Source organism: Streptomyces sp. TP-A0356 (assembly GCF_001417775.1).
GTDB lineage: Bacteria > Actinomycetota > Actinomycetes > Streptomycetales > Streptomycetaceae > Streptomyces.
The window spans coordinates 61,752-119,422 of the sequence record NZ_BBZJ01000026.1 but is presented as its reverse complement, the minus strand read 5'-3'; the positions used below and the strand labels follow the sequence as shown (position 1 = coordinate 119,422).

Sequence of the window (57,671 nt, the reverse complement as noted above, 5' to 3'; positions counted from 1 at the left end):
GCGAGGAGGACCTGGTCTTCATCACCGACGACGCGCAACTGCTGCGCTTCCAGGCGTCCCAGGTGCGTCCGCAGGGCCGCCCCGCGGGCGGCGTGGCGGGCATCAAGCTCTCGGACGACGCGAAGGTGATCTCCTTCACGGCGGTGGACCCGGCGGTCGACGCGGTGGTCTTCACGGTGGCCGGTTCCCGCGGCACGCTGGACGACTCGGTCCAGACGACGGCCAAGATGACGCCGTTGGACCAGTTCCCGCGCAAGGGCCGGGCCACAGGCGGCGTGCGCTGCCAACGGTTCCTGAAGGGCGAGGACTGCCTGTCGTTGGCCTGGGCCGGCGCGACACCGGCGCGGGCCGCGCAGAAGAACGGCACACCGGCGGAGCTGCCGGAGCTCGACCTGCGGCGCGACGGTTCGGGCTTGTCGCTGCCCAGGACGGTGGCGGCGGTGGCGGGCCCGGTGTAGGTCAGCCCTCGGGGTCGCCGAGGCCCGCGGGGACCTCGGTCTCCTTGTCCTGCACGTAGCGAAGGACCCCCCACATGCTGTGCTCGTCAGTGTGTGGGGCGTCGTCCGCGCACGCCTCCAGCTCCTTGCGGAGGGCGGCGGTGTCGATGCCGGACCCGATGAGGACGAGCTGGGTGAGCCGCTGCTCGTCGGCCTTCCATGCCTCCGGATAGAACCGCAGGAACCGGCCCACGGCGTGCACGGCATACCGATTGCGCGGATCGGCGGCGCCGAAGTCGACGTATCCCTTGATCCGGTAGAGGCCCTCCGGCCTGCCGTCGAGGAACTCCAGCAGCCGACGCGGGTTCATGGGCACGGTGGACCGGAAGGAGAGGCTGTCGTATCCGGCGTGCAGATGGACGTGAGAGCTGCCATGCCCATGCCCGTCGCATCCGTGGGATCGATGTCCGTCGGATCGATGTCCGTCCGATCCGCATCCGACGGACTCACATCCGTCGGCCCCGCGCCCGTCCGGCCCGTGCCCGTCGGCCCCGCGCCCGTCCGGCCCGTGCTCGTCGGGCCCGTGCCCGTCCCGCCCGTGCCCGTCCCGCCCGTGCCCGTCCGGCCCGTCGTGCCGGTGGAGGTCGTCGAAGGACAGCTGCCCGATGCGCTCCTCGGCCGGCCGGCAGTCGAAGAGGAACTCGGGATCGATACGCCCGTGGACGGCCGGGACGACGGCGGCACCGTCGGTGAGCGAGCCGACAAGCCGAAGGACCCGCTCGGTGTCGCCCGCCCGGTCGGTCTTGTTGACGACGACGAGATCCGCGAGGGCCAGATGGCGGTCGAGCTCCGGGTGCTTCGCACGGGTGGCGTCGAACTCCACCGCGTCGACGACCTCGACGAGTCCGCCGTAGACGACGCGCGGCTGCTCGCTGGCCAGCACCATGCGGACGAGTTCCTGGGGCTCGGCGAGCCCGCTGGCCTCGATGACGATGACATCGATGCCCGCGGAGGGCTGGGCGAGGCGGTCGAGATAGAGGTCGAGCTCACTGGCGTCGACGGCGCAGCACAGACATCCGTTGCCGAGGGAGACCGTGGAGTCCCCGAGCGCGCCGGCGACCGCCATGGCGTCGATCTCGATGGCACCGAAGTCGTTGACGATGGCACCGATACGGCTGCCGCCGCTGTGGTGGAGAAGGTGGTTGAGCAGGGTCGTCTTGCCGGAACCCAGGAATCCGGCCAGTACGACGACCGGGATCTGCTGCGGACTCGACGACTGGCTCACCGTGCGCCCCTTCTCACACCGATGCGTACGCCGGATCGCGCTCCGGCGGGCGTACGAGGACGGCTCATGGACCGGCTCTCACCGGAACGGGTCGGCTCTCGTACGAGAATTGAATGCCGCCCCAGGATACGAGTAGGGGCAAACCCCGTGGAGTCAACGATTGTTTGCGGCGCTTGGGGGGCACACGTTGGGCATGGCGCCGGTAAACGTGACCCGCACTTCCCTCCGTGCGCCTCCTCTCCGCCTCCCTGCCGATCAGAGCCGCTCGGCACCCTGGGAGACGGCAAGCGCGCCGCCGATCGCTCGCCGGTCTCCTTCAGTCGACCCGCACCAAGACGACCGGGGGACGGTCGCCTGATTCGGGGGTTGACATGGTCACACAGAGGCTAGGGATACGGGTGTGGGGTTCCGCCGCCATGGCGGGGCTCGCGTTCGCGGCGGGAGCCCTGACGGTGCTGGCCACACAGCACCGACGGCGGACGGACCCGCCCCGGCAGGCCGCGGAGGCGGAGGATGCCGACAGCTTCCGGGCATATCACAGGCTTCAGCTGAGCCTCCTGGGCAAGGCACTCGAGGATCCCGAGCTCGCCGCCGTCGTGAGCACCATCGAGGCGGCTTCCCCCACACGGCGGCGCCAGTACCTCTTCGCCAACGCGTGGTACGCCAACGCCCTGTTCGCATACCGGGCGGGCGTCGTGAATCTGGAGGAACTGCACGGCCATCTTCGCGTGCTGGTCCGGAACGTCGTCTTCCGCGAATACTGGGACGCCACCCGGCACCACCGCGCCAGCCTCAAGGCCGAATCCATGGAGGCCCGGGTCGGCGCGACGATGGACGCGCTCATCCACGATCTGGATGAAGCGGACTCCGAGGAGTGGTGGGTCGTGGGTGAACCTCCCCCCGAGGAGGACCCACCCCAGGGCCAGCGTTGAGGCGGCGCGGAACTCGTCAACACGCCGCCGGTAACCGCCACTTGGCCTACAGGCGGACGTCTGCACTTCTGTCACGTTAGGCTACCCTGTCCCCCGTTTTCAGTTCTTGAAACCACAGGATCGGGGTTCCCTTGAAAATCGTGCGTCGCATCGGTGTCTCTCCACGCGAACGTGGAAGCATGACCGCTGAAACCTGCCCGGACATCTTCGAACTCAGTGACGGCAATTTCGCCGTCATCGGAACTGAGGCCACCGCGACGCTCGAAGGCGAACTTCCTCCTGACGCCGCGCGCGCGGACTACGAACGCATCGTCATCGTCAGCCGGGAGACCCTTGTCCGGGCGAAGGCCGACATTCCCGACCAGTAGCGGCCGTCGCGGCATCGCCCGCCCGCCACTGTCCGCCTCCCCAGAGGTCCACCCTCTTGGCCACCCCGTTGAGGACCACCACCTCCGGACGGCGAGCCGAGCCCCAACCACCCCCGGGCATCGCTCGCACTGAACTGAAGAGGTCCGACACCAGACCGGTGCCGGACCTCACGCGCGTCTCAGGCCACCGCCGGCACCGCCGGCACACCACGCCGGCATGGAACTCCACGTTCGTGTGGAGTTCGCGGCCGGGCTTCAGCTCGGCCAGGATGGCCTCCACACGGCTGGACACCTCCGCCGCCCGGGTCATGGATGCCGTGGTCGCCATGAACGCCTGCCACCGGCGGCGGCGCGAGGTTCCCCGGCAGGTCGCCCGCCTCCCCGGCGGATCTACGTACCGCCGACTCGCCCAACTGCCGTGTCAGTGCCCGGATCTATGCTCGGCCAGGCAGACAGAGGTCGACGAACGGGACGTAGAGGACGCCGATGGGGGACGTACGGCGCACACAGCTGATCGGAAGGTCCTCGGAGCTCTCCCGGGTCGACGCCGTCCTCGCCGGCCTGGGTCGGCCCGGCGCGGCCACAGTCGTCGACATCACCGGGGAACCGGGCATCGGCAAGAGCCGGTCGTTGAGTGAGACATGCGCGCGGGCGCGTGCGGCCGGGTCTCGCTCCTGGAAGAGGTACCGGCCGTGGCACCGGCCCTGGCGGCGGCCCGGGACATCGTGGCCACGACGGCCCGCCACGCGCCCGCGCACGCCAATGTCGACCCGGCCCCCGCGGTCCTCACGGCCTCCTCCGGGATGTCCTCCTCGGCGGGCGAGACCGTCTTCGCCGTCCCGCGCACGGCGGGCGTGCGGCGAGGGCTGAGAGGCACGGCTGGGTAGTGCGGAGGCGCACGCGCCCCAAATGGGGGCCCCACGCGCAGGGCCGGAAGTCGCCGTCGACCAAGTCAGGTTAGGCTCACCTCTGTGAGTACGTGCACGACCGCGTCCCAGGACCTCGACGAGCCCCTCGCGGGGACCGCGGCGACCGCGAGGACATGGCTGCTCCTTGAGCAGCCCGGCCCTTGGGGTGCCAAGGCGCTCACATCGAGCCATCTGGACCCGACGCTCGGTCGCGCCCTCGAAGCGGCCGTGGAGGGCACCGGCGTGCGGATCGCGCTGATCCGCCGCCCCGGCCGACACGCCGACTGCGGCGCGCCCGCCGTGCGGCAGGTGTACGCGGGCCACACCGTTCCCGGGAACGTATGGCTCCACGCCGCCACCACGTGCGAACCCGAGCAGTTGCTCGACCTGGACTTCGCGGCGCTCGGCAGGGGCGATCCCCGCACCTTCGACTCGGTCCTCCAGGGTCGGCGCCACACGGGCGACCCACTTGCTCTCGTCTGCACCAACGGAAAGCGGGATCGCTGCTGCGCCCTCCTCGGCCGCCCCCTCGCGGCCGAACTGACCGCCTCCGGAGTAGACGGGGTCTGGGAGGTCACCCATCTGGGCGGCCACCGCTTCTCGCCCACGGTGCTCGTCCTGCCGTTCGGATACGCGTACGGGCGGGCGCCGGCCCCGCACGTCAAAGAGGTCCTGCGGGGAGTGCGTGACGGGCGCGTCGTGGTCGAGGGATGCCGCGGCAGCTCCGCCTGGGAACGCCCCGCACAGGCCGCGGAGCTCGCCGTGCGCACGGCGGCCCACGAGTACGCCGCGGACGCGCTGACCGTCGTCCGGACGGACGGCACCGCGCCGCGCTGGGAGGTCACCGTCGCCCACACCGACGGCCGTCTGTGGCGCGTGATGGTGGCACGGGGCGCCTCCCTGCCGCCCCGCCCGGAGAGCTGCGGCTCGGCGCTCGGTTCCCCGGCGCGGATGGACGTGGTGTCGGTGCGGGAGTTGCTCACCGCGGTCGTCGCCGACCCCGCGCACTGCTGAGGCGCAAGCCCTGCGCGGCGGAGCACGGACGCCGGGTCACAGCGCCCGCGGACGCCCCACGGACGATCCACGCCGACCCCCTACGGCTGGGCGCGCCCGTCCCCGTACCGTCGTACGCATGAGCCCATCTCCCCCTGTGCGGCGACTGCGCCTCGGTCTGCCGCGGCGGATGTTCTCGCAGCTTCTGCTGATGCAGGTGGCCGTCGCCGCGGGCGTCGCCGTGCTCGCCACCGGGCTGTTCCTGGCACCGCTCAGCCATCTGCTGGACGATCAGGCGATGCGCCAGGCCCTCGCGATCGCGCAGACCACGGCGGCCCAGCCACAGATCGCCGAGGATCTGCAGTCGACGCGGCCGTCGCCCGACGGGCCCGTGCAGGCGCAGGCGGAGCGCATCCGCAAGGCCAGCAGGGCCGAGTACGTCGTGGTGATGGACATGCGGAAGGTGCGCTGGTCGCACCGGGATCCCTCGCAGATCGGCAAGGTCGTCTCGACCGATCCGACCGAGGCCCTGGCCGGCAACGAGGTCATGGAGATCGACAGCGGCACCCTGGGCCGCTCGGCCCGTGGCAAGGTGCCGCTGCGGGATGAGGACGACAGGATCATCGGCGCGGTCTCCGTCGGCATCGAGTACGACAGCGTGCGGTCCCGGCTGATCCACGCGATACCGGAGCTGTTCGCGTACGCGGGTGCCGCCCTGGCGATCGGCGCGCTGGCCGCGTATCTGATCTCGCGCCGGGTCCAGCGGCAGACTCGCGACCTGGCGTTCTCCGACATCTCGGCGTTGCTCGACGAGCGTGAGGCGATGCTGCACGGCATCAGGGAGGGCGTCGTCGCCCTGGACCGGGGCGGCCGGGTGCGCCTGCTCAACGACGAGGCGCGGCGCCTGCTGGGCATCGGTGACGAAGCCGTCGGCCAGTCCCTCGACACGGCACTCGGCGACGGCCGTACGACCGATGTGCTGGCCGGACGCGTCACCGGCACCGATCTGCTCACCGTGCGCGGTCAGCGCGTCCTCGTCGCCAACCGTATGCCGACCGACGACGGCGGAGCCGTCGCCACCCTGCGCGACCGCACCGAGCTGGAGCAACTGGGCCGAGAACTCGACTCCACGCGCGGCCTGATCGACGCCCTGCGCGCCCAGGACCACGAGCACGCCAACCGCATGCACACGCTGCTGGGACTGCTCGAACTGGAGATGTACGAGGACGCGGTGGAGTTCGTCGGCGAGGTGGTCGGCGATCACCGGACCACCGCGGAACAGGTCACCGAGAAGATCCACGATCCGCTGCTGGCGGCCCTGTTGGTGGGCAAGGCCACGGTCGCCGCCGAGCGGGGCGTGGCCCTGTGGATCGCGGACAGGACGCTGCTGCCGAACCGGTTGATCGACCCTCGGGGGCTGGTCACGATCGTCGGCAACCTGGTCGACAACGCCCTGGACGCCGTCGCCGGCACGCCGCACGCGCGCGTGGAGGTCGAACTGCGCGCCGAGGGCCGTACGGCGGTCCTCCGGGTGCGCGACACGGGGCCCGGAATCCCCGCCGAACGGCGCGAGTTGATCTTCACGGACGGATGGTCGACCAAGGAGCCCCCGGCCTACGGCAAGCGCGGAATCGGCCTCTCCCTGGTGCGGCGCCTCGCCGAACGCCAAGGGGGCAGCGCCCGCGTGGGCGAGGCGGAGGGCGGGGGCGCGGAGTTCACCGTCGTTCTGCCGGAGGCCCTCGAAGAAGCCGGCCTGACGCCGGGGCCCGCTGCTGGAGGCCGCGGCGTTCTCGCCCCGATGCGGGAGGCACCGGCGCCCCGGACGCCCACCCTGGACACACCTGTTCCGTTCTCCGAGGAGGAGTCGCGATGACCCGGCGGATCGAAGTACTGATCGTGGACGACGACACCCGGGTGGCACGGGTCAACGCCGCGTACGTGGCGAAGGTGGCCGGCTTCCATGTGGCCGGCGAGGCGCACACCGCGGCCGACGCGCTGCACCAGATGGAGCTGCTGCCGCATCTGGACCTGGTGCTGATGGACCACTGTCTGCCCGACGACACGGGGCTCTCGGTCGTGCAGGAGATGCGCCGGCGCGGTCATCAGACCGATGTGATCATGGTGACGGCGGCCCGTGACATCCAGACCGTGCAGGCGGCGATGCGGCACGGCGCACTCCAGTACCTGGTGAAGCCGTTCGCCTTCGCGGGCCTGCGCGCCAAGCTGGAGGCGTACGCGGAACTGCGCCGCACGCTCGACGACGGCGGCGAGGCCGAACAGGCGGAGGTCGACCGGATCTTCGGCGCCTTGTCGGTGGGTTCGCAGCCGGGGCTGCCCAAGGGCCACTCCCCCGCCACGACGGAGCTCGTACGCCGCGCCCTGGTGAGCGCCGAGGGGCCGCTGTCCGCCCAGGAGATCGCCGAGCGGACCGGGCTGAGCCGCCAGACCGCACAGCGCTATCTGAAGCTCCTGGAGCGCACGGGACGGGCCACGCTCACCCTCAAGTACGGCGACGCGGGCCGCCCCGAGCATCGCTACGTCTGGGCGACCCGCACCTGACGGCACGGCCGGTGGGCTCAGCCCGCGGCCTTCTTCACGAACTCCGTCGTGTAGGTCTTGCCGAGGTCGATGGTGGCGTTCCGGATGTTGGGGTTGAACGCCTTGAGGACCTTCTCGACCGTCTCGGGGCCGTCCGCAGGCATCACGCCGTCCTTGGTGAACATCGGCAGCGTGCTCTTGATGGCGCTCGCGTAGAGCGTGTTGTCGCCCTGGGAGTAGTCGGCGGGCATCTTGGCGGCGATCTCGTCCGCGGAGTGCGAGGACATCCACTTCAGGGTCTTCACGAAGGCGTTGGCCAGCTTCTGGACCGTGGCCTTGTGGCTGTTGACCCAGTCGGTCTGCATATAGAGGCTGGACGACGGGTAAGGGCCGCCGAGCGCGGCCTGCGACCCCTGCGGCGTCCGCATGTCGATGAGCACCTTGCCGAGGTTCTTCTGCAGGACCGTGGCGACGGTCGGATCCGTGGTCATACCGCCGTCGATGGAACCCTTCTGGAGGGCGGAGACGAACGTCGGGCCGGCGCCCACGGCGACCGGACTGAACTCGCTGACCTGCACCCCGTTCTTGACGGCGAGGTACTTGGTGAGGAAGTCGGTGGAGGAACCGAGTCCGGTGACGCCCAGCTTCCTGCCCTTGAAGTCCTTGGGCGACGTGATGTCCTTCGCGCGCTTGTCGGAGACGATCTCGACCTCGCCGGGCGCGTGCGAGAACTGCACCACGGACTCGACGTGCTTGCCCTTGGTCTGCAGGTCGAGGGTGTGGTCGTAGAAGCCGACGGCCCCCTGGACCTGGCCGGAGACGAGCGCGGTCTCGGCCTGAACGCCGGCCGGCTCGCTCAGCAGTTCCACGTCGAGGCCCTCCGCGTCGAAGTGGCCGAGCCGCTGGGTGAGCATGGCGGGCAGGTAGATGACCTTGTCGAGGCCACCCACCATGATCTTGACCTTCTCGCCCTTGCCGTCGCCCTTGCTGCCGGCGGAGGACGCGGTGGAGGCGGCGTCGTTGGCGCAGGCGGTGAGCGAGGTGAGGGCGAGCAGGCCGGCCGCGGCGACGGCGGCGAATCCGGCGGAGGTGCGCATGGGGTTCACGTCCTTGTGAGTGGGCTGTGCGGGAGTGTGAGTGGGCTGTGCGGGAGGAGGAAGAGGTGCCTCGAGCGGCGTGCGCGGGAGCCGTGGATCACGTCCCCCAGGGGGCGGTCAGTGTCCGGAGTCCGACGGCTTCCAGCGGAAGATGCGGCGCTCGGCGAAGGTGAGCAGTCCCTCGGCCACCAGCGCGACGACCGCGAGGATGACCATCGCGGCGTACACGCCGGCCGCGTTGAAGGTGCCCTGGGACTGGGCGACGAGCAGGCCGATGCCCTGGGTGGCGCCGATGTACTCACCGACGATGGCACCGATGAGGGCGAAGCCGAAGCTGACGTGGAGGCTGGTGAAGATCCACGAGGTGGCCGACGGGATGACGACCTGAAGTGTCACGCGCCGGTTGCTCGCGCCCAGGATGCGGGCATTGGCGACCAGGTTGCGGTCGACCTCGCGGGCGCCCTGGAAGGCGTTGAAGAAGACCGGGAAGAAGACCAGGACGACGGCCGACGCCACCTTGGAGGACGGCCCGAGCCCGAACCAGATCACGAAGATCGGGGCGAGGACGATCCTGGGTATGGAGTTGAGCACCTTGATGTAGGGGCCGAGGACATCGGCGAGGAAGGCGATCCGCCCGAGCGCGATGCCGAAGAGCACACCGGCCACCACGCCGATGACCCAGCCGAGCAGCGCCTCGTGGAGCGTGACCCAGATCTGCTCGCCGAGTGAGCCGAGCGCGGTGCCATGGGTGACCCAGGTGTGGATCTGGTCCCAGATCTTCGACGGCATGGAGAAGTTGAACGGGTCGATGGCCTCGGCCCGCGACAGCCACTCCCAGAGGCCGAGCACGGCGACCAGCAGCAGCACACGGGCCAGCAGGACGACGATCCTGCGTCTGCGGGCGGCACGCGCGCGTGAGTGGGCGCGGTCGGGCTTGGACATGCCGACCGGAGCCGGTGCGGAGATGACCTCAGGCGACATGGGCGGCACTCCTCTCGCGCGTGATGCGGACCTCTTCGCCCAGCGACTCCCAGATCTCGCGGTAGATCTCGATGAACCGCGGCTGCAGCCGCACCGACTCGACCTTGCGCGGCCGCGGCAGGTCGATGTCGAAGACGTGCTTCACGGTCGCGGGTCCGGCGGTCATCACGACGACCTTGTCGGCCAGCGCGATCGACTCCTCGAGGTCGTGGGTGACGAAGACGACCGAGGCGCCAGTGCCCTCCCACAGCTCCAGCAGTTCGTCCGACATCAGGGCCCTCGTCTGTACGTCGAGCGCCGAGAACGGCTCGTCCATCAGCAGGATCTCGGGGTCGTTGACGAAGGTGGCCGCGAGGGCGACGCGCTTGCGCTGGCCGCCGGACAGCTGGTGGGGGTAACGGTCCTCGAAGGCGGCGAGCCCGACCCGGGCGAGCCACTCGCGCGCCTTCTGCCTGGCCTCCGCCTTGGGTAGGCCGCGGAAGCGCGGGCCCGCCATGACATTGGACAGGACCGTGCGCCAGGGGAAGGTGGCGTCCTGCTGGAAGACGAAACCGACCTTGTTCCCGACTCCCGCGACCGGCTCGCCGGCCACCAGGACCTCGCCCTCGGTGGGCTCCTCCAGGCCGCTGACCAGGGTCAGGGTCGTCGACTTCCCGCATCCCGTGGGCCCGACGACGGCGACGAACTCACCGCGCCCCACGGCCAGATCGAGGCCTCTGACGGCCGTGTGCAAACCGCCTGACGGGGTCCGGAAGGTCTTGCTCGCGCCCCGCAGCTCGATGGCGGGGCTGGTGTCTGCGCTCATGGCCCCGGACCGTAGATGCGGCGCGGGCCACGGCAGCAGTCTTCTGGGCGCAACCCTTCGTTCTGCTTTCAAGAGTCTGTTGTGCTCGTTTTGCTCGCGCTACAAAAACGGAGCCGAAACACGGGCTTAACGCTCGCCCGGCCTGGAGGGAGAGAGGCCCGATGATTGACGTCCTGGTGGTGGACGACGACTTCCGTGTCGCCGAGATCAACGCCAAGTACGTGGGAAAGGTTCCCGGCTTCCGGGTCGCCGCCCGCGCGCACAGCGCGGCCCAGGCACTGGCCGCGGTCGAGCGCGACCCGGTCGACCTGGTGCTGCTCGACCACTACCTGCCGGACCAGACGGGCCTCGAACTGGTCCACCGCATGCGTGAACGCGGCCACGGCACCGATGTCATCATGATCACGGCGGCCGGTGACGTGGCGACCGTCCAGGCCGCGATGCGTCTGGGCGCCCTGCACTACCTGGTCAAACCCTTCACGTTCGCGGCCCTGCGTACCCGCCTCGACTCGTACGCCGCCCTGCGCCGCACCGTCGACCGGGTGGGCGGCCGGGGCGTGGCGGGCCAGGAGCAGGTCGACCGGATCTTCGGCGCCCTGCGCACCGCGCCCGCGGTCTCCTCGCCCCGGCTGCCCAGCGGCCAGTCGGAGCCGACGACGGATCTCATCTGCGGGGTACTGCACCGGGCCGAGCACCCGTTGTCGGCGCACGAGGTGGCCGCGAGGACGGGACTCAGCCGTTCCACCGCCCAGCGCTATCTGCGCCATCTGGAACAGGCGGGGCGGCTGCGGCTCTCCCTCAGATACGGCGACACGGGACGGCCCGAGCACCGGTATGCGTGGGTGGCGCCGTAGGGACGTGGCGCGGCTCGTGGCAGACCCGTGGCTCCGGGCCTCCCGGCGGTTGCGTACGTCGTCGGGGCACCCGGCGGCATCAGACGGCTCCGGCGCCCGTCAGCGACCGCACCTCGGTCTCCGCATGCTTGGCCTCGTCGGCCGGTTCCGCCGAGGTGACCGTGCCGAGCCAGCCCGCGAGGAAGCCCAGCGGGATGGAGACGATGCCCGGGTTCTGCAACGGGAAGTACTGGAAGTCGATGGCGGGGAAGAGGGATTCGGGGCTCCCCGAGACGACCGGGGACAGCAGCACGAGCCCCAGTGCGGGCACCAGGCCGCCGTATACGGCCCACACGGCGCCACGCGTCGTGAAACTGCGCCAGAAGAGCGCGTACATCAGCACCGGCAGGTTCGCGGACGCGGAGACCGCGAACGCGAGCCCCACCAGGAACGCCACGTTGAGGTCGCGGGCCAGCAGCCCGAGCGCGATCGCGACCACGCCGATACCGACGGCGGCGGCCCGCGCCACCGCCACCTCACCGCGCGGCTTGGCGCGCCGGCGCCGCAGTGACGCGTACAGGTCGTGGGCGACGGCGGCCGAGGAGGCGAGGGTGATTCCGGCGACGACCGCGAGGATCGTGGCGAAGGCGACCGCGGCGACCATGGCGAACAGGACCGTTCCTCCAGTGGAGTCCGCACCGCCGCCCAGGTTCAGCGCCAGCAGCGGAACCGCCGTGTTCCCGGCCGCGTTCGACTCCCGTACGGCGTCCGGTCCGACGGCGGCGGCCGCGCCGAAACCCAGCACGATCGCCATCAGATAGAAGCCGCCGATGAGCCCGACCGACCAGACGACCGAGCGGCGGGCGGCGCGCGCGGTCGGCACCGTGTAGAAGCGGGACAGGATGTGCGGCAGCCCGGCCGTTCCCAGCACCAGCGCCAGGCCGAGGCTGATGAAGTCGATCCGCGCGGTCCAGTTCCCGCCGTACTTCAGACCGGGCGCGAGGAACGCCTCACCGTGCCCACTGCGCTGCGCCGCGGTCCACAGCAACGCGTTGACGTCCCCGTGGAAGCGCACCAGCACGAGGACGGTCAACGCCACCGTGCCGCCGAGCAGAAGGACGGCCTTGACGATCTGGATCCAGGTGGTGGCCCGCATTCCGCCCATGGACACATAGATCACCATCAGCGCGCCGACGACGATCACCGTCCAGGCGCGCGCCGACGTGCTCGTGCCTCCGAACAACAGCGCCACGAGGCTGCCCGCTCCCACCATCTGCGCCACCAGGTAGAGCACGGACACGGTCACCGAGGACGCACCCGCGGCGATCCGCACCGGTCGCTCGCTCATCCGCGCCGCGACGACGTCCGCCAACGTGAACCGTCCGCAGTTGCGCACCAGTTCGGCGACGAAGAACAACACCAAGAGCCAGGCGACCAGGAAGCCCACGACATACAGCAGCCCGTCGTACCCGAAGAGCGCGATGAGCCCGGTGACGCCCAGGAAGGAGGCCGCCGACATGTAGTCGCCCGCGATGGCAAAACCATTCTCCATCGGTGAGAACAGCCGCCCGCCCGCATAGAACTCCTCTGCGGACCCATGACGGTGGCGACTGACCCAGGTCGTGATCGCCAGCGTGATCGCGACGAAGGCGCCGAACAGCAGCAGCGCCGGCGCCTGATGGTGTCCGCTCACCGCTCTCCACCCCCGACGCCCCGTGTCAACTCCTGGGTGTCCCACCGCAGATCGAGCGCGGCCCGGTCCCTGCGCAACCGGGCGTTCCGCGCGTACGCCCAGGTGAGCAGGAACGTCGTCACGAACTGCCCGAGCCCGGCCAGCATCGCCACGTTCACGGCTCCCGCCACCGGCCGTGCCATCAGCCCGGGTGCCGTCTGCGCGGTCACCACATAGCCCACGTACCAGGTGAGGAAGATCGCGAGCCCCGGAACCACGAACCTCCGGTAACGGCTGCGCACCTCCCGGAACGCCGCGCTGCGCTGCACCTCCAGATAGACGTCGGCCACACGGGCGGCCCCCGCCCCTTCCCGGCGCGCTGGTGGCACGGCCGAAGCGGGGGCGCCCGTCCCGTCCAGTTCATCCCACCCGGAGGCCAGCGCGTCGTACCAGGGGTCGTCGTACTTCATGTGTCCGGTCGCCGCCTCGGCCGCGGATGCCGGGTCAGGGCCCTCGTACATCTCGACCGGACTCTCGGGACCGCTCCCGCCTCTGCGGGAACGGCCATTGCTTGACTTCATGCCCAAGGATGGACAGAACGGGAAGATCCCCGACTCTTCTTCTCCGTGCTCTTCACCCCATCAGGTGACTCACCGCGAGGGCGGCCGCACCAAACCCTCGGCGTACGCGTAACGAACCGCCTGGGCACGGTCCTTGAGTCCCGTCTTGGCGAAGAGGTTGTTGATATGAGTCTTCACGGTGGCCGTGGAGACATGCAGTCTGCGGGCGATCTCCTGGTTGGTCAGTCCCTCGGCGATCAGTACGAGCACCTCCGTCTCCCGTGCCGTGAGCCCGTCCGGCGCCTCCACGGCCGGGACCCGCTCCCTCTCCGGTTCCGACAACCGCTCCAGCAGCCGTCGTTGGATGCTCGGCGAGAGTCCCGCGTCCCCGGACAGCACGCTCCGCACGGCCCGCACGATCTCGTCGCCGCCGGCGTCCTTGGTCAGATAGCCGCGCGCCCCCGCTCTCAGCGCCGGGAAGAGCGACTCGTCGTCCGCGAAGGTGGTGAGCACGACGACCTGGGTGCCGGGGTGCCCGGTACGGATGCGCCGCGTCGCCTCGACGCCGTCGCAGCGGGGCATGCGCAGGTCCATGAGCACCACGTCCGGGGCGAGTTCGGCGACGAGCTTCACCGCCTCATCCCCGTCCCCGGCGGCGCCGACGACCTCGATTCCCGGAAGCAGCCCGAGCAGCATCACGATGCCCTCGCGCACCACCGTCTGGTCGTCCGCCACGACGACCCGGGCAGGCTTCCCGTTCTCCTCCTCCGTCATACGGGCACCCTCAATGTCACCACGAATCCCTCCTCGCCCGGCCCCGCCTCCAGCGAGCCCCCCAGCAGCTCGGCACGCTCCCGCATGCCCAGGAGACCGTACCCGGCCCCCACCCCGGCCAGCTCGCCCGGCGATCCGCCCGAGTCCCTCACGTCCAGCGTCACTTGGTGCTCGGCGTACTCCAGCCGTATGTGCACCTTGGCGCCCCGGGCGTGCTTGCGGACGTTCGTCAGAGCCTCCTGCGCCACCCTGCGCACCGCCTGCGAGGCCTCGGCGGGCAGCGGCCTGCGCTCACCCGACACGGAGACATCCGCGCCGTCCGCCGTGGCCATGAGCTCTCTCAGGAAGTCCTCGACCGGGGAGATCTCACCGCGCAGCGCGGAGAGCGCCTGCCGGGTCTCGGCGAGTCCCTCCCGGGCCATACCCCGGGCAGCCACGACCCGTTCGAGGATCTTCTCCCGATCGGCTCCCCCCTCGATCAGCAGCCGGGCCGCCTCGAGATGCACGAGCTGCGCCGAGAGGCTGTGCGCCAGCACGTCGTGGATCTCCCGGGCGATCCGGGTCCGCTCCGCCAGGGCCGCCGACTCCGCCTCAGCCGCCCGTGCGGCCCTCTCCTGGGTGAGCAACCGCAAGGCGTTGCCGCGCATCTCGGCGTCCAGGCGCACCACATAGCCGGCGAGGGAGATCCCGGCGGCGGTGGCCAGCGGGGACAGCCAGTCGTCGTTGTTGACCACGGCAAACGCCCCCATCCCGACACTCGCGGCGGGTACCGCGGCGACGAGTGGCAGCCGCTCCATGGCGCCTACGGCGCATCCGCACCACAGCACGATCGCCGGGACGCGGTCCCCCATGGCGTACGCCGCCAGCCCCGCCCCCAGGAGCGCCCCGAGCAACGTGACCGAGGGCAGCAGCCGATGGTGCAGCGTCGTCCGGCAGAAGGCCCACGCCGCCACTCCGCAGAACAGGACTCCGACAGCGGCCGCGGCGATGCCCCACGCGTGCAGGCGCCCGTTGGTGAAGGCCGTCCACAGGAGCAGGCCGAGGGCGGTGAGCCGTGTGGTCCGGGCGAGCGCGCGCCGGGCAGCGGAGTCCCCGACGCGGGACAGTGCCTCGCGGGAGGGCCAGCGAGTCCACGCGTTCTCCGTCACACGGGCTCCTTCCAGGCGGGCTGGGGGACGCGGTCACCGTACGCCGAGCTCCGGGCGTCCGTGGGGGTCGCGGGCCCCGATCGCCAGACCAGGATTCCGCTGTGGACCAGCAGGGTGGCGGCGAGGGCGAGGAACAGGGCGGAGCTGTCCTGGTGCACGCCGAGCACGGCGCCGAGGCCGAAGAGACCGGCACGCAGGGCTATGCCCACGATCCACACGGCGATGCCGGCCTTGGTGGTCCGGCTCCAGACCGTACCGTCCGGCTCGGTCCATATCCGGGTGGTCCAGGCCCAGCCGGCTCCGGTCGCCACTCCGATGAGCAACTCGGCCGCGAGCAGGACGGCGGACTGAATCCGATGGTCAGGGCCAAGGAGGTCGGGCTCGCGCAGGGCCAGGAAGACCAGCACGGCGGGCACCAGCCACCAGCGCCGGTCCGCCGTGATGCGGCGGGCGCCGAATTGACGCACGACGATCAGGACGACTGCGGCGGTGATCAGCAGGGCATTGGCCGGCCCGGGCATCGTGGCCTCCGTGACGAGGAAGAGCGGACGCCGACAGCGGGTGCCGTCGACACCTTCGAAGCTACGGAAGTCCCCAGGTCAGCAGATCGGAGCCGGGGTGGATCCCGGGTGGATCCATGACCCGGGTGCATCTCCACCCAGGGGTGGAGCACCCGTCGGGCGACACCACCTGCCTCACCTCAGGCAGGGTTCACGGCAGCCCCACCCTGCGCGGACCCAGGGGCCCGGCAGGCCGGTCAGGCCCGGCAGCCCGTAAGGCCCAGGCATGCGCGGCGAGGACCGCGGCCGGCGGCCACCGGACCGCCGGTCCTGGCCGAACGGGCGCACCACCCGGGCAGCGGCTACGCGTCGATGCGCGACCGGTCCAGGGTCGCCGCCGAGCCGGAGATGAACTCCTTGCGCGGCGCCACGTCGTTGCCCATCAACAGGTCGAAGACCTGCTCGGCGGCCTCCAGGTCGGAGAGGTTGATCCGGCGCAGGGTGCGGTGGCGCGGGTCCATCGTCGTCTCGGCCAGCTGGTCGGCGTCCATCTCGCCGAGACCCTTGTAGCGCTGGATGGAGTCCTTGTACCGGATCCCCTTGCTCTGGAACTCCAGGAGCTTGTCGCGCAGCTCGCGGTCCGAGTAGGTGTAGACGTACTTGTCCTGGCCCTTCTTCGGCTGGACGATCTCGATGCGGTGCAGCGGCGGCACCGCGGCGAAGACCCGGCCCGCCTCGACCATGGGCCGCATGTAGCGGTGGAACAGCGTCAGGAGCAGGGTGCGGATGTGGGAGCCGTCCACATCGGCATCGGTCATCATGATGATCTTGCCGTACCGGGCCGCGTCGATGTCGAAGGTCCGGCCGGATCCAGCTCCTATGACCTGGATGATCGCGCCGCACTCGGCGTTCTTGAGCATGTCCGTCACGGAGGACTTCTGGACGTTCAGGATCTTGCCGCGGATCGGCAGCAGCGCCTGGAACTCGGAGTTCCGGGCGAGCTTCGCCGTCCCGAGCGCGGAGTCACCCTCCACGATGAACAGTTCGCTGCGGTCGACGTCGTCGCTGCGGCAGTCGGCGAGCTTGGCCGGCAGCGAGGAGGACTCCAGGGCCGTCTTCCGGCGCTGTGCGTCCTTGTGCTGACGGGCGGCGATACGCGTGCGGGCCGCGGCGACGGCCTTCTCCAGGACCACGCGGGCCTGCTGGGCGGCGTCACGCTTGGTGGAGGTCAGGAACGCCTTGAGCTCCTTGGAGACCACGTTGTTCACGATGCGGCGGGCCGCCGAGGTGCCGAGGACCTCCTTGGTCTGGCCCTCGAACTGCGGCTCGGCCAGGCGCACGGTGACGACCGTGGTGAGCCCCTCCAGGGCGTCGTCCTTGACGATGTCGTCCTCTGCGACGCGCAGCATCTTCTTGGCGCGCAGCACCTCGTTCATCGTCTTGGTGACGGCCTGCTCGAAGCCGGCGACATGGGTGCCCCCCTTGGGGGTGGCGATGATGTTGACGAACGACCTGAGCGTCGTGTCGTAACCCGTCCCCCAGCGCAGTGCGACGTCGACGCCCAGTTCCCGGGTGACCTCGGTGGGGGTCATCTGGCCGTGGTCGTCGAGGACGGGGACCGTCTCCTTGAAGGTGCCCTGTCCGGAGAAGCGGAGGACGTCGCACACCGGCTTGTCCGTCGCGAGGTACTCGCAGAACTCGCTGATGCCGCCATCGAAGCGGAAGGACTCCTCCCCCTTGCTGCCGCCCTCACCGAGCCCGTACTCGTCGCGGACGACGATGGTCAGACCGGGCACCAGGAACGCGGTCTGGCGGGCGCGCTGGTGCAGTGTCTCCAGGGAGAGCTTGGCGTCCTTGAGGAAGATCTGGCGGTCGGCCCAGTAACGCACGCGCGTGCCCGTGCGAGTCTTGGGGATCTTCTTGGTCTTGCGCAGGCCGCCCTTCGCCTCGAACTTCGCGTCCGGGCCGTCGCCGGCGAAGACACCCGGCACGCCGCGCCGGAAGCTGATCGCGTGCGTGTGACCGTTGCGGTCGACCTCGACGTCCAGGCGCGCGGAGAGCGCGTTCACCACGGACGCGCCGACACCGTGGAGACCGCCGGAGGCGGCGTACGAGCCGCCGCCGAACTTGCCGCCCGCGTGCAGCTTGGTCATGACGACCTCGACTCCGGAGAGCCGGGTCTTGGGCTCCACGTCGACCGGGATGCCGCGGCCGTTGTCCCGTACCTCCACCGAGCCGTCGTCGTGGAGGATCACCTCGATGTGATCGCAGTAGCCGCCGAGGGCCTCGTCGACGGAGTTGTCGATGATCTCCCAGAGGCAGTGCATCAGGCCCCGGCTGTCGGTGGACCCGATGTACATACCGGGGCGCTTGCGCACGGCCTCGAGGCCTTCGAGGACGAGCAGGTGCCGCGCGGTGTAGTTGGAACCATCCCGGTCTGCTCCGGTCAGCAGCGCTGTGGACGGCACGGACGTCTCGGCGGTCACGCGGTTCGCTCCTCGCTGAATTTCTCAAGGGGCCCTTTGGGGGAAGGGTCGGCTTCAGTCGCCGCTCCGAGGGTACCGAGGCCTGGTAGAGCCGTTGTAACGCCACCCTCGACTGAAACTCAGCCTAGTCCAGTGTCGCACGAGCGTTCGATCCCCAAGGTAGGGTGAAGTACATATCACGTTCCCTTCGAGGCATGAACCATTTAGGCTCCGGGCACGTCCTCTTGCACAACCGGCAACCTGCCGGGGAGGACCGGACAACCGACAGACAGCGCGAACCCGTACGACACGAAGACGTAATACGGCACATTCGCCGCCAACCGGCAGCAGACAGCCGGACCGAAAGAAATTTCGGGGAAGAGCCGCGAGCGGGAACGTTTTCGGCCTGGTTGGATGTTGACCCTGGTACGACAGCTCGTCGAGCTAGAGAAGAGGCGACGTGACTACTGTTCTGACCCCCGCGAGCCCGCTGACGGCCGCTGACCGCTGCGACCGTTGCGGCGCCCAGGCGTATCTGCGCGTCGTCCTCCTGAGCGGCGGAGAACTGCTCTTCTGCGCCCACCACGGCCGCAAGTTCGAGCCGGAACTCAAGAAGATCGCCGCTGAGATACAGGACGAGACGGAGCGGCTCACGTCGGCTCCGGAGAGCGCGTCCGACGAGGAACGCTGACACTCGCGTCACGACGAGCCTGCACCGGCGCCGAGGCCGGTGAACGGGCGGCCACCCCTCACAGGGAGTGGCCGCCCGTACTCGTACGACGCGTCCGGCCAGGCGCCCTCATGGCGCAGGCCACCCGTGCGCCCAGGTGGGTGCACGGCGGCCCGCACTCAGTGCGGACGGGTCCCTCGCACGCGCGGAGCGCACGGAGGTCCGCATGCTCAGTGCGCACGGCGGTCCGCGCAGGGCCCGTACTTCAGCACTCGCCCGAAGGGCTCCAGCAGGCGGTAGCGATCCTCAGTGACCGCCGTTCAGCGTTCTGACGACCTCCGAGATCCGCGTGTAGACCCCCGGGTTCCCTGGCTCCCCGCAGCCGTTCCCCCACGACACCAGGCCGATCAGGCGCCCCTTGGCGACGAGCGGTCCCCCGCTGTCCCCCTGGCAGGCGTCTCGTCCGCCTTCGGGCACCCCGGCGCACAGCATGGAAGCGGCCAGATACTTGCCGTCCACACCACCCGGATACGCCCGCGCACAGGTACCGTCCGACATCACCTGCAGGTTCGCGCCGCGCAGACTGCGTGCGTAGTCGGCATCCCCTGTGGCGTCACCCCAGCCGTAGACGGTCGCGGCCGTGCCCGGCACATAGGCCGTATCGCCGGCCGCCGCCATGGGGATCACGGAACTCGCGGGCAGCGGGGAGCCGAGGGTGAGCACGGCGAAGTCCCCGGCGTTCGTGGCACCGTCGTACGCGGGATTCACCCAGGTGGTGGTCACCGGGACCTCCTTGCCCTGGCTGGATGTCAGGTCGGTACGGTCCGCGATCACCTTCAGGTCCCCCACCTGCCCCGGCGGCGCTCCCAGGACCGCCGCACTCATACAGTGAGCCGCGGTCAGCACCGTGGAGCGATCGACCACCACTCCGCCGCAGAACTGCCCCGCCCGGGTACCTCCGAACCGGTCACGGCTGGAGAGGGCGACCGTCCACGGGCTCTGCGAGATGTCGACCGGAAAGCCTCCGATGACAACGCTGTCTGCCGTCGCGGCGGCGGGGTACGCCAGCGGTATCAGGGCCGCTGCGGCTCCAATGGCAAGGGCTCGGGCGAAGGGGCGACGCATCTTCACTCCTCACTGTGGGGCGGTCGTAGGACACCCACAGTGATCCAGTTCGCAGCATCGCGCACACGCAAAGGGCCGACTCCCACGGGAGTCGGCCCCTGGAGGACGAATGGCCGAGGCCTAGTCGAGGTAGTCGCGCAGCACCTGGGAGCGCGACGGGTGACGCAGCTTCGACATCGTCTTCGACTCGATCTGGCGGATGCGCTCGCGGGTGACGCCGTACACCTTGCCGATCTCGTCGAGGGTCTTCGGCTGACCGTCGGTGAGACCGAAGCGCATGGAGACGACGCCCGCCTCACGCTCGGACAGGGTGTCGAGCACGGAGTGCAGCTGCTCCTGGAGGAGCGTGAAGCTGACCGCGTCGGCCGGGACGACGGCCTCGGAGTCCTCGATGAGGTCACCGAACTCGCTGTCGCCGTCCTCGCCCAGCGGGGTGTGCAGCGAGATTGGCTCGCGTCCGTACTTCTGGACCTCGATGACCTTCTCCGGGGTCATGTCGAGCTCCTTGGCCAGCTCCTCCGGGGTGGGCTCGCGGCCCAGGTCCTGGAGCATCTGGCGCTGCACGCGCGCGAGCTTGTTGATGACCTCGACCATGTGCACCGGGATACGGATGGTGCGGGCCTGGTCGGCCATGGCCCGGGTGATGGCCTGACGGATCCACCAAGTGGCGTACGTGGAGAACTTGTAGCCCTTGGTGTAGTCGAACTTCTCGACCGCGCGGATCAGACCGAGGTTGCCCTCCTGGATGAGGTCCAGGAAGAGCATGCCGCGGCCGGTGTAGCGCTTGGCCAGGGAGACCACCAGACGGAGGTTGGCCTCCAGGAGGTGGTTCTTGGCGCGGCGGCCGTCCTCGGCGATGATCTCCAGCTCGCGCTTGAGTTTGGGGGCGAGCTTGTCGGCGTTGGCGAGCTTGTCCTCGGCGAACAGACCCGCCTCGATGCGCTTGGCGAGCTCGACCTCCTGCTCGGCGTTGAGCAGGGGGACCTTGCCGATCTGCTTGAGGTAGTCCTTGACCGGGTCGGCGGTTGCGCCGGCCGCGGCGACCTGCTGCGCGGGCGCGTCGTCCTCGTCCTCGTCGGAGAGCACGAAGCCGGCGTTCTCGGTGCCCTCGGGCTCCTCGGTGCCCTTGCCGGGGGTCTCTTCGAGAACCTCCTCCTCGAGCAGCTCGACGTCGTCCTTCTTGGCGCTCGTCTTCTTGGCCGCCGTCTTCTTGGCGACGGCCTTCTTCGCGACCGTCTTCTTGGCGGCCGTCTTCTTGGCAGCGGCCTTCTTGACGGGCGCGTCCTCAGCCGGGTCGTCGGCGACCGGCACCTCCGCAGCGGCGGGGGCGGTGGCCTTCTTGGTCGTCACCGCCTTCGCCGCTACGGTCTTGGTGGCGGTGCGCTTCGCCGGACTCTTCGCTGCGACGCTCTTTCGGGTGCGCTTTGGCTCTGCGGCACTGACCATCAGCGTCACACCCTCTTCCTCGAGGATCTGGTTGAGGCTGCGCAGTACGTTCTTCCACTGAGTGGCCGGAATCTGGTCAGCTTCGAAGGCCCGACGCACATCGTCGCCGGCGATCTGCCCCTCAGCCTTTCCCCGCTCAATGAGAGCCATGACAGAGACGGACTCGGCGATCTCCGGCGGGAGCGTACGGGATGTGCTGGCCGACACGAACAACCTCTCGGAACGTTGGAAAACGGCTTCCGGCCCCGTCCGTGACGGACAGGAGCCGACCGCCGGCTTGGGGATGGGCCGACGGGCGGGCGGATGCCGGGAAGATGCACAGCGCCGTGAACGGCGTCCGTATTCCCTCCTCGGCTGTCACCTCTTAGGTCATCGCACAGTTCCGAAGAGCGTTACGCCCAATCTGCGTGGCCCGAGTCACACCCCGTAACCGCTCAAAGACGTGCAGATACGGGCAGAGGTGGTCGGCCGGCGACGCGACCGGCGCTCGGCCGATGACTCCCCACCCCGCCGCGCCGTGGAGCCCGGGCCGGCCCCGGGCGGCGGGGCCGGGAATCCTTGGCCGCCACCGGAGTCCGTGGTCGGGCGGCACACGGAACGGGGACACCCCGTGAGGGCGTCGCCCGCTCGGACCGGCGCTGCCGCCGGTCTCCGTCGGGCTCCGCCGGGTCCCGGAAGGATCCGACGGAGTCCGACGGCAGGTGACCGGCGATCCCGCGGTCGTCGACCGCGCGGGCCGGACGCCGCCGGCGAGGGTGCCCGCTCCTGGTCGCACTTCCCGCGGTACGGTCAGTGCTCGCGCGGCGCGGGCACCACGCGCTCGACCTCGGGGTGGACGGTGAGCAGTTGGCGCATGGCCCCCTCGGCGGCAGCGCCGTCTCCCGACGCCAGCGCGTCGACGATGCGTGCGTGCTGGGCCAGGGAGGCGTCGTTCGGCCGGTCGCAACCGGTGACCGGGCCCCCGGAGACCTGAAGCGCGGCCGAGACGATGCCCGAGAGATGCTCCAGCATGCGGTTGCCGGCGACCTGGATGAGCAGCGAGTGGAACTCCGTGTCGGCACGCGAGAAGGTCAGGGAGTCGCCCTGCCCCATGGCGTGTCCCATGATCTCGACCATGTCGCCGAGCCGCTGCTGCACCTCCTCACGGCCGTGGCCGGCGGCGAGGCGAGCGGCGAGCGGCTCGATGGTCCACCGCAGCTCACTGAGCTCACGGCGCTGGTCGTCGCGCTGCGGCCCGAAGGCCCGCCACTCGATGATGTCCGGGTCGAGGAGGTTCCAGTCGCTCACGGGGCGCACGCGCGTGCCGACGTTCGGGCGGGCGCTGACCAGGCCCTTGGCCTCCAGGACGCGCAGCGATTCACGGACGACGGTACGGGACACCTCGAAGCGCTGGCCGATCTCCTCGGGCACCAGCGGACGGTCCGCGCCCAGGTCGCCGGAGACGATCATCTGACCCAGTTGCTGGACGAGTTGGCCGTGCAGCCCGCGTCCGCGGCTGCCCGCGGCACGCCGGCCGACCCGGCCCAGTTCCGGGTCGGCGCCCTCCCACGAGGGTGTTCCGACGCGGTCGGCGACGGGCGCCTCCGCGTAGGGGTAGCGGTCGAGTTCGCCCGGTCCGGCCAGGCCGGAGTCTGCTGAGCGGGCGGCGGTCATCATGGTGTGCGCAAGGGTACTCACGGATCCTTTGTCGGCGCCCTCTCCAACTCCCTTGAGGTCTTTGGTGAAAAGCACACGAAAGGGTGATCGCTCACCCCGTCGCAATTGACGCCTTATCGGAAAGAAATGGGCGCTCTTCGAGGAAGTTGTGCACACAGGCAGAAAGGATGGGCACGGGAGGTGGTCATCGGAGCCTGCTGCGCAGGGTTGTGAGCAGATACGCGCAGAGCAGCCCGGTCAGGGACAAGCTCAGCGCGCCGCCCACCGGTTGAGCGAGCATGCGCGCCGCTACGGCGAGGCAGCGCCCCGCGCCGAAGGGCCACTGGAGCAGGGCGAGTTCCCGCATCCGCTCGTTGAACCCCGCCGCGGCCCGCACGGACGGCCCCTCCAGAACCTTCTGGACGAGGGGTACGACGAGGACGGGCACCGCGAGCACCGCGGCGAGCCCGGCGGTCGTGGACCGGAAGATGCCGGCGGCCAGCACCCCGGCCCAGGCGCACCCGACGACCAGCCCACCCCAACTCGCGCCGAGGGAGAGCCACTCTTCGGGAACCTGGGCGAGCTCCTGTCCGTAGACGAGATGGAGCGTCTCGAAGTCGCAGCCGACAGCGAGGACGGCCAGTGTCAGTGCCGTGACCCCGCTGACGAGGAGTTTCGCGGCGAGCAGCCCCAGGCGGCGGGGGACGGTCCCACGGTCCGCCGCCAGGGCCGGGTGGCGGAACTCGTCACCGAAGGCGATGGCGCCGAGCAGTCCCGCGCCGAGTGCGGCGGGCGGCAGCGGCAGCTCCAGCGGCCAGGCGGCCAGCAGGCGGGGCTGCGGGGTGTGTCCGATGCGGGCGAGGAGGACGGAGAGGACGACGGAGGCGACGAGTACGGCGGCCGCGATGAGGTAGCCCGTGCCGATCCCGGTGGCACGGCGCAGTTCGTAGCGCAGCGGGCGCAGGGGGCTGGGGGCGGACCGGACGCTGACGGGCGGCGGCAGCGGGGGCGGGCCGCCCCCCTTCAGCGCCTCGACCGGCGGGGAAGGGGCGGCGCCGGAGCCCGCGGTCGGCCCCATGTCGCCGACCTCGTCGGCAAGTTGGTGTACGAGAATGCCGTTCCGGAACGCGGTCTCTCCGACGTGGGCGCACGTACTGCCATACACCGTCAGCCGGTTGCCGTCCTCCTGGACGATCTCCATGGAGCGCTGCGCAGTCCTGGCTTCCCTGGCGAGCAGGGTGCCGAGCCGGGCGGCATGCGGACTGCGCACGGCCACGCGAGGACGCAGGCGGGTACGGGCGAAGTCGGCGGCGTCCTGATCGGCGACGACCCGGCCCTGATCGAGGGTGATGACACGGTCGGCGGTACGCGCGGCCTCCTTGGGGTCGGCCGTGGCGAGCAGAACGGTGCCGCCCTGGCCGGCGTGCGCACGCAGACTGTCGTGGAGCCAACGGCCCTCACGGGCGGAGAGGCCCTCGCCCGGGTCGTCGAGCACCAGCGTGTGCGGATCGGCGAGCAGGGCGCAGGCGAGTCCGAGGCGGCGGTCCATTCCGCGCGAGAGGACGCCCAGGCGCTCGTCGCGCAGGCTGACGAGTCCGACCGCTTCGAGAACTTCGTCGGCGCGGCGGACCGGCACGCCTGCCGCCGCGCACAGCATCCGCAGATGTCCGCGGACCGTGCGCGCCGGATGACCGGGGACATCCCCGAGGAGGACGCCCACTTCCCGGGAGGGGTGGGCGATTCGGTGCAGTGGACGGCCCCGGAAGTAGGTGACGCCGCGGCCCCTTTGAAGTTCGAGCATGAGTCTGAGCACCGTCGTCTTTCCCGCGCCGGGAACTCCGAGGAGCGCGGTGACGTGACCCGCGTGGGCTTCGAAGGACACGTCGTCGACGGCGGCCGGAAGGTCCTTGCGGGGATTGCTGGTCAGTCCGATCGCCTGGATCACTCAAAGCAAGATAGCGTGATATGTCCAATTTTTCGGGCACCTTGACGGCCTGTCAGGCATTGGCTCTCGTTTTGGCCCCGGAGCATGTCGCCTTCCGGCATGTCGCCTTCCGGCATGTCGTCTTCGGGCATGTCGTCGAGCGCCCGTGGTGCGACGGGCATCAGCCCGGTGGTCAGACCTCGGGGCGCAGCATCGGCGGATTGAGCAGCGTGGCGCCGCCCGCGCGGAAGAGCTGTGCCGGCCGGCCGCCCTGCCGGGTCGTCGTACCGCCCGTGGGGACGAGGAAGCCGGGTGTTCCGGTCACCTTGCGGTGGAAGTTGCGCGGATCCAGTGCCACGCCCCATACGGCCTCGTAGACCCGGCGCAGCTCGCCCACGGTGAACTCGGGCGGGCAGAAGGCGGTGGCCAGTGACGAGTACTCGATCTTGGAACGCGCGCGCTCGACTCCGTCCGCCAGGATCTGCGCGTGATCGAAGGCGAGCGGCGCCGCCTGCTCCCCGTCCCTGCCGTAGCCGCCCTGCTGCAGCAACTCCTCCACCGGCGCCCAGCGCGCGACGTTGGCGTCACCGCCGGCCCGTGGCGCGGGCAGGTCGGGGGCGAGCGCGAGATGGGCGACGCTGACCACCCTCATCCGCGGGTCGCGCTTCGGGTCGCCGTACGTGGCCAGCTGCTCCAGGTGGGCGCCATGGTCCTGCGCCGGTGCGGACGGGTCGTGGGTGTGCAGGCCCGTCTCCTCGGCCAGCTCGCGTGCGGCAGCCTGCGCGAGGTCCTCATCCGCCCGCACGAAGCCGCCGGGGAGTGCCCATCGGCCCTGAAAGGGCGGCTCACCCCTCCGCACCGCCAGCGCGCACAGGGCGTGGCGGCGCACGGTCAGCACGACCAGGTCCACGGTGACGGCGAAGGGCGGAAAGGCTGACGGGTCGTAGGGCATGCCGCGATCATAGTCGTCTTCCTGACGATAAACACTCCCTTCGAGGACCGCTTCGACGGCTGATCCACTTCTGTCCGGTACTTGTCTCATCGGCGGCCACCACCCACGGTCCTGTGACACGTCATTCCAGGTCACACCCCCAGCTACAGCCCGTCGGCCGCCTCCTCCACGGGGAAGGGCAGGGTGGCCTCGGTGCCCGTGCAGTCCGGCGGGAGGCGCGCGCCCGGGTCTCGCCGGGGACCGGGAATCATTCCCCAGCGGAGGCCGGGACCGCCCCGTTGGGTGCGGGCCAGGATCCGCAGGGTGCCCGCGGCGAGCCGGGTGCCGAGCGGCAACGTCATCCGGGCCGCCGCCAAGGACTCGGCGGGCGCCGGTCCGCGGCGCCACGGTGCTCCCGCCGCGAGGTGGGCGTCCGAGGGCGGCGCGGGGTCGCGCAGGAGGAGGGCCGGGAGGTCCTCGACACACGTGCGCAGCGGTGGCTGCACCCTGGGGTCGTCTGGGCAGGGGCATGAGGCGGCCTCCTCTGCGCTCGGCACGCCATGGGCTCACCCGGTGCCGGGTGAGCGGCTCCGGAGGGTCGCGAGCGATGCGGCGGCGCGGCCCGAGCACGGGTCCGCCCCTCAGATGAACGGAACGGGCCTGGCCGGGGTCACGCCTGTGGGAGGGGAAGCCGACCGAACGGCGGTGGGGCGGGGAGCCGGACAGGCTCATGTGCCTTCCTCTCCGATGCGTCCGAGCGGGCCGCGGTGGGCCGTCGATCGGCTGGTCGCGGAGTCTGCCGCTCGCCGTGGCCCGCCGCCACCGGTTGCGGTGTCGCCAGGTCGACGTTTGCGGGCTTCGGCCGCGCCGGAGGAACGGCGGGGCGGTCGGCTGCCGCCCACCGAACGCGTCCTGCGGTGCCGACGGGACGCAGCGGTGGCACGAGGGCGCCCCGCCGAGGCCGCGACCTGTGCCGAGTCAGGTGGCCGGGCCTCGCCATGGCCCGGGGTCGAGCCGCTCGCCCCTTCCCCCGCGCCGCCCGCTTCCTTGCCCGCGCGGCCAGCTCGCTCGGCGCGCAGACAGCGGCGGACGGTCTCCGGGTCCAGGCCCTCGTTGCAGGCCTGGTGCAGAAGGCGCGCGAACAGGTAGTCGGGGTCGGCGCCCAGGGCCATGGCTAGGGCTTCGCGGGCCTCGACCTCGTCACCGGTCGACCAGGCGACCCATCCCGCGAGCGTGAGCGGAGCGGCGGCGTGCTCGGCGTAGGAGCCGACGCACCGGCGGGCCAGGGCGCGCCACAGCCTCAGTGCCGCGGCGGCCTCCGGGCCTTCCATCCACTCGGCGGCGCGGTCGCGGGTAGTGCGGTCCTGCAGACCGAGGATCAGGGCCGCGGCCTCGTCGTGTCCGAGCAGTTCGTCGTCGCGACGGTCCGCGGCCTGCGTGCCGGACACCGGAGGCGCATCAGCGAGTCGTCCCATGGCCCGCTCGGCCAGCCCGAGTGTCTCGGCGGCGACGTCCTCGCGGGAGCCGCCGTCCAGGATCCTCGGGACCAGCGTCAGACTCGCGGTGTCCAACGCGACCTCCTGGTCCAGCGCGGCCGCTGTCTCGCGGGGGCTCAGCCTGGCCCTGAACTCCTTGAGGCTGCCGCGGATCTGAAGGCCCGCATAGGTAGCGGCGGCGGCCAGGACGGAGGTGCCGGGCAGACCCATCGGCCGACCCTCGGGCGGACAGCAGCCCGTGCTCGGGCAGCAGTACGACCAGAAGCGGCCGTCGGAGATGCACAGGGCCTCCACCACGGGAACGTCGAGGCTGCCGCAGGCCATGCGCAGCGACTGAGCGAGCGGCCGGAGGCGCTCCATCACATCCCGTCCCGTCTCGCCGCTCGCCGGTTCCTGGACAAGGTAGGCGACCATGTTCTCCGGCCGGGCACCTCTGCGCTCGCTGCCGGTCACCAGGCCCCTTGCCAATTGCTGGGCCGCGGACGACCAGTCATCGGGGTGGGTGGGGATACCGAGCCGTGCGCGTCCACCGAACCTCCCCCGCTTCTCCTGGTCGTGCAGCGCGACCAGCACGATGCTGTCCTCGGGGCGATACCCGAGCAGATACGGCAGTGCGTCGGCCAGCTCGGCCGGGGTGCGCAGCGTGACCTGGGTCTCGCCGGAGAGTCCCGGCCCGTGACCCTGGTACGCGGTGGGTTCGCCGCCGTGTGCGGATCCGCCCATGTCACCGATGCCGGAGGAGCCGGCCGCTTCGTCGTGGTTCGTCATGCCGCGACCATCTCGCGGATCTTGGAGTTCCGCTTGGGCTGTGGATAACCCCGGCCATGAGCACGCCAGGAGTTCTCCACAGGACACGGGGCTCGTTCGCGCGATGTCCGGCCGATCGGCTTGCATGGGCCCATGACCAACACAGCGTCCGGTGGCACGGCCCCCAGCCTGGAGATGATCAGGATGTTCCCGACCGACGAAGCCCTGCGACCAGCCTCCGATGGTCACCCGGTCCGGGTCGCCTCCGAACGCGGCGATTTTGCGCCGGAGCCACCTCAGCAGCGCCACGGTGTCCATGACACCCCGGTTGCCGGAGGCGCCGTGCCCAGACTCGGCGCTCAGCTCGGGCTGGGCGAGGTCGCCGAAGGCACCGACGCGATGGTCAAAGGTGACCACGACCGCACACCAGCTCCCTCCCCCTGGACGGGGGCGGGCTCCCCATGTGGTCGTCGATCACCGAGCAGAGAGCCGAACAGAGAGTTGTGCACGCCGAGTGCGGCGGCTGACCGGGCAGGCCGAGGGCGCGCTCAAGGGCGCGCGCCACTCTCGGTCGCTATGCCGCCCAAGGTCATCCGCGCCTTGCGGCAGGCCATCGCGCAGGGCCGCGACCTGGGACGCAGCCGCACCGGCCGGCGGCACCGGCAAGGTGGCCTGACCCGGTCACACCAGGCGGGAGGGGACGACGGCACAGCCGACGTGGCCTGGCCCGCTGCCGCCGTCGTCCGGTGCGGGCTCGCCGGATTTCGTCAGCCGTTCGCCGGGCCGGCCGACCGCGTCCAAACGTTCAGCCGCAGGTTCAGGTCCTGCCGGGGGCTGGTTGCGCGCGCCCACCCCAGCAGGGCGACGAGATCGGTCGCACCCACAGGACGGGCAAGCTCAGCCTGCCGTGGCGAGGACCAGGGGAAGGACCTGTTCACTGCCTGCCTGGCGGAGGAGGCGGGCAGCGACGGCGAGGGTCCAGCCGGAGTCGGTGTAGTCGTCCACGAGCAGGACGGGGCCGGGAGAGCGGGCCAGCGCACCAGCCAGCTCCTCGGAGACGGTGAAGGCGCCGGACAGCGCCTTGAGGCGTTGGGCGGAGTTGCTGCGGCGTGCCGTGTGTGCGCCGCCCGGCCCGGTGTACGTCAGGGTGCCCAGAAGAGGGAGGCGGCCGACGGTCGCGATTCCCTCGGCGAGCGAACCGACCAACCGCGGGCGGACCAAGGACGGCACAGCGACGACAGCCACCGGCCGGGCAGAGACGTCCGGGCCACTCGACGCCCAACCGCCCGGAGAGCGTGCCCAATCAGCGAGGACCGTCACCGCGGCCCGCAGGACATCGTCGGGTACCGGCCCATCAGGCGCGTTCTCGGCCAACAGCGGGCGCAGTCGGTTGCCCCAGCCGATGTCCGAGAGCCGTCCCAGGGCGCGCCCGGTGGAGCACTGATCCTTGGCCGGGATACGTCCCTTGAGGTCGATGCCCAATGCGGGCATTCCCGTCGGCCACATCCGACGCGGCTCGACCTCCACCCCCGGGCGGTCCAGTTCCTTCGCCGCCCCCGTCAGCGTCTCCGCCGAGACGGAGGAGTCGGCCCAGGCTCCCGCGCAGTTGTCGCAGCGGCCGCACGGGGTGGCCCCCTCGTCGTCCAACTGCCGGCGCAGGAACTCCATCCGGCACTGGGACGTGTTCACGTAATCGCGCATGGCCTGCTGCTCGGCCACCCGCTGCCGCGCCACCCATGCATAGCGCTCAGCGTCGTACACCCACTCGGCGCCGGTGGCCGTCCAGCCGCCCTTCACCCGCTTGACCGCGCCGTCGACGTCCAGCACCTTCAGCATCGTCTCCAGACGGGTGCGCCGAAGATCCACCGATGCCTCCAGGGCCGGCACGGACAGCGGCCGTCCCGCACCGGCGAGGGCCGAGAGGGTCTGTCGAACCTGCGCCTCGGGCGGGAAGGCGGTATCGGCGAAGTAGCGCCAGATGGCCTCGTCCTCCTTGCCCGGCAGCAGCAGCACATCGGCGTGGGCCACCCCGCGACCCGCACGCCCCACCTGCTGGTAGTAGGCGATCGGCGAGGACGGCGAACCGAGGTGCACCACGAAGCCCAGGTCCGGCTTGTCGAAGCCCATGCCCAGCGCCGAAGTCGCGACCAGCGCCTTGACCCGGTTCTCCAGCAGGTCGACCTCGGCCTGCAGCCGGTCAGCGTTCTCCGTGCGCCCCGTATAGGAGGCCACCCGGAAGCCGCGCTGCCGCAGGAAGGCGGTGGCCTCCTCGGCCGCGGCCACCGTCAGCGCGTAGATGATCCCGGAGCCCGGCAGCTCCTCCAGATGCTCGGCAAGCCAAGCCAGGCGGTGCGCGGCGTCCGGCAACCGGACCACACCCAGCCGCAGACTCTCGCGCTCGAGCGGGCCCCGCAGCACCAGGGCCTCGCCGGCACCGGTACCCAACTGCTCGGCCACATCCGCAGTGACGCGCGCGTTGGCGGTCGCAGTGGTGGCGAGCACCGGCACGCCGGGGGCAAGGTCGGCCAGCATCGCCCGCAGTCGGCGGTAGTCGGGGCGGAAGTCGTGACCCCAGTCGGAGATGCAGTGCGCCTCGTCGACCACGAGCAGACCGGTCGTGGCCGCAAGCTTGGGCAGGACCTGATCGCGAAAATCGATGGAATTCAGACGTTCCGGGCTTACGAGGAGAACATCCGTCTCGCCCCGCTCGACCTCCTCATAGATGGCGTCCCACTCCTCAGGATTGGCAGAGTTGATCGTGCGCGCCCGGATACCGGCCCGCGCCGCCGACTCGACCTGGTTGCGCATGAGCGCCAGCAGCGGCGAGACGATCACCGTGGGGCCGGAGCCACGTCGACGCAGGAGAGCGGTGGCGACGAAGTACACCGCCGACTTGCCCCAGCCGGTGCGCTGCACGACCAGTGCACGCCGGCGCTCCTTCACCAGAGCCGCCACCGCCTGCCACTGATCCTCCCGCAACCGCGCCGGACCCCCCGGGGCACCGACGAGCTCGGCGAGGATGGCATCGGCTTCAGCGCGGAGCCCCAGATCGTCCATGCCCCCCATGCAACCCGATGACAAGGACAATTGGCCACTTCACCCCACGTGACACCCAGCTCACAAACGGTCCGCCTGCCGGACACCGATCCAGGACGACCAGGGCAGAGCGCTCGGCCAGGCCATCCTCGGTCGACGTGTGTACGCAGGTCAGGGCTCCAGCCGCGCCTGGAATTCGAATGCCTTCCCAGCTCTGCGGCCCCGAGCGGCTCGACGACCCCGACTTCCGCGACCGGTCTGCCCGTGGGGACGCGACCGAGACGGGCTGGACATCGGCGGTGGCCGCGCGCATGCTGCGACGGGCGGGGGCGGAGGGGGTGTTGCCGCTGGTCCTCGCCGTGCAGGCGTGACCCGCCTCTTCTCCGGGAAGACATGAGGCAGATATGCGGCAGGGGATATAGGCCACACATCACCAGAAACAGGCCGGTGGCCCCAATTGCTCGTTGCCGCATTCCAGTTCGAAGGGAAGAATTGAGGTCCGCTTCCCGCACGGCTCGTCCGTGATCCGGTAGGGCTCTGCTGCGGCGTGCGCCACCCCCCAAGTCCGACCCCGCCCGCAGTGTGGGCGCGTAGCCGAAGGGAGGACCGTGACCTTCGGATTCGCTCCGTCCTCGGCGGCATCCAGGTCGGCCTCCGCCGAACTGTCCGCCGCCTCCGCCAATCCCCTGACCCGGATGCTCGAGCCCGCGGAATGGGCAGCCGCGGGAATTCCGCTGCTGCGCGACCCCCGCGAAGTCGTCAGCGGGCTGCATGCCCGGCACCGGCCACGGCCCTCCACGGCGGTGGTGGCCGTACTGGATCCGGACGAACGGCTGCGTGCCAGCGCGTCGTTCACCCGGCGTCCCGCGCCGGCGGACGGATGGGTGTTCCGCAACGCGTTGCTCGACCAGTTGCGCCGGGTCATCCCGCACGACCTGCGGCGCCGGACGCCCGTGCGAACGGCCGTGCTGCTCTACTGCCGTGAGGGCGACGCACATTGGACGGAGGAGGACGGGGCGTGGATGTGGGGCCTGCGTGACGCGTGCACACTGCACGGGCTGCGCTGCGGCGCGTACATCACACTGACGCATGACGGCTGGCAGGTCCTCGGCGAGGGCCGAGGTGGGCGCCGTCCGAACGCGGACTCGCCGCCGGAGGCGTTCGGGCTGGCGGGAGGTCCGCCTCCGCTGCCGCGCACCGGGGGCGTCGCCTCGGAGGTGCTGCGCCGGGCCGCCGCCCGCTGAGCGACAGGCCGCGCTCCGGCGACGTACGCGACCACTCCGGACGACCGGGCGCCGAGATGCGGCCGTAGGACATCTCACAGCGAACGCCGCCTGTCCAACCGCCGGGCAGGCCGAGAGAACCGCGGCGCAGGCATCCGAGGGAACCGCGGCGCAGGCATCCGAGGGAACCGCGACGCAGGCATCCGAGGGGACCGCGGCGCAGGCATCCGAGGGGACCGCCGACCAGGCGCCCCGAAGGGAGTGCGCGGCCAGGCGCCCGAGGGGCGATGCCCCTGCGGCGCCCCGAATTCCTGTCACGAACATGCCATGCATACGGGCCGGGTCCCGCCAGTGGAAACGCATGGCGAGGCCACCGCCGTACAGGTGCCACCGGCGCGGCACCTCACCGACGACCAACCGCCCCGGCCGAAGTGGGAACCGGAACCGGCCGACAGGCTCCAGACCCCAGCCCGGGGCAGGGGACGTGAGCGAACCGGACCGGGTCCCGGACCGCTCAGACGCCCGCGCCCAGCACCGAGTTGATCTGCTTCGGGTCGCCGCAGACGATCAACAGGGCACCCGCCCGGCCGAGCGCCAGCGGAAGCGTGGCGGCGACGGAGGCGTCGGTGCCGCCGTTCACAACGACCACGACCACCGGACGGGCGGCGGCACGGGACACGACGGAGGCGTCGGCGTAGAACACGTCGTCACCGGCGTCGTGCTGCGCCCAGTACGCGGCCTCGCCGAAGGAGAGCTCGTGCGCGGCCCACGGGTGCGGCTCGCCGGTGGTGATCACCAGCACGTCACCGGGGGCGCGGCCGGACTCCAGCAGGAGGTCGACGGCTTCCTCGGCGGCGTCCAGCGCACCCTCGACCGAAGCGGGGATCAGCTGGAGCTGCGGAGTGGCGGCGGGAGCGGACGGACCGGGCTTGGCCACGGCCGGCTCGCGCGAGCTGCGCTGGGCCGGCATCGGCCGGACGGGCCCCGGACGGCCTGGGCGCGCCGGCGCCGCGGGGCGGGGTCCGGGTACAGGGCGGGGGGTCGGAGCGGTGCGGCCGCCGGCCGGAGTGGCGCGGGGACCCTGGGCACTCTCGTGAATCTGAGGCTCCTCGGGAATGAGAGGCATGAACTGATGTTAATCAAACGCCGATGCGACACGCGTCGGCGGGTGGCACATGAGTGCGATCGGAACCGGTCAGAAGTCGAAGCCGAGCTGGCCCTCGATCTCCGACACGTTTCCGTCCGCCCAGATGCGGACCTTCTTGAGGTGCCGCCACTGGGGCAGCGCATCAAGATACGCCCACGACAAGCGGTGGTACGGGGTGGGGCCCCGCTCCTCCAGCGCGGCCCTGTGCACGGGCGAGGGATACCCGGCGTTGGCCGCAAAACCGAAGTCTGCATGGTCGATACCCAGTTCGGCCATCATTTTGTCGCGGTGAACCTTGGCGATCACCGAAGCCGCCGCCACCACCACGCACGACTCGTCGCCCTTGATCACCGTACGGACCCTCCAGGGCGCCCCGAGGTAGTCGTGCTTCCCGTCGAGGATGATCGCGTCCGGACGGACGGGCAGCGCCTCCAGGGCCCGTATCGCCGCGAGCCTGAGCGCGGCCGTCATCCCCAGGTCGTCGATCTCCTCGGGGGAGGCATGACCGAGGGCGTACGCCGTCACCCACTTCTCCAGCACCTTGGCGAGCGCGGTGCGCCGCTTGACGGTCAACAGCTTGGAGTCGGTGAGACCCTCGGGCGGCCGGCGAAGGCCGGTGACCGCCGCGCAGACGGTGACGGGGCCGGCCCACGCGCCGCGCCCCACCTCGTCGACACCGGCGATGACCTTCGCTCCGGTCGTCGCGCGAAGGGAGCGCTCGACGGTGTGAGTAGGTGGTTCGTACGGCATGGCGCCCTTAGCCTACGCCGCCGGGATCCGCGTGCGACACCCCGGTTCCCGGAGTGCGGGCGCACCTGCCGGCGCACCGTCGGCGAGCACGGTCACCGGTCCGCCGCGGCCTCGCCCGAACGACATCCGGAGAGCCGGATCAGCCCTGCTGCGGCCGCAGCAGCGGGACCATCAACTGGTCGATCATCTCCTCGATGTCCTGCTCACTCCATTCGCTGCCGCACATCTTTGAGCGGTACATCATCATCGCCGGAATGGCATCGAAGACATATCCGTTGGCGGCGTCGGGCCGGACCTCTCCCCGCTTGATTCCGCGATCGATGACCTCCCGCAGTAGCCTGACGGTCGGCTCCACGACCCCTCCGTAGATCACGCCGTGAAAGCGTTCGACCTGCATGGGGTCGCATTCGTGAATCACCGATCGGACCGCGAACCCTGGGCGTGAGTACATCGCCTCGCGCGCCTGACGGCACAGCGCCAGAAGGTCCTCGCGCACACTCCCGAGGTCGGGTGCCTGGTCGAACCGTGGCAGTCCGGCCTGGAGCGCGTCCGCGACGAGGTCCTCCTTGGACTGCCAGCGGCGGTAGACCGCGGCCTTGCCTGTCTGGGCGCCGGCGGCGACACCTTCCATCGTGAGGCCGCTCCAGCCGACCGTACTGAGCTGTTCCAGCGTGGCGTCGAGGATCGCGCGCTCGAGCACAGCACCACGTCGTCGGAGAGAGGCCGACTGAGCGGAGGCGGCCGTCCAGGACGAAGTACCCATCTATGTATCTCCGTTGAGCATTCGGAAGCGGGGATTCCGGGGAAGGGCGAGCAGTTGAGCGGCGCAACACGGCAAGGACTCAGTGAACGCTTGCGTTCACTGACGGGGACTCATTACGGTTTGACGCGAGAGTGAACGCAAGCGTTCACTAACGCACTCGTGGGGGGACCCAAACGTGACAACCTCTCCATTGATCCAGGACCGGAAGCCGAAAGCGGCCCGCCGGGAGGGACATCCCGGCATCGCGCTCACCGTCATCGCGGCCTGCCAACTCATGGTGGTACTCGACGCGACGATTGTGAACATCGCGCTCCCGCACATTCAAGCCGCGCTGAAGTTCAGCACGACCGACCTGACGTGGGTGGTCAGCGCATACACCCTCACCTTCGGTGGCCTGCTGCTTCTCGGTGGCAGGGCCGGTGACATCCTCGGTCGACGCCGTGTCTTCATGACGGGCATCCTGCTGTTCACCTTCGCCTCGCTGCTCGGCGGACTCGCCCAGGAACCCTGGCAGTTGCTCGCCGCGCGCGCCCTGCAGGGCATGGGTGGCGCGATCGCATCGCCCACGTCGCTCGCGCTCATCACCACCACGTTCCCCGAAGGGCCGGCCCGGAACCGGGCGTTCGCCGTCTTCGCCGCGGTCTCGGCCGGTGGCGGCGCGATAGGTCTGCTGACCGGCGGCATGCTCACGGAGTGGCTCGACTGGCGCTGGGTCCTCTTCGTCAACGTGCCGATCGGCGTCCTGATCGCGGCGCTCACCCCCAGGTACATCAACGAGTCCGAACGTCATCCCGGCCGCTTCGACATCGCGGGCGCGCTCACCTCGACGGCCGGCATGGCGCTGCTGGTGTACGGCTTCATCCGCGCCGCCGAGGACGGCTGGCGCGACAGCCTCACGATCGGGTCCTTCGGCGCCGCGCTGGCGCTGCTGCTGGCGTTCGCCTTCGTCGAGTCGCGGGCCCGGGAGCCGATCACTCCGCTGAGGATGTTCGCCGACCGCAACCGCTCGGGCACATACGTGATCATGCTGAGCCTGGCCGCGGCGATGTTCGGCATGTTCTTCTACATCGTGCTCTTCGTGCAGAACGTGCTGGGGTACACGCCGATCTCGTCCGGGGTCGCCTTCCTGCCGGTCACGGTGGCGATCGTGATCGGCGCCGGTCTGTCGCAGCGGTTCCTGCCGGTGCTCGGTCCCAAGCCGTTCATGCTGACCGGCGCGACGCTCGTGGCAACCGGGCTCGGCTGGCTGACGTTCATCAGCCCGGACAGCTCGTACGTCGGGGGAGTGCTCGGCCCGATGCTGCTCTTCGGCTTCGGGATGGGCCTGAACTTCGTGACGCTGACCCTGACCGCGGTCTCGGGCGTCGCCCAGCACGAGGCGGGTGCGGCCTCGGGCCTGCTCAACGCCACACAGCAGGTGGGCGGTTCGCTCGGCCTGTCCATCCTGACCACGGTCTTCGGGACGGCGAGCCGGGACGAGGCCGCCAAGCAGGTGCCGAAGTTCCTGGCGAACGGAACGGCCGAGCAGAAGGCGCAGTTCGCCAGGACGCACCAGTTGCCGGCTCCCTGGGGGCACGAGCTGCTGGCGCACGGCATCTCCACGGCGTTCGTCCCCGCCGCCGCGATGGCGGTCCTCGCCCTGGTCACGGCCGCGGTGGTCATCCGGGTACGCAAGAGCGATCTGGAGGCCCTGGCCGGCGCCACGGGACCGGCCGGCGGCTGAGGTTCCCCCGCCGCCCCCGGTCCACCGGCCTGGGGCAGGGGCCCGCGACGACCGGACGGCGCCCGAGGAACGACGGCGAGGGCGCCGGTCCGGCCGTCCGGCGCAGGACCCACCACGCCCGGAGGTCCCTCCACGATCAACAACCGGGGGTGTGTCACCAACCTCCCGGCCGAGTACATCTAGGCCGATGACGGCGCCCAGTCCGGGAGCGGCTCCGTCCGGGCCAGCCACTCCCCCGGCGGCGTCCCCGCCTTCCCGGAGGCGACTACTCCGCCGACGATGGCGCAGGTCGTGTCCACATCCCCGCCCACCTGCGCGGTCGTCCAGAAGGCCCGCTCGTAGTCACCGAGGGAGCGCGCGGCGGACCACAGCGCGAACGGCACCGTGTCGTGCGCCGTCGTACGCCGCCCACAGCCGAGGACGGCGGCGACGGTCGTCGCGTCGTCGTAGTCGAGCATGTCCCGGGCGCGCCGCAGCCCCGCTCCCACGGCGCTCTTCGGTACGAGCGCGACGACCCCGTCGAGCAGGGCCTCGGGGCTCGGCGGCCCCGCGGGATCGGCCGCGAGAGCGGCCGCAGCGGCGACGGCCATGGCTCCGACCACGGCCTCGCGGTGCTGGTGGGTGGGGTAAGCGGAGATCTCCGCCTGATGGGTGGCCTGCTCGGGATCGTCGGCGTACCAGGCGCCCAGGGGCGCGATCCGCATCGCGGCGCCGTTGCCCCACGACCCGCGCCCGTTGAACAGGGCAGCGGCCAGGTCGCGCCAGTCGCCGCCCTCCCGTACGAGTCGGAGGAGGCGGTTGACGGCGGGGCCGTAGCCGCGGTCGAAGTCATGGTGCTCGGCGAAGGAGCGGGCCAGTTCGTCCTGGTCGATGCGCAGGTGCGCGGCCAGGACGGCCACGACGGAGCAGGCCATCTCCGTGTCGTCCGTCCACTGCCAGGGGGCAGGCGGCAGCTCACGCTGCTTGAGCAGCGGATAGTTCGCGGGGACGAAGAACTGTGAGCCCAGCGCGTCACCGACCGCCAGTCCGCGCAGGGCGGCCAGAGCGCGTTCCAGGCGCCCGCGGGGGGAGGAGTCAGCGGTCATCGCTATGCCACTCTATCCCGGTCACCCCGTACGGTCGCGGGTCGCGCCAGCGGTCGAACGGCCGGTCGAGTGCATACCTGCCGTCGTCCCCGAGAAGGAGCATGCGCGTCTCTCCGTTCCCGGGGTTCGAGAGCGATTCGAACTCCGCGACCGTCCAGTGGAACCAGCGCATGCAGAACAGCCGCATGGCCAGGCCATGGGTCACCAGGAGCACGTTCGGCGGATGGTCCGGGTCCTCGAAGCTCCGGAACAGGCTCTCCAGGAAGCCACCCACCCGGTCGTACACGTCCGCCCCGGACTCGCCCTGGGCGAAGCGGTAGAAGAAGTGCCCGTACGCGTCCCGGTACGCCTTCTGCAACCGTACGTCCTCCCGGTCCTGCCAGTTGCCCCAGTCCTGCTCGCGCAGCCGGGGTTCCTCGCGGACCCGGACGAGGTCGGGGTCCAGGTGGAAGGCGCGGAGCGTCTCGTGGGTGCGGCGGTACGGGGAGACGTACACGCTGACGCGCTCCCTGCCGAAGACCTCCCGCAGCCGCTTGCCCGTCTCCTCCGCCTGCTGCCATCCCCTCTCGGTGAGCGGCAGCGCGTGGTCGGGCTCGCGTTCATACACGGAGTCGTCGGCATTGCCCACCGACTCGCCGTGCCGGACAAGGACGATGCGCCGTGGTCGTGCCATGCCAAAACCCTAGATCGAGCGACGGCTGAACGGGCACTCCAGGGGCCTCTATAAAACGCAGGTCACACCGAGAGGGCGCTCACCGGCTGGGTCCGGTTCTCAAACTCGCGAATGCACTCGGTCACACCGTCCACGTCGGCTCGAGCTCGACGATGTCCCCCGTCAGCGCCGCGACGTCCGCCTCCGTCTGCGCCCTCAGAGCCAGGCGCTCCACGCGCTCCTCGCGGTACTTGCCGTGCTCCGCGGCCGACTGCCACATGGACAGGATCAGGTACTCGTGCCCCGGCGCCTCCCCGAACAGTCCGCGGATCATGCCCGGTGAGCCCGCCATGGCCGGGTTCCAGACCTTCTCCTGCATCAGCGCGAAGTGCTCGGCCCGCTCCTCGTGCACCCTGCAGTGCGCGACACGCACCAGATCGGCGTCCGTGAAGCGGGGCTCGAAGCCGGTCTTCACGTCGAAGCGGTAGTCGAAGAGCCTGACCTGCTGGTCCTTGAACGTGCCCGACTGCGACGCGGCCAGCCGGTCGTGGGAGCGCGCCATGAACGAGTCGTAGAAGGCGCGGCTCTCCCAGAACGCGAAGATGTGCGCCACACCGGGCCTTCCCCGGCTCCAGCCTCCGCCCTGTCCCCGGAAACCCGGCTCCCCCAGAAGCCCCGCCCACTTTCGCTGCCCCCGTTCGAAACCGCGGCGGTCGACCACGGTGCAGCGAATCCACTTGACCAGCACCGCGCCATCGTAAGGCCCCGTCACGTGGCGTCGGTCACGCTCCGGCGGAGTGCACCCGGGCGAGCGCCCCCGCGCACGAGGCACAATGGACAACTGGCCCTCGGTACTCGGGAGTTCACGTCACGGGTCATGACAACGGGGAGGGGATGTGTGATGAGCGGACTCAACAAGGGCATCCACAAGGTCGAGTTGGCGGTGAAGTGGGACCCCAGTCCCTCCGGCCTGCCGCCCACCGACCTCGACATCGTCGCCGCGACCTACCTGGCGACGGATCCCTACGGGGATCCCGCCTATGTCGTGTACTTCGACAGCCGTTCCCCCGACGGCACGATCTACCTCAACCGCGACAGCCTGGACGGCAAGGGTTTCGGCTGGGACGAGATCATGACGCTGGAGCTGAATCGGCTCGACAGCCGATACGCGCGCGTCGTGGCCGGCGTCGTCATCCAACAGCGCACCGGCCGCAAGACGTTCGTCGACGTGCTGAATCCGGCGGTGCGCCTGCGCGAGGGCTACACCGTGCTCGCCGAGGACGACTTCGCCGACGTCCTCGGCGCGACGGCGACGACGGTGGCCGAGTTCGTACGCGACTCCTCCGGCGAGTGGACGTTCCACCCGGGTCTGCACGGCCATGACACGGACCCGGACGGCTTCGTCCACATCATGGGCAGCCGCCACGGCTCCTGATCCCGTCCTCGGAAGAGCACCTGATACCCCGAAGGACCAACTGGAAGGCTCCGTCAGCGCCGAAGGGCGGCACGACCCGTGGCCGCACCGCCCTTCAGGGGGTCAGGTCAGCTGCACCCGCTGGTCGAGCCGCAGCCCTCGCAGATGTAGCAGGAGCCAGCCCGCTGCATCTTGGTGCCGCAGGAGAAGCACAGCGGGGCGTCCGCCTGGATGCCCAGCTGCATCTCCACCAGCTCGGCGCTGGTGTGTGCCTGCTTCGGGGCCGGCTTGGCCGCGGCGGCATCCGCCTTCGGCGTGGCGACCGCCTTCAGCTCCTGGGCACGCGGGGCCGACTGGGCCAGGCCCTCGACGTCGACCTCCTCCTCGGTGGGCTCGTACGAGCCGGTCTCCAGGTGACGCTGACGCTCCTCGGCGGAGTGGATGCCGAGCGCGGAGCGCGTCTCGAAGGGCAGGAAGTCCAGCGCCAGGCGGCGGAAGATGTAGTCGACGATCGACTGCGCCATCCGCACGTCCGGGTCGTCCGTCATACCGGCCGGCTCGAAGCGCATGTTCGTGAACTTCGAGACGTATGTCTCCAGCGGCACGCCGTACTGCAGACCCACCGACACGGCGATGGAGAAGGCGTCCATCATGCCCGCGAGGGTCGAGCCCTGCTTGGACATCTTCAGGAAGACCTCGCCGAGACCGTCGTCCGGGTAGGAGTTGGCGGTCATGTAACCCTCGGCGCCGCCGACGGTGAACGAGGTGGTGATGCCGGGGCGACCCTTCGGGAGGCGCTTGCGGACCGGGCGGTACTCGACGACCTTCTCGACCCTGGGCTCGGCGGCGGGCTCCTCGGCCTGCTTCTCCTCGGCCTCCTTCTTCTTGGCTGAGAGCGGCTGGCCCACCTTGCAGTTGTCCCGGTAGATCGCGAGGGCCTTGATGCCCAGCTTCCAGGCCTCGAAGTAGATCTCCTCGACCTCCTCGACGGTCGCCGACTCCGGCATGTTGACCGTCTTGGAGATGGCGCCGGAGATCCACGGCTGGATCGCGGCCATCATGCGGACGTGGCCCATCGGGGAGATGGCGCGCTCGCCCATGGCGCAGTCGAAGACCTCGTAGTGCTCCGGCTTGAGACCCGGCGCGTCGATCACATTGCCGTGCTCGGCGATGTGGGCGACGATCGCCTCGATCTGCTCCTCCTGGTAGCCGAGGCGGCGCAGGGCCTGCGGCACGGTGCCGTTGACGATCTGCATCGAGCCGCCGCCGACCAGCTTCTTGAACTTGACCAGCGCCAGGTCCGGCTCGACGCCCGTGGTGTCGCAGGACATCGCGAGACCGATGGTGCCGGTCGGCGCCAGGACGGACGCCTGGGAGTTGCGGAAGCCGTTCTTCTCGCCGAGGCGGACCACGTCCTGCCAGGCCTCCGTGGCGGCGGCCCACACCGGGGTGTCCAGGTCGTCCATGCGGACGGCCTTGGCGTTCGCATCGGCGTGCTGCTTCATGACACGCAGGTGCGGCTGCTCGTTGCGGGCGTAGCCGTCGTAGGGGCCGACGACCGCGGCCAGCTCGGCGGAGCGCTTGTACGCGGTGCCGGTCATCAGGGAGGTGATGGCGCCGGCCAGGGCACGGCCGCCGTCGGAGTCGTACGCGTGGCCGGTCGCCATGAGGAGGGCGCCGAGGTTGGCGTAACCGATGCCGAGCTGGCGGTAGGCGCGGGTGTTCTCGCCGATCTTCTGGGTCGGGAAGTCCGCGAAGCAGATCGAGATGTCCATCGCGGTGATGACCAGCTCGACGACCTTCGAGAAGCGCTCGACGTCGAAGGACTGGCTGCCCTTGCCATCGTCCTTCAGGAACTTCATCAGGTTCAGCGAGGCGAGGTTGCAGGACGTGTTGTCCAGGTGCATGTACTCGCTGCACGGGTTCGAACCGTTGATACGGCCGGACTCCGGGCACGTGTGCCAGTGGTTGATCGTGTCGTCGTACTGGATACCGGGGTCGGCGCAGGCCCAGGCGGCCTCGGCCATCTTGCGGAAGAGGGCCTTGGCGTCGACCTCCTCGATGACCTCACCGGTCATGCGAGCGCGCAGGCCGAAGTTCTCGCCGTTCTCGACGGCCGTCATGAAGGTGTCGTTGACGCGGACCGAGTTGTTGGCGTTCTGGTACTGGACGGAGGTGATGTCCTCGCCGCCGAGGTCCATGTCGAAGCCCGCGTCCCGGAGGGCACGGATCTTCTCCTCCTCCTTGACCTTGGTCTCGATGAAGTCCTCGACGTCCGGGTGGTCGACGTCCAGGATGACCATCTTGGCGGCGCGGCGGGTCGCGCCGCCCGACTTGATCGTTCCTGCGGAGGCGTCGGCGCCGCGCATGAAGGAGACCGGGCCGGAGGCATTGCCACCGGAGGACAGCAGCTCCTTGGAGGAGCGGATGCGGGAGAGGTTCAGGCCGGCGCCGGAGCCGCCCTTGAAGATCATGCCCTCTTCCTTGTACCAGTCGAGGATCGACTCCATGGAGTCGTCGACGGACAGGATGAAGCAGGCGGAGACCTGCTGGGGCTGCGGGGTGCCGACGTTGAACCAGACGGGGCTGTTGAAGCTGAAGATCTGGTGCAGGAGGGCGTACGCCAGTTCGTGTTCGAAGATCTCCGCGTCGGCGGGCGAGGCGAAGTACTTGTAGTCCTCACCGGCCTTCCGGTACGTCTTCACGATGCGGTCGATCAGCTGCTTGAGGCTGGTCTCGCGCTGCGGGGTGCCCACGGCACCGCGGAAGTACTTGCTGGTGACGATGTTGACCGCGTTCACCGACCAGAATTCGGGGAACTCGACGCCGCGCTGCTCGAAGTTGACCGAGCCGTCGCGCCAGTTGGTCATGACGACGTCACGGCGCGCCCACTCCACCTCGTCGTACGGGTGCACGCCGGGGGTCGTGTGGATGCGCTCGATACGCAGCCCCTTGGTCACCTTGGCGCCCTTCGCTCGGGAACCTCGTGCCGGACCGCTCGCCGTCTCTGTCATGCCGCCTCCCTGTACCGGGCAAAACGCCCTGAAGTGCCCTTTTCTTCCCATGGCACGGTGTTGTGTCTGCTTGTCACGCACCTCGCGCGCGAGCGCGCGTGACGGGTCTGTGTGCGCCGCCGACGGGGCCGGTCCGGGCCGGCCCGCCCGTCAGTCGGCGGCGATGGCGGGCACGGGGACGTCGACCGTCCCCCCGGACCCGCGATCGGTTCCCTGGCGCTCCGCGACAGCCTGCTCGTGGTCGTCGTCGTCCACGGCGGGGCGCCCCCGCTCCTGCTGCCTGAGTTCCGCGATGGCGGCTTCGAAGTCCTCCAACGAGTCGAACGCCCGGTAAACGGACGCGAACCGCAGGTACGCGACGAGGTCGAGCTCCTGCAAGGGGCCGAGTATGGCCAGACCCACGTCATGTGTGGTCAGCTCGGCGCTCCCGGTGGCCCGCACCGCCTCCTCGACCCGCTGGCCGAGTTGGGCGAGTGCGTCCTCGGTGACTGGTCGCCCCTGGCATGCCTTGCGCACGCCGTTGATGACCTTGGTACGACTGAAGGGCTCGGTGACTCCGGACCGCTTGACCACCATCAGCGAACACGTCTCCACGGTCGTGAAACGACGGGAGCAGTCGGGGCACTGGCGGCGCCTTCGGATGGCCGTGCCGTCGTCGGTCGTACGACTGTCGACGACGCGGCTGTCGGGGTGCCTGCAGAAGGGGCAGTGCATGGCTCCAACCCTCCTTTTCAGCACGACTCATAGACCTCACGAGCCCCATGGGCCCCTCGAAGCAGCCCCAAGCATAGGCGATCTCCTGAGCCGCGAAGACCGGGGGGACCACAACTTCTGGGCCGCTGCTTCAATCCAACCACTACATGTAGCGATTGGCTCGTACATTCGGGGAACGACACGCGGGTCGGGCACGGATTGGCACATGCCGCACGGCCATACCCATCAGGGCCATGCGCGGATACCGTGGACGCGCCATGAAGAACGGGGGTCGGTGACCGGCCCACGGGGCGCCGGGTGGCAGACTGGGCGCCGACCGCGGCGGCCCACAAGGCCCTCGCCCCGGCGGTGAAGAGTACAGCAATGAGCGCTTTCGTCCGCCTGGAGCAGCGGGAGCCATACACCCGGGCAACAGATCACGTAAGGCAATTCGCCGTTTTTCACTCGAACGTGTGTTTGGCGCAACCTTTCGAAAGCAACTACCGTTGTGCTGCACGGGAGACCATCGAGAGGGGCCGACGTGACCACCACCGCAGACAGTGCCACCATCACTGCCCAGGACCGCTCCCAGGGCCGACTCGAGCCGGTGCATGCCATGAACGAAGCCACGAACCCTGAGGGACCCAAGAGGTCCCTGCCCGGCCGACCTCCAGGCATCAGGGCGGACAGCTCCGGGCTGACCGACCGGCAGCGCCGGGTGATCGAGGTCATCCGGGACTCCGTGCAGCGGCGCGGCTACCCGCCGTCGATGCGGGAGATCGGCCAGGCCGTGGGCCTCTCCAGCACCTCCTCGGTGGCCCACCAGCTGATGGCGCTCGAGCGCAAGGGATTCCTGCGCCGCGACCCGCACCGCCCGCGCGCCTACGAGGTACGCGGCTCCGACCAGTCGTCCGCCGTGCAGCCCACCGACACCGCGGGCAAGCCCGCCGCGTCGTACGTCCCGCTCGTCGGCCGCATCGCCGCCGGTGGCCCCATCCTGGCCGAGGAATCGGTCGAGGACGTCTTCCCGCTCCCCCGGCAGCTGGTCGGCGACGGTGAGCTCTTCGTGCTGAAGGTCGTCGGAGACTCCATGATCGAGGCCGCGATCTGCGACGGCGACTGGGTCACGGTCCGCCGCCAGCCCGTCGCGGAGAACGGCGACATCGTCGCGGCGATGCTCGACGGCGAGGCCACGGTCAAGCGCTTCAAGCGCGAGGACGGCCATGTCTGGCTGCTGCCGCACAACTCGGCGTACCAGCCGATCCCCGGCGACGAGGCCACGATCCTCGGCAAGGTGGTGGCGGTGCTGCGGCGGGTGTGACACCACCGCGGCGGGCGGCCCTTGCGACAACCGCCCCTGATCCGGGCCCCGGGACCCCTGCGCCGGTTCCGGGGCCCCATGCTGTCCGGGGGCGATTCGGATGCCCCCGCCACTACGCTGTCCCGCGGCCGGGCCGCGGGACAGCGTAGTGGCATGCACACATCGGACCCGCGCCGGGTCAGACGCCCTGCGTCTTCGCCGCCGCGTCGATCGCCGCGAGGGACCTGCGCACCTGGTTTCGGTCCGTCGTGTACCAGAAGTCGGGCAGCGACGCCTTCAGATAGCCGCCGTAGCGGGCTGTGGCGAGCCGCTGGTCCAGTACGGCGACCACCCCCCGGTCCCCCGACGCCCGTACGAGGCGGCCGGCGCCCTGTGCCATCAGCAGCGCGGCGTGCGTCGCGGCGACGGCCATGAAGCCGTTCCCCCCGGCGTCCTCCACGGCCTTCTGCCGGGCACTCATCAGCGGGTCGTCGGGGCGCGGGAACGGGATCTTGTCCATGACGACCAGCTGACAGCTGGGCCCGGGGACGTCGACACCCTGCCAGAGCGAGAGCGTCCCGAAGAGGCATGTCCGGGGGTCCGCGGCGAAGTTCTTGATCAGCTCGCCGAGCGTCTCCTCGCCCTGGAGGAGGATCGGGTACTCCGGGATGCGGGTGCGCAGCTCCTCGGCGGCGAGCTGGGCGGCCCGCATCGACGAGAACAGCCCCAGCGTGCGGCCGCCGGCCGCTTCGATCAGCTCCGTGAGCTCGTCCAGCATGTCCGCGCGGTCGCCGTCCCGCGCCGGGCGCGAGAGATGCCTGGCGACGTACAGGATGCCCTGCTTCGGATAGTCGAAGGGCGAGCCGACGTCGACGCCCTTCCACTTGGGGAGGTCGTCCCCCTCCGTGCCCTCGGGAGCGAGGCCCAGGGATGCCCCGACGCCGTTGAAGTCGCCGCCCAGCTTCAGTGTGGCCGACGTCAGGATCACCGAGCGGTCCCCGAAGAGCTTCTCCCTGAGGAGCCCCGACACGGACATCGGGGCGACGTGCAGGGAGGCGCCGAAGCGGTCGTGGCGCTCGTACCAGACGACGTCCCACTCGGAGCCGTTGGTGATCCGCTCCGCCACGTCGTGCACCGTTTCCACGGCGGCCAGCGCCTGCTTCCGGACGGCGTCCTCGTCCTGAACGGACTTGTCGCGGGTGGTACCGAGCGCGGAGATCACCGTACGCGCGGCGTCGCGCAGCGCCATCAGGGCGTAGCCGAGGTCCTCGGGGATCTCCTCCAGACGGCCGGGCAGGGCGAGCTCCATCAGCCGCTCGAAGCCCTCGGCGGCCGTCTGGAGCTGGTCGGCCGCCTTCTCGTTGACCAGCTTCGCGGCGCGGCGCACCGCGCGGTTGACCTGGCCGGGGGTGAGCTCGCCGGTGGCGACACCCGTCACCCGGGAGACCAGTTCGTGGGCCTCGTCCACGATCAGCACCTCGTGCTGCGGCAGGACCGGCGCGCCCTCGATGGCGTCGATCGCGAGCAGCGCGTGGTTCGTGACGACGACCTCGGCGAGCTTGGCGCGCTCGCGGGCCATCTCGGCGAAGCATTCGGCGCCGTACGCACACTTCGAGGCGCCCAGGCACTCCCGGGACGACACCGACACCTGGGCCCAGGCGCGGTCGGAGACGCCCGGGGTGAGGTCGTCACGGTCGCCGCTGTCCGTCTCCTGGGACCAGTCGCGCAGCCGGAGCAGGTCCTGGCCCAGCTTGCTGGTGGGCGCCGCCGCCTCGAACTGGTCGAAGAGGCCGTCCTCCTCGTCCTGCGGCATCCCCTCGTGCAGGCGGTGCAGGCACAGGTAGTTCGACCGGCCCTTGAGCATGGCGAACTCCGGGCGGCGGCGCAGCAGCGGATGCAGTGCCTCCACGGTGCGCGGCAGATCGCGCTCGACGAGCTGGCGCTGCAGGGCCAGGGTGGCGGTCGCCACGACGACGGGCTCCCCGTGCGCGAGCGCGGGCACCAGATAGCCCAGCGACTTTCCGGTACCGGTGCCCGCCTGAACGAGCAGATGAGAACCGTCGTCGATCGCCTCGGCGACGGCTTGGGCCATGGTCACCTGGCCGGGGCGCTCCGTGCCGCCGACAGCTGTGACGGCTGCGTGCAGGAGTTCGGGGAGTGAGGGCTTCGTCATAGCCCGACCACCCTACGGCCCGTCACTGACAACGGGGGCATCAAGGCCGCGGCGCACGGGGCGCTCACGGGTGGTGCGGGAGTTCGGCATGGTTCCGTGCAGCGCGGCGGACGGGTGCCGGGGGCGGTCCGGACGGGACTGACGGGACTGACGGGCCTCGCGGGACTGACTCGCGGGACTCGCGGGACTGCCGGGACCGGCGGGACTGGCGGGACCACGCGGAGCCAACCGCGGGGCCCCGCGAGACCAGCGGGACCACGCGGGACAGGGGGTGGAATCGGTACGAGGACTCCTCGGTCCGGAACCAATGCGGGGCGAGCGTCGTTACTCAGAGTGATGACCCGGGAGCAGATGGCGCAGGACACGGTCCCGGACCATCAGGGCGGCCCGCTTGTGGGGCAGGTCGACCTCGGCGGAGAAGCGGAAGCCGGCGCTCAGGAAGGCTGCGATGGAGGGGGTGTTGCGAAGGTCGGGTTCGGCGACGACGCGTGCGCAGGAAGGACGGCGGTCGAGGATCAGGTCGGCGGCGGCGCGCAGCAGGGTGGATCCGAGGCCACGCCCGCGGTCGGCGACACCGCCGATGAGGAGGTGGATTCCGGTGTCGTGGGGACGAGCCGGGTAGTGACGGGCCAGAGGATCGAGGTCCGCGCGGTAGATCTCCCAGTAGCTCATGGGGGTGCCGTTCAGCACGCCGAGGCAGGGGACGCTGCGTCCGTCACCGTCGAGTTGGGCGCGCAGGTGCCGGTCGGTCACCGATGCTTCTCCCGCCAGATCCCAGAATGCGGCCACCGCGGGGTCGTTCATCCAGCGGGCGATGAGCGGCAGGTCGCGTGCGAGGCGGACGGGCACGAGGTGGAGGACGCCTGCGGGGGTGGTGGTGCTGCCCCAGTCGGCGAGGTGGTCGAGGAGGTCGTCGTCCTGCGGGACGGCGTGGCGTGCGGCAGGGGCGGCCGGTGCGGCGATCGCCTCGACCGGATCGGCGAGCCCGGGGGGACCCCATGTCGGCCGGTCCGTCTCCTCCTCCGCGCAGAGCGCCAGGAACTCGTCGGGCAGCCGGAGATCGAGGGTCTCCTCGCAGTCGGGGCTGCGGCCGGGCTCGGCTTCGGGCTCGGAGCCCGTGCCCGGGTCCGGACCCGCCGGGTCGGCGAAGGCGGTGCCGGCGTCGGTGCTCGCATCGGTGGGAGGCACGGCGACGCTCCTCTCAGGAGACGAATGGGGCATGTTCCTCAGGAATGGAGGGGGTTGGCGATGGTGACGTAGACGGACTGGCTGTCGACCGGGCCGACGAGCTCGTCGAGGCCGTGCAGCCGGGTCAGCAGATTGGCCTTGCAGCGCAGTACGGGTGAGTCGAGCAGATGGGCGGGCAGAGGCGTGCGCAGCCGGTCGGGCCCGGTGGCGACGCGGGCCAGGAAGTGGCGGAAGGCGGCGAGCAACAGCCGTTCGTCGGCGAGGCGCTGGGAGCCGAACGCGCCGATGAGGCCGAGCACGTTGTTGATGCCGAGGTAGTACGCGAAGCGCTCGTCGGTCACCTCGTCCGGGACGAACGTGTCGCTGTGCGCACCGATGCCGGGCAGCCGGGCGTCGAGTTCGCCGCGGCGGGACTCGCGGAAGTAGTAGCCCTGGTTGTCCCGGTAGCGTCCGCCCGTGGGCCAGCCGTCGGGGTCCAGCAGGAGCACGGTGTTCTGCTGGTGTGCCTCCAGGGCTACGCCGGCCTCGCTGTCCAGCCAGAGCACGGGGCGCACGACCTGTTCGAGGTAGCGCAGGAACCACTCGGTGGTGACGGCCGCGCGTGAGCGCCCGGTGCGCACCGCGAGGCGGGTGACGATCTCGGCGAGCCGGGAGCGCAGGACGGGGCGCCGCTGTCCGGCGAGCGCGGCGCGGGGCCTCGGCGAGACGAGTCCGGCGACGCACGAGGCATCGACGGTCGGCGCGAACGGGTTGTGCCGGATCACCACGTCCAGCCCGGTCACGGGGATGCCGTCCTGGTCGTCGACGGCGAGCCAGGCCGGGTCGCGGACGATGTCGAAGCGGGGGTGCGCGGACCGCCACTGCTTGCCGACGCCACCGCGCAGCAGACGGTGCACCTCGACGCCCCGGTGGAGTTCCTTGCGGAGGTTCTCCCGGCGGGAGTTGGTGATGCGCAGGCCCAGCGACAGCTTCAGCATCGCGGGGGCGCCCGAGCGGTGGACGGTGCGCACGGAGGAGGTGGGGTGCCAGGGCTCGCCGTACGGGCCGAGATCCCGGAGCAGTCCGGCGTCCAGCAGGGCCACGACCTCGGGGCGGTGCCGGATTTCCCGTGCCTGCCAGGGATGCAGCGGAAGCGCTCTGAACCCGTCGGGCAGCGGAAGGTCCGGGCCCGCGAGCCGTTCGGTCAGCCGGCCCGCGGGCACGGGCACGCCGCGCTCGGTCCACGCCGAGTCCGCCGCGAGTACCGAGGGCGCGACCGCCAGCCAGTGCAGCGGGAAGCAGCCGCGCAGTTCGGGCGAGTAGCGGCGGGCCTCGGCGTCGGAGAGGCCCTCGCGGCTCTTGGCCGTCGGGTGCAGCGGGTGACCGAGCAGCAGCGCCTGTTCGGCCGAGAGGAAGAGGTCACTCCCGTCGACGGGGTGCCCACGGCGATCCGCGATGAAGGCCTCGGTCCGGCGGACGGAGTCGGCGACACGGCTCACCAGATCGCCGAGGTGGCACGACGCGAAGCCGGGCGCCGGGTCCGATGCCCTGCTCGACGTGGCGTCGTGCGGGGAGGGCGGGGTGGCCGAGGGGGAGCCCTGCGGGAGGCCTGAGGGGCGGCCTGGCGCAGAGCCCGGCGCGGGATCCACCACGGGGCCCCATGGGGCGCCCGGCGCGAGGCCCGGCACCCGGTCCGCCCCGGAGTCCGCTGCCGCACCGGCGATGGGACCCGGCGTGGCGCCGGGCATGGAACCTGGCGCCGAGACCGGTGCCGGGACCGGAGCCCCTGCCGAGACCGGGTCTAGTGCCGGGACCGGTGCCGGGACCGGGACCGCGTCCAGTGCCGGTGCCGGCGCCGAGACCGGTGCCGGGACCGGGTCCAGTGCCGGGTCCGGTGCCGGGACCGGGACCGCGTCCAGTGCCGGGTCCGGCGCCCGGTCAGGGTCCGGTGCCGGGTCGGCGCCCTGGGCCGTGGCCGGGTGGGTTGGCGTCGGTTCCCGTGCCAGCAGGGCCGCCACCGTCACCGCGTCCGCCGGTGGGGCCCACCCAGGTGCGCCGGCCAGACGCGGGGGGCCGAAGCGGTGCCAGCCGGTCGGGGACCAGTAGTGGACGGGGGCGAGGAGGGCCGTACCGCTGGCGCGGAGCGGGATGCGCAGAGTGCCGTCGGCGGGCGCGGCTAGGTCGTGCTCACGGACCCAGCAGCGCAGCAGGTTCTCCACGGTCGCGATCTGGGCGGCCGTGTACGCGTCGGGATGGTCCAGCAGGTCGGCGCCGGGGCCGCGCACCTCTGCGACCTCCGGTGACGCGGCCTTCTGCCGGGGTACCGCGTCGGCCCCCGGTGCGAGCGCGGCGGCCCCTGCGGGGCCCGGCTCGCGCTCGGAGGTGTGGGGTTCGCCGTCGTGGCTGGGGGTGGCGTTCAAGGGCGTTCCTCGTGAGGTGGTTCCGGCTCGTGCGGCGACGGGCCGTGCGGTACGGGCGGGTGCGAGGCCCTGGGCCTTCCTGGTGGGACGTGGGTGGGGGTGGGGCCGGTTGGGCCGCGGTGCCGGGCCGAGGAGCGCGGCACGCGTGCTCAGGGGTGTAAGGGACCCCGGGCCACCGCGGCCACCGCGTCCGCGAGCCGGTCAAGGACCGCGCTCGCCTGCTCGTCGCTGATCGTCAGGGGCGGCAGCAGCCGGACCACACTCGCCTGCCGCCCGCCCAGCTCCACGATCAGTCCGCGTCGCAGGCACTCCCGCCGGACGGCGGCGGCCAGCGCGGGCGCGGCGGGACAGGCCCCGGCGCCCCCAGGGCCGACCGCCCCGAAGCCGACGCCCCCGGGCTCGACACCGCCCCGACCAGCGCTCCCGAAGCCGGGACTCCCGAAACCGACACCCCCCGAATCGCCACCGCCCCGATCAGCGCCCCGGAAGCCCGCGACCCCGGCATCGGCACCTCCGGCATCCGCAGCCTCGGCACCGGCACCGGCACCGGCGGTCGGCGAGTCCAGGGGCACCCGTTCGGGCGCGCCCTCGGGGTTCACCAGCTCGATGCCGATCATCAGCCCCCGGCCCCGCACATCCCCGATGCACGGGAACTCGGCCGCCAGGGAGCGGAGTTGCGTCAGCAGTCGGGCGCCGAGCGTGGCTGCGCGCTCGGCGAGGCGGTTCTCACGGACGTACGCGAGGGTCGCCGTGCCGGCGGCCATGGCGAGCTGGTTGCCGCGGAACGTGCCCGCGTGGGCGCCGGGTTGCCAGACGTCGAGGTCGTCGCGGTAGACCACGACAGCGAGCGGCAGGCTGCCGCCGATCGCCTTGGAGAGGACCATCACGTCCGGGACCACACCGCTGTGCTCGACCGCCCAGAAGCGTCCGGTCCGGCCCACACCCGTCTGCACCTCGTCAGCGATCAACGGGATCGACCGGTTCCTCGTGATCTCCCGCATCCGGCGCATCCACGCGTCCGGCGCGGGGTTCACCCCGCCCTCGCCCTGCACCGGTTCGAGGATCATCCCGGCGGGCAGTGGTACGCCCGACTTGTCGTCGTCGAGCACGGACTCGGTCCAGCGGGCGGCGAGTTCGGCACCGCGCTCGCCACCGACTCCGAAGGGGCAGCGGTAGTCCAGCGGATACGGCAGCCGCGTCACCCGTACATCGGTCGCGCCCCCTGACGCCTCCAGCGCCCCCGCGGTCATCCCGTGGTACGCGCCGGTGAAGGCGAGGATCCCGGTCCGGCCGGTCGCCATGCGCACCAGCTTCAGGGCGGCCTCCACGGCGTCCGTCCCGGCCGGGCCGCAGAACTGCACGCGGGCGTGGTCGGCGAAGCCGGGCGGCAGGGTGCGGAACAGCTCGGTGGTGAAGGCGTCCTTCACGGGCGTGGCCAGGTCCAGGACGGTCAGCGGGGCACCCGAGTCGAGGACCTTCCGGATCGCCTCCAGGACCACCGGGTGGTTGTGGCCGAGGGCCAGGGTGCCCGCGCCGGAGAGGCAGTCGAGGTAACGGCGCCCGTCGGCGCCCTCGATGGTGAGCCCACGCGCCCGCACGGGCACGATCGGCAGGGCGCGCGCATAGGTGCGCGCGGCGGACTCGCGCGCCGACTGCCGCCGCAGAATGCCCTCGTGCGCGGCGCGCACCGCTTCGGTTGCGGGAGCCCCCTCACGCGCCGCACGCTCGTCCTCGGCTGCCGCGGACCTCTCCGGCTCGCCGTCCACGGTTGCTAGCGGCGGCACCACCGCGGTCTCCGTCACGGTCACGACGTCAGTTCCTCCCGCTGTCCAGGAAGCCGAGGGTTGAGCACGAACGCAGGTCCCCCGTGCGTAACAACGACGTGAAGGGTCCGTGGAAGCGGGTGGGGGGAAGATCCTTGCCGATGATCCCCGACACGACTTCCTTGACGCCGGACCTGCCCGGAGGGAGGTGCTCCGGTGGTCGCCGCCGTGACGCAACTGTTGCCGTTCCGTGGGAAGTCCCCCACAGCCACCGCATAGTGTGTGGTGCCGTTCAGCGGAAGCAGTGATCATTTACGATGTCCCGCGCTCCACGGCGGTACACGTCCACCTCAATCAGGTTCATCCCAGGGGGAGTTCAGACCATGCGACCCATACGCCCGCTCTTCGCCGTCCGCCGAGAAGGGAGTGCGCGCCGGGGAACCTCCCCCGTGCTGGCTGCGGTCGGCCTCGCCACCGTGCTGGCGCTGACCACGACGGCGTGCAACTCGGGCGGCGACGCCAAGGCGAGCGGTGAGGCGAGCGCGTCCGCGTCCGCCGCGGGCGACGGCAAGATCAAGGTCCCGGACGACATCAGGCAGAAGCTCAAGGAACACGGGATCGACATCGACAAGTGGAAGAACGGCGCCTGGAAGAACTGGAACAGGGACCAGTGGCTGCGCCAGGCCGACGAGTTCATCAACCCGATCATCAAGGGGCTGTGGGACCCGGACCGGATGCGCAGGGCCAATGACCCCGACAAGGGCGTCAGCGACAACGACCTCTCGGGCGACCAGGGGGTCACGGACCCGACCCCGGCACCGGTGAGGGCGCGGGCGGTGGCGGCCGCGTACCACGACAACGCGCCCACGGCGGGCAAAGTGTTCTTCGACGCGCCCGGGGGCACGATGGTCTGCTCGGCGACCGTGGTCGAGGACCCGGCCCACCCCGGCAAGTCCAACCTCGTGTGGACCGCGGGCCACTGCGTACACGCCGGCAAGAAGGGCGGCTGGTACCGCAACATCGCGTTCGTGCCGACGTACAACAACTCCGGCAGGACGGAGGCGCAGTTGAAGAACGCCACCAGGGAGGAGGTCGCCCCGTACGGCGTCTGGTGGGGTGACTGGGCGCAGACCTCGCAGCAGTGGATCGAGCAGGGCGGCGAGACGGGCGGCCAGGGCGCGTCGTACGACTTCGCCGTCATCCATGTGACACCGGAGAAGGGCAGCGGCGGCAAGTCCCTGGAGGAGACGGTCGGTTCGGCGCTCCCGGTGAACTTCAACGCGCCTGCCGTGTCCAAGGTCGCCGGCATCACGGCGACCGGCTACCCGGCGGCGGCACCGTTCGACGGCCAGAAGCTGTACCAGTGCCAGGACAAGCCGGGGCGGCTCTCGATCGTGAGGACGGACCCGACGATGTACCGCATCGGCTGCACCATGACGGGCGGTTCCTCCGGTGGCGGCTGGGTGGAGACGGGCGCGAACGGCAAGCCCGCGCTGGTCTCCAACACCTCGATCGGCCCGGTGTCGTCGGGCTGGCTGGCCGGACCGCGGCTGGGCCCGGTGGCCAAGGGCGTCTACGAGTCGGTCAGCAAGAAGTTCGCCGCCCAGTGACACAGCGCACCTGACAGGTGTCGGACGGCCGACACCTGGTTAGGATCTCGGCCGGCCGGCACCCGACAGGCTCCGGACAGACGGCGGCGGGCCCGCTCCCTGTAGACGCGGAAGGCCCGCTCCCTGTCGACAGGGAGCGGGCCTTCCGCCGTGGGTCGGACGGCCGGGACCGCTGTGGGTCAGACGGCCGATGCCGGAACGTAGGGCGCCAGCTCAGCGGCCAGTTCCTCGTGCACCCGGGCCTTGAGCAGCGTGCCCTCCGGGGTGTGCTCCTCGGAGATCACCTCGCCCTCGGAGTGGGCGCGGGCGATCAGACGGCCCTGCGTGTAGGGCACGATCACCTCGATCTCCACCGAGGGCCTGGGCAGCTCGTTGTCGATGAGCGCGAGCAGTTCCCTGATGCCCTCGCCGGTACGGGCCGAGACGGCGAGGGAGCGCTTCTCGATCCGCAGCAGCCGCTGGAGCACCAGCGGGTCGGCCGTGTCCGCCTTGTTGATCACGACGATCTCGGGCACGTCGGTGGCGCCGACGTCCCTGATCACCTCGCGTACGGCGGCCAGCTGCTCCTCCGGTGCCGGGTGCGAGCCGTCCACCACGTGCAGGATCAGGTCGGAGTCGCCGACCTCTTCCATGGTGGAGCGGAACGCCTCGACCAGGTGGTGCGGCAGGTGCCGTACGAAGCCGACGGTGTCCGCCAGCGTGTACAGCCGGCCGCTCGGGGTCTCCGCCCTGCGCACGGTCGGGTCGAGGGTCGCGAACAGCGCGTTCTCGACCAGGACGCCCGCGCCCGTGAGGCGGTTGAGCAGGGAGGACTTGCCGGCGTTGGTGTAGCCCGCGATGGCGACCGAGGGCACCTTGTGGCGCCTGCGCTCCTGGCGCTTGATCTCGCGGCCGGTCTTCATCTCCGCGATCTCCCGGCGCATCTTCGCCATCTTCTCGCGGATCCGCCGCCGGTCCGTCTCGATCTTGGTCTCACCGGGACCACGGGTCGCCAGGCCGCCGCTGCCGCCGCCCATCTGCCGGGACAGCGACTGACCCCAGCCGCGCAGCCGCGGCAGCATGTACTGCATCTGCGCGAGCGCGACCTGCGCCTTGCCCTCTCGGGACTTGGCGTGCTGGGCGAAGATGTCCAGGATCAGGGCCGTACGGTCGATGACCTTGACCTTGACGATGTCCTCGAGGTGGATCAGCTGGCCGGGGCCGAGCTCACCGTCGCAGATGACGGTGTCGGCACCCGTTTCGAGCACGATGTCCCGCAGCTCCGCGGCCTTGCCGGAACCGATGTAGGTCGCCGCGTCCGGCTTGTCGCGGCGCTGGATCACGCCGTCGAGCACGAGCGCGCCCGCGGTCTCCGCGAGGGCGGCCAGCTCGGCGAGCGAGTTGTCCGCGTCCTCCGCGGTCCCCGTGGTCCACACCCCGACGAGCACGACGCGCTCCAGGCGCAGCTGTCGGTACTCGACCTCGGTGACGTCCTCGAGCTCGGTGGACAGTCCCGCGACACGACGCAGGGCCGCACGCTCGGAGCGGTCGAACTGGTCGCCGTCGCGCTCTCCGTCGATCTCGTGGCTCCAGGCGACGTCCTCTTCCATCAGGGCATCGGCCCGAAGACCCTCGGGGTAGGCGTGCGCAAAGCGCTTGGTGTCCTGGGAAGAGGAAGAAGAGGAGGTCATTGGATCCTTACGTGTCTGGGGATTCGATTGCGGCGGCGGAGTGCGGGCCGTCCCCGTCACACCACTCGCCAGAGGTCACAACGCTTGAGTACCCCGGGACATTCCCGGTCACCCGCCCTGGGGGCCGCGCCGCCGACCCGACGATGGTCGCACGGCACGGCCCGTCTCGTCATCCGACTTGTCGCGCCCCGGCCGGAGCCTCCGCGGGCCCGCTCGCCCAGTCCGGGTGCCCCGGCATCGGCGGGGTCTTCTGGCCGTGGAGCCAGCCCTGGAAGAAGGCGCTCAGATCCCGTCCCGCGACGGTGGACGCCAGGCGCTCGAAGTCGGCCGTGGTCGCCGTGCGGTCCCGGTGCACCGCGACCCAGGCCCGCTCCAGGTGCTCGAAGGCGGCGGTGCCGATCTCCTGGCGCAGCGCGTACAGCACGAGTGCGGCGCCGTCGTAGACGTTCGGCCGGAAGAGGCTGATCTTCTGGCCGGCCTCGGGCTCCTTGGGCTCGGCGGGCGGTCCGCCGAGGGCGCGCCAGCGGTCGGAGAGGGCGTACGCCGCCTTCATGCGCTGCTCCATGGAGTGGTGCGCGGTCTCTTCCGCGTACAGGGCCTCGTACCAGGTGGCGTGCCCCTCGTTCAGCCAGAGGTCGGACCAGGTGCGCGGGCTGACGCTGTCGCCGAACCACTGGTGGGACAGCTCGTGCAGCGCGATGGACTCCACGTACCACTTGGGATACGAGGAGGCGGTGAACAGCTCCTTCTCGAAGAGGGAGAGGGTCTGTGTCTCCAGTTCGAAGCCGGTCTGAGCCCGCGCGATCAGCATTCCGTACGTCTCGAAGGGGTACGGGCCGACCTTCTTCTCCATCCACGCGATCTGGTCGGCGGTCTTCTCCAGCCACGGTTCGAGGAGCGCCTGGTCCTCGGCGGGGACGACATCGCGGATGGGCAGGCCGTGCGGACCGCGTCGGTGCAGTACGACGGTGCGGCCGATGGAGACCTGGGCCAGTTCGGTGGCCATGGGGTGCTCGGTGCGGTAGGTCCAGGTGGTCTCCCCGCCCGCTCGCTCGGTGCGCACGGGCACGCCGTTCGCCACGGCCGTGTAGCCCTCCGGCGTGGTCACGTGGAAGGTGAACATCGCCTTGTCGGAGGGGTGGTCGTTGCAGGGGAAGACCAGGTGGGCGGCGTCGGCCTGGTTGGCCATCACCAGTCCGTCCTCGGTCCGCACCCAGCCGCCGTCCCGGCCCTTCTCGGCAACGGGGTCACTGGTGTGCCGCACGGTGATCCGCAGCGCGCTGCCCTTGGGGAGCGGGGTGTTCGGCGTGATCACCAGGTCCTCCCCGGCGCTGGTGAAGGTCGCGGGCGCGCCGTTGACGTCGACGGACTGCACCGTGCCGTGCGCGAAGTCCAGGTTGATCCGCTTCAGCGGCTCGGTGACGAGCGCCCGGATGCTGGTGACGGCGGCCAGCGGCTTGCTGTTGCTGCCGGGATAGACGAAGGAGAGGTCGTACGACCGGACGTCGTAACCGGGGTTGCCGAGGGTCGGGAAGAGCCGGTCGCCGATGCCCAGCGGCTCGGGGGGCGAGGGCACGCCGGCGGCGATCAGGCAGACGGAGGCGGCGGAGGCGAGCAGGGCCGCCCGGGCACGGCGGGCACGGGGGATCACGGAACGGAGGCTGTGCGGCATGGACCACGGCTACCAGCGCGCACGGGTCGCGCGGTGACGGCGCGCGCCATATCCCACCCGAACGGGTTCAGCCGTGGCGCACGGCCCGGCCGTGCGCCGACGGGCGGGCGGCCCCAGTGAGCGGCC

General features: G+C 70.8%; 45 protein-coding genes and 4 pseudogenes (1 of these 49 only partly in view). 15 read left to right on the top strand and 34 right to left on the bottom strand.

Going from position 1 to position 57,671, the window contains the following annotated elements; translation table 11 throughout:
* A protein-coding gene (locus ASC56_RS28100; protein WP_055494370.1) for a DNA topoisomerase (ATP-hydrolyzing) subunit A crosses the window boundary here: on the top strand, positions 1-458 show its 3' portion. 1,999 nt of this gene lie to the left of the window's left edge; 458 of the gene's 2,457 nt are visible here — the last part of the coding sequence; its start codon lies off the left edge, out of view; the stop codon is at positions 456-458.
* A gap of 1 nt (position 459) precedes the next feature.
* Here the strand turns inward: ASC56_RS28100 and ASC56_RS42185 are convergent, their stop codons facing one another.
* Positions 460-1,722 (bottom strand): GTP-binding protein, encoded by a 1,263-nt coding sequence (locus ASC56_RS42185; RefSeq protein WP_055494369.1) that lies wholly within the window; start codon positions 1,720-1,722, stop codon positions 460-462.
* A gap of 371 nt (positions 1,723-2,093) precedes the next feature.
* On the opposite strand from ASC56_RS42185, the gene ASC56_RS28090 reads away from it, so the two are divergent.
* Complete coding sequence (locus tag ASC56_RS28090) at positions 2,094-2,654, top strand: DUF6082 family protein (RefSeq protein ID WP_055494368.1); 561 nt, start codon at positions 2,094-2,096, stop codon at positions 2,652-2,654.
* Between the two features lie 131 nt (positions 2,655-2,785).
* Positions 2,786-3,022: a hypothetical protein gene (locus ASC56_RS28085; protein ID WP_079102746.1), complete on the top strand. Its 237-nt coding sequence runs from the start codon at positions 2,786-2,788 to the stop codon at positions 3,020-3,022.
* On the opposite strand, the pseudogene ASC56_RS42180 reads toward ASC56_RS28085, so the two are convergent.
* A pseudogene (locus tag ASC56_RS42180) lies at positions 2,973-3,323 on the bottom strand (hypothetical protein); the annotation flags it as partial. The gene ASC56_RS28085 and the pseudogene ASC56_RS42180 overlap by 50 nt on opposite strands.
* 367 nt (positions 3,324-3,690) lie before the next feature.
* On the opposite strand from ASC56_RS42180, the pseudogene ASC56_RS28080 reads away from it, so the two are divergent.
* The 4 genes and pseudogenes from ASC56_RS28080 to ASC56_RS28065 form a co-directional block, all read left to right on the top strand.
* Positions 3,691-3,876: pseudogene (locus tag ASC56_RS28080) on the top strand (citrate synthase); the annotation flags it as partial.
* Between the two features lie 117 nt (positions 3,877-3,993).
* The gene (locus tag ASC56_RS28075) at positions 3,994-4,944 is read left to right on the top strand and encodes a sucrase ferredoxin (protein WP_055494365.1); all 951 of its coding nucleotides are present in this window, start codon (positions 3,994-3,996) and stop codon (positions 4,942-4,944) included.
* 118 nt (positions 4,945-5,062) lie between these two features.
* Positions 5,063-6,796 (top strand): sensor histidine kinase, encoded by a 1,734-nt coding sequence (locus ASC56_RS28070; protein ID WP_055494364.1) that lies wholly within the window; start codon positions 5,063-5,065, stop codon positions 6,794-6,796.
* Entirely contained in the window at positions 6,793-7,482 is a 690-nt protein-coding gene (locus tag ASC56_RS28065; RefSeq protein WP_055494363.1) for a response regulator, read from the top strand. The genes ASC56_RS28070 and ASC56_RS28065 overlap by 4 nt, the downstream gene beginning before the upstream one ends.
* Positions 7,483-7,499: 17 nt before the next feature.
* On the opposite strand, the gene ASC56_RS28060 is transcribed toward ASC56_RS28065, so the two are convergent.
* The 3 genes from ASC56_RS28060 to ASC56_RS28050 all read right to left on the bottom strand — a co-directional run bounded on the left by ASC56_RS28060 (position 7,500) and on the right by ASC56_RS28050 (position 10,344).
* Positions 7,500-8,558 (bottom strand): ABC transporter substrate-binding protein, encoded by a 1,059-nt coding sequence (locus ASC56_RS28060; RefSeq protein ID WP_055494362.1) that lies wholly within the window; start codon positions 8,556-8,558, stop codon positions 7,500-7,502.
* A 117-nt stretch (positions 8,559-8,675) separates the two neighbouring features.
* Complete coding sequence (locus tag ASC56_RS28055) at positions 8,676-9,539, bottom strand: ABC transporter permease (protein ID WP_055494361.1); 864 nt, start codon at positions 9,537-9,539, stop codon at positions 8,676-8,678.
* Positions 9,529-10,344, bottom strand: coding sequence for an ABC transporter ATP-binding protein (locus tag ASC56_RS28050; RefSeq protein ID WP_055494360.1), 816 nt, complete (start codon positions 10,342-10,344; stop codon positions 9,529-9,531). The genes ASC56_RS28055 and ASC56_RS28050 overlap by 11 nt, the downstream gene beginning before the upstream one ends.
* Positions 10,345-10,505: 161 nt before the next feature.
* Between ASC56_RS28050 and ASC56_RS28045 the strand changes: the two genes are divergently transcribed.
* On the top strand, positions 10,506-11,198 hold the full coding sequence (locus ASC56_RS28045; RefSeq protein ID WP_055494359.1) for a response regulator: 693 nt from the start codon (positions 10,506-10,508) through the stop codon (positions 11,196-11,198).
* Between the two features lie 79 nt (positions 11,199-11,277).
* Here ASC56_RS28045 and ASC56_RS28040 read toward each other — a convergent pair whose 3' ends face one another.
* The 6 genes from ASC56_RS28040 to ASC56_RS28015 form a co-directional block, all read right to left on the bottom strand.
* Complete coding sequence (locus tag ASC56_RS28040) at positions 11,278-12,870, bottom strand: cation acetate symporter (protein WP_055494358.1); 1,593 nt, start codon at positions 12,868-12,870, stop codon at positions 11,278-11,280.
* A complete protein-coding gene (locus ASC56_RS28035; RefSeq protein WP_234377091.1) occupies positions 12,867-13,370 on the bottom strand; it encodes a DUF485 domain-containing protein in 504 nt (167 codons plus the stop codon). Before ASC56_RS28035 ends, ASC56_RS28040 begins: the two co-directional genes overlap by 4 nt.
* A gap of 129 nt (positions 13,371-13,499) precedes the next feature.
* Positions 13,500-14,183: a response regulator transcription factor gene (locus ASC56_RS28030; RefSeq protein ID WP_055494357.1), complete on the bottom strand. Its 684-nt coding sequence runs from the start codon at positions 14,181-14,183 to the stop codon at positions 13,500-13,502.
* Entirely contained in the window at positions 14,180-15,331 is a 1,152-nt protein-coding gene (locus ASC56_RS28025; protein WP_055494356.1) for a sensor histidine kinase, read from the bottom strand. Before ASC56_RS28025 ends, ASC56_RS28030 begins: the two co-directional genes overlap by 4 nt.
* Positions 15,328-15,852 (bottom strand): DUF1453 family protein, encoded by a 525-nt coding sequence (locus ASC56_RS28020; protein WP_055494355.1) that lies wholly within the window; start codon positions 15,850-15,852, stop codon positions 15,328-15,330. The genes ASC56_RS28025 and ASC56_RS28020 overlap by 4 nt, the downstream gene beginning before the upstream one ends.
* 341 nt (positions 15,853-16,193) lie before the next feature.
* Positions 16,194-18,317 (bottom strand): type IIA DNA topoisomerase subunit B, encoded by a 2,124-nt coding sequence (locus tag ASC56_RS28015; protein WP_055494354.1) that lies wholly within the window; start codon positions 18,315-18,317, stop codon positions 16,194-16,196.
* Positions 18,318-18,756: 439 nt separating this feature from the next.
* Here ASC56_RS28015 and ASC56_RS28010 point away from each other — a divergent pair, with 439 nt between their 5' ends.
* Positions 18,757-18,987, top strand: coding sequence for a hypothetical protein (locus tag ASC56_RS28010; RefSeq protein WP_055494353.1), 231 nt, complete (start codon positions 18,757-18,759; stop codon positions 18,985-18,987).
* A 285-nt stretch (positions 18,988-19,272) separates the two neighbouring features.
* Here the strand turns inward: ASC56_RS28010 and ASC56_RS28005 are convergent, their stop codons facing one another.
* From ASC56_RS28005 to ASC56_RS27970, 9 genes and pseudogenes are all read right to left on the bottom strand, one after another.
* Positions 19,273-20,091, bottom strand: a complete 819-nt coding sequence (locus ASC56_RS28005; RefSeq protein ID WP_055494352.1) for a trypsin-like serine protease — start codon at positions 20,089-20,091, stop codon at positions 19,273-19,275.
* A 120-nt stretch (positions 20,092-20,211) separates the two neighbouring features.
* On the bottom strand, positions 20,212-21,744 hold the full coding sequence (locus ASC56_RS28000; protein WP_055494428.1) for an RNA polymerase sigma factor: 1,533 nt from the start codon (positions 21,742-21,744) through the stop codon (positions 20,212-20,214).
* 582 nt (positions 21,745-22,326) lie between these two features.
* Positions 22,327-23,214, bottom strand: coding sequence for a FadR/GntR family transcriptional regulator (locus ASC56_RS27995; RefSeq protein WP_055494351.1), 888 nt, complete (start codon positions 23,212-23,214; stop codon positions 22,327-22,329).
* 163 nt (positions 23,215-23,377) lie between these two features.
* The gene (locus ASC56_RS27990; protein ID WP_055494350.1) at positions 23,378-25,117 is read right to left on the bottom strand and encodes an ATP-binding cassette domain-containing protein; all 1,740 of its coding nucleotides are present in this window, start codon (positions 25,115-25,117) and stop codon (positions 23,378-23,380) included.
* A 172-nt stretch (positions 25,118-25,289) separates the two neighbouring features.
* Positions 25,290-26,048 carry an NUDIX domain-containing protein gene (locus ASC56_RS27985; protein ID WP_055494349.1) on the bottom strand — a complete coding sequence of 253 codons (759 nt, stop codon included), beginning with the start codon at positions 26,046-26,048 and terminating at the stop codon, positions 25,290-25,292.
* Between the two features lie 167 nt (positions 26,049-26,215).
* A pseudogene (locus ASC56_RS27980) lies at positions 26,216-26,545 on the bottom strand (glycogen debranching protein); the annotation flags it as partial.
* Between the two features lie 210 nt (positions 26,546-26,755).
* Positions 26,756-28,291 (bottom strand): DUF4192 domain-containing protein, encoded by a 1,536-nt coding sequence (locus tag ASC56_RS27975; RefSeq protein ID WP_055494347.1) that lies wholly within the window; start codon positions 28,289-28,291, stop codon positions 26,756-26,758.
* A gap of 213 nt (positions 28,292-28,504) precedes the next feature.
* A pseudogene (locus tag ASC56_RS43200) lies at positions 28,505-28,687 on the bottom strand (carboxylesterase family protein); the annotation flags it as partial.
* 480 nt (positions 28,688-29,167) lie between these two features.
* A complete protein-coding gene (locus ASC56_RS27970; protein ID WP_079102742.1) occupies positions 29,168-31,327 on the bottom strand; it encodes a RecQ family ATP-dependent DNA helicase in 2,160 nt (719 codons plus the stop codon).
* 179 nt (positions 31,328-31,506) lie between these two features.
* Here ASC56_RS27970 and ASC56_RS40730 point away from each other — a divergent pair, with 179 nt between their 5' ends.
* Positions 31,507-31,677 (top strand): hypothetical protein, encoded by a 171-nt coding sequence (locus tag ASC56_RS40730; protein WP_159039709.1) that lies wholly within the window; start codon positions 31,507-31,509, stop codon positions 31,675-31,677.
* 237 nt (positions 31,678-31,914) lie between these two features.
* Entirely contained in the window at positions 31,915-32,550 is a 636-nt protein-coding gene (locus tag ASC56_RS27965) for a hypothetical protein (protein WP_055494345.1), read from the top strand.
* 493 nt (positions 32,551-33,043) lie between these two features.
* Here the strand turns inward: ASC56_RS27965 and ASC56_RS27960 are convergent, their stop codons facing one another.
* The 3 genes from ASC56_RS27960 to ASC56_RS27950 all read right to left on the bottom strand — a co-directional run bounded on the left by ASC56_RS27960 (position 33,044) and on the right by ASC56_RS27950 (position 35,189).
* Complete coding sequence (locus ASC56_RS27960; RefSeq protein WP_079102741.1) at positions 33,044-33,655, bottom strand: hypothetical protein; 612 nt, start codon at positions 33,653-33,655, stop codon at positions 33,044-33,046.
* Between the two features lie 69 nt (positions 33,656-33,724).
* On the bottom strand, positions 33,725-34,426 hold the full coding sequence (locus tag ASC56_RS27955; protein WP_055494343.1) for a ribonuclease HII: 702 nt from the start codon (positions 34,424-34,426) through the stop codon (positions 33,725-33,727).
* A 139-nt stretch (positions 34,427-34,565) separates the two neighbouring features.
* The gene (locus ASC56_RS27950; protein ID WP_079102740.1) at positions 34,566-35,189 is read right to left on the bottom strand and encodes a TetR/AcrR family transcriptional regulator; all 624 of its coding nucleotides are present in this window, start codon (positions 35,187-35,189) and stop codon (positions 34,566-34,568) included.
* A gap of 175 nt (positions 35,190-35,364) precedes the next feature.
* On the opposite strand from ASC56_RS27950, the gene ASC56_RS27945 reads away from it, so the two are divergent.
* Positions 35,365-36,912 carry an MFS transporter gene (locus ASC56_RS27945; RefSeq protein ID WP_055494341.1) on the top strand — a complete coding sequence of 516 codons (1,548 nt, stop codon included), beginning with the start codon at positions 35,365-35,367 and terminating at the stop codon, positions 36,910-36,912.
* 179 nt (positions 36,913-37,091) lie between these two features.
* Here ASC56_RS27945 and ASC56_RS27940 read toward each other — a convergent pair whose 3' ends face one another.
* The 3 genes from ASC56_RS27940 to ASC56_RS27930 all read right to left on the bottom strand — a co-directional run bounded on the left by ASC56_RS27940 (position 37,092) and on the right by ASC56_RS27930 (position 39,397).
* Positions 37,092-37,997 carry an ADP-ribosylglycohydrolase family protein gene (locus ASC56_RS27940; RefSeq protein ID WP_055494340.1) on the bottom strand — a complete coding sequence of 302 codons (906 nt, stop codon included), beginning with the start codon at positions 37,995-37,997 and terminating at the stop codon, positions 37,092-37,094.
* Positions 37,987-38,670, bottom strand: coding sequence for a histidine phosphatase family protein (locus tag ASC56_RS27935; RefSeq protein ID WP_055494339.1), 684 nt, complete (start codon positions 38,668-38,670; stop codon positions 37,987-37,989). The genes ASC56_RS27940 and ASC56_RS27935 overlap by 11 nt, the downstream gene beginning before the upstream one ends.
* A gap of 121 nt (positions 38,671-38,791) precedes the next feature.
* Positions 38,792-39,397, bottom strand: a complete 606-nt coding sequence (locus ASC56_RS27930; RefSeq protein ID WP_055494338.1) for a YdbC family protein — start codon at positions 39,395-39,397, stop codon at positions 38,792-38,794.
* 153 nt (positions 39,398-39,550) lie between these two features.
* Between ASC56_RS27930 and ASC56_RS27925 the strand changes: the two genes are divergently transcribed.
* On the top strand, positions 39,551-40,084 hold the full coding sequence (locus tag ASC56_RS27925; protein ID WP_055494337.1) for a TerD family protein: 534 nt from the start codon (positions 39,551-39,553) through the stop codon (positions 40,082-40,084).
* Between the two features lie 107 nt (positions 40,085-40,191).
* Here ASC56_RS27925 and ASC56_RS27920 read toward each other — a convergent pair whose 3' ends face one another.
* Both ASC56_RS27920 and nrdR read right to left on the bottom strand, forming a co-directional pair.
* Positions 40,192-43,077, bottom strand: a complete 2,886-nt coding sequence (locus tag ASC56_RS27920; RefSeq protein WP_055494336.1) for a vitamin B12-dependent ribonucleotide reductase — start codon at positions 43,075-43,077, stop codon at positions 40,192-40,194.
* 150 nt (positions 43,078-43,227) lie between these two features.
* Positions 43,228-43,791, bottom strand: a complete 564-nt coding sequence (nrdR, locus tag ASC56_RS27915; RefSeq protein ID WP_055494335.1) for a transcriptional regulator NrdR — start codon at positions 43,789-43,791, stop codon at positions 43,228-43,230.
* A 520-nt stretch (positions 43,792-44,311) separates the two neighbouring features.
* Here nrdR and lexA point away from each other — a divergent pair.
* The gene (gene lexA, locus ASC56_RS27910) at positions 44,312-45,091 is read left to right on the top strand and encodes a transcriptional repressor LexA (RefSeq protein ID WP_055494334.1); all 780 of its coding nucleotides are present in this window, start codon (positions 44,312-44,314) and stop codon (positions 45,089-45,091) included.
* A 178-nt stretch (positions 45,092-45,269) separates the two neighbouring features.
* Here lexA and ASC56_RS27905 read toward each other — a convergent pair whose 3' ends face one another.
* The 4 genes from ASC56_RS27905 to ASC56_RS27890 all read right to left on the bottom strand — a co-directional run bounded on the left by ASC56_RS27905 (position 45,270) and on the right by ASC56_RS27890 (position 52,638).
* On the bottom strand, positions 45,270-47,243 hold the full coding sequence (locus tag ASC56_RS27905; RefSeq protein WP_055494333.1) for an ATP-dependent DNA helicase: 1,974 nt from the start codon (positions 47,241-47,243) through the stop codon (positions 45,270-45,272).
* A gap of 324 nt (positions 47,244-47,567) precedes the next feature.
* A complete protein-coding gene (locus ASC56_RS27900) occupies positions 47,568-48,431 on the bottom strand; it encodes a GNAT family N-acetyltransferase (RefSeq protein WP_055494332.1) in 864 nt (287 codons plus the stop codon).
* A gap of 38 nt (positions 48,432-48,469) precedes the next feature.
* Positions 48,470-50,419 (bottom strand): IucA/IucC family protein, encoded by a 1,950-nt coding sequence (locus ASC56_RS38460; protein WP_371330304.1) that lies wholly within the window; start codon positions 50,417-50,419, stop codon positions 48,470-48,472.
* Positions 50,420-50,979: 560 nt separating this feature from the next.
* Positions 50,980-52,638, bottom strand: coding sequence for a diaminobutyrate--2-oxoglutarate transaminase family protein (locus ASC56_RS27890; RefSeq protein WP_079102737.1), 1,659 nt, complete (start codon positions 52,636-52,638; stop codon positions 50,980-50,982).
* A 338-nt stretch (positions 52,639-52,976) separates the two neighbouring features.
* Between ASC56_RS27890 and ASC56_RS27885 the strand changes: the two genes are divergently transcribed.
* Positions 52,977-54,203, top strand: a complete 1,227-nt coding sequence (locus ASC56_RS27885; protein ID WP_055494330.1) for a serine protease — start codon at positions 52,977-52,979, stop codon at positions 54,201-54,203.
* A gap of 179 nt (positions 54,204-54,382) precedes the next feature.
* Here ASC56_RS27885 and hflX read toward each other — a convergent pair whose 3' ends face one another.
* The gene (gene hflX, locus ASC56_RS27880; protein WP_055494329.1) at positions 54,383-55,873 is read right to left on the bottom strand and encodes a GTPase HflX; all 1,491 of its coding nucleotides are present in this window, start codon (positions 55,871-55,873) and stop codon (positions 54,383-54,385) included.
* 169 nt (positions 55,874-56,042) lie between these two features.
* The gene (locus ASC56_RS27875; protein WP_055494328.1) at positions 56,043-57,545 is read right to left on the bottom strand and encodes a M1 family metallopeptidase; all 1,503 of its coding nucleotides are present in this window, start codon (positions 57,543-57,545) and stop codon (positions 56,043-56,045) included.
* Positions 57,546-57,671 lie beyond the last annotated feature (126 nt).

Bases quoted from the DNA above. Each gene is read 5' to 3' on its own strand.
- ASC56_RS28050 (WP_055494360.1), bottom strand. From the start codon at position 10,344: ATGAGCGCAGACACCAGCCCCGCCATCGAGCTGCGGGGCGCGAGCAAG.
- ASC56_RS27960 (WP_079102741.1), bottom strand. From the start codon at position 33,655: ATGCCTCTCATTCCCGAGGAGCCTCAGATTCACGAGAGTGCCCAGGGT.
- ASC56_RS28005 (WP_055494352.1), bottom strand. From the start codon at position 20,091: ATGCGTCGCCCCTTCGCCCGAGCCCTTGCCATTGGAGCCGCAGCGGCC.
- ASC56_RS27940 (WP_055494340.1), bottom strand. From the start codon at position 37,997: ATGACCGCTGACTCCTCCCCCCGCGGGCGCCTGGAACGCGCTCTGGCC.
- ASC56_RS27955 (WP_055494343.1), bottom strand. From the start codon at position 34,426: ATGCCGTACGAACCACCTACTCACACCGTCGAGCGCTCCCTTCGCGCG.
- nrdR (WP_055494335.1), bottom strand. From the start codon at position 43,791: ATGCACTGCCCCTTCTGCAGGCACCCCGACAGCCGCGTCGTCGACAGT.
- ASC56_RS28020 (WP_055494355.1), bottom strand. From the start codon at position 15,852: ATGCCCGGGCCGGCCAATGCCCTGCTGATCACCGCCGCAGTCGTCCTG.
- ASC56_RS27950 (WP_079102740.1), bottom strand. From the start codon at position 35,189: ATGGGTACTTCGTCCTGGACGGCCGCCTCCGCTCAGTCGGCCTCTCTC.
- ASC56_RS27975 (WP_055494347.1), bottom strand. From the start codon at position 28,291: ATGACGAACCACGACGAAGCGGCCGGCTCCTCCGGCATCGGTGACATG.
- ASC56_RS28035 (WP_234377091.1), bottom strand. From the start codon at position 13,370: ATGTACGAGGGCCCTGACCCGGCATCCGCGGCCGAGGCGGCGACCGGA.
- ASC56_RS27920 (WP_055494336.1), bottom strand. From the start codon at position 43,077: ATGACAGAGACGGCGAGCGGTCCGGCACGAGGTTCCCGAGCGAAGGGC.
- ASC56_RS27985 (WP_055494349.1), bottom strand. From the start codon at position 26,048: ATGCCCTACGACCCGTCAGCCTTTCCGCCCTTCGCCGTCACCGTGGAC.
- ASC56_RS28065 (WP_055494363.1), top strand. From the start codon at position 6,793: ATGACCCGGCGGATCGAAGTACTGATCGTGGACGACGACACCCGGGTG.
- ASC56_RS27925 (WP_055494337.1), top strand. From the start codon at position 39,551: ATGAGCGGACTCAACAAGGGCATCCACAAGGTCGAGTTGGCGGTGAAG.
- ASC56_RS28045 (WP_055494359.1), top strand. From the start codon at position 10,506: ATGATTGACGTCCTGGTGGTGGACGACGACTTCCGTGTCGCCGAGATC.
- ASC56_RS27875 (WP_055494328.1), bottom strand. From the start codon at position 57,545: ATGCCGCACAGCCTCCGTTCCGTGATCCCCCGTGCCCGCCGTGCCCGG.
- hflX (WP_055494329.1), bottom strand. From the start codon at position 55,873: ATGACCTCCTCTTCTTCCTCTTCCCAGGACACCAAGCGCTTTGCGCAC.
- ASC56_RS28030 (WP_055494357.1), bottom strand. From the start codon at position 14,183: ATGACGGAGGAGGAGAACGGGAAGCCTGCCCGGGTCGTCGTGGCGGAC.
- ASC56_RS27885 (WP_055494330.1), top strand. From the start codon at position 52,977: ATGCGACCCATACGCCCGCTCTTCGCCGTCCGCCGAGAAGGGAGTGCG.
- ASC56_RS28070 (WP_055494364.1), top strand. From the start codon at position 5,063: ATGAGCCCATCTCCCCCTGTGCGGCGACTGCGCCTCGGTCTGCCGCGG.
- ASC56_RS28090 (WP_055494368.1), top strand. From the start codon at position 2,094: ATGGTCACACAGAGGCTAGGGATACGGGTGTGGGGTTCCGCCGCCATG.
- ASC56_RS28060 (WP_055494362.1), bottom strand. From the start codon at position 8,558: ATGCGCACCTCCGCCGGATTCGCCGCCGTCGCCGCGGCCGGCCTGCTC.
- ASC56_RS27905 (WP_055494333.1), bottom strand. From the start codon at position 47,243: ATGACGAAGCCCTCACTCCCCGAACTCCTGCACGCAGCCGTCACAGCT.
- ASC56_RS27970 (WP_079102742.1), bottom strand. From the start codon at position 31,327: ATGGACGATCTGGGGCTCCGCGCTGAAGCCGATGCCATCCTCGCCGAG.
- ASC56_RS28055 (WP_055494361.1), bottom strand. From the start codon at position 9,539: ATGTCGCCTGAGGTCATCTCCGCACCGGCTCCGGTCGGCATGTCCAAG.
- ASC56_RS27935 (WP_055494339.1), bottom strand. From the start codon at position 38,670: ATGGCACGACCACGGCGCATCGTCCTTGTCCGGCACGGCGAGTCGGTG.
- ASC56_RS40730 (WP_159039709.1), top strand. From the start codon at position 31,507: ATGCCTTCCCAGCTCTGCGGCCCCGAGCGGCTCGACGACCCCGACTTC.